General features: G+C 73.2%; 43 protein-coding genes and 1 tRNA gene (1 of these 44 running past the window's edge). 21 read left to right on the top strand and 23 right to left on the bottom strand.

Annotated elements, in window-relative coordinates; translation table 11 throughout:
* A protein-coding gene (locus CK505_RS05030; protein ID WP_255250891.1) for a dolichyl-phosphate-mannose--protein mannosyltransferase crosses the window boundary here: on the bottom strand, window positions 1-1,181 show its 5' portion. 463 nt of this gene lie to the left of the window's left edge; 1,181 of the gene's 1,644 nt are visible here — the first part of the coding sequence; it begins with the start codon at window positions 1,179-1,181; its stop codon lies beyond the left edge, outside the window.
* Between the two features lie 78 nt (window positions 1,182-1,259).
* On the opposite strand from CK505_RS05030, the gene rsmI reads away from it, so the two are divergent.
* The 3 genes from rsmI to cynS all read left to right on the top strand — a co-directional run bounded on the left by rsmI (window position 1,260) and on the right by cynS (window position 3,723).
* Window positions 1,260-2,189 carry a 16S rRNA (cytidine(1402)-2'-O)-methyltransferase gene (gene rsmI / locus CK505_RS05025; protein ID WP_176475291.1) on the top strand — a complete coding sequence of 310 codons (930 nt, stop codon included), beginning with the start codon at window positions 1,260-1,262 and terminating at the stop codon, window positions 2,187-2,189.
* A 185-nt stretch (window positions 2,190-2,374) separates the two neighbouring features.
* The gene (locus CK505_RS05020; protein ID WP_017832389.1) at window positions 2,375-3,217 is read left to right on the top strand and encodes a formate/nitrite transporter family protein; all 843 of its coding nucleotides are present in this window, start codon (window positions 2,375-2,377) and stop codon (window positions 3,215-3,217) included.
* Window positions 3,218-3,273: 56 nt separating this feature from the next.
* Window positions 3,274-3,723: a cyanase gene (gene cynS, locus CK505_RS05015; RefSeq protein ID WP_035926675.1), complete on the top strand. Its 450-nt coding sequence runs from the start codon at window positions 3,274-3,276 to the stop codon at window positions 3,721-3,723.
* Window positions 3,724-3,834: 111 nt separating this feature from the next.
* Here cynS and CK505_RS05010 read toward each other — a convergent pair whose 3' ends face one another.
* Genes CK505_RS05010 through CK505_RS05000 form a run of 3 tightly spaced genes read right to left on the bottom strand, consistent with a single transcriptional unit; the run spans window position 3,835 to window position 8,566 of the window.
* Window positions 3,835-6,252: a DUF3488 and transglutaminase-like domain-containing protein gene (locus CK505_RS05010; protein WP_141246781.1), complete on the bottom strand. Its 2,418-nt coding sequence runs from the start codon at window positions 6,250-6,252 to the stop codon at window positions 3,835-3,837.
* Entirely contained in the window at window positions 6,249-7,619 is a 1,371-nt protein-coding gene (locus tag CK505_RS05005; protein ID WP_095650437.1) for a DUF58 domain-containing protein, read from the bottom strand. The genes CK505_RS05010 and CK505_RS05005 overlap by 4 nt, the downstream gene beginning before the upstream one ends.
* Complete coding sequence (locus CK505_RS05000) at window positions 7,616-8,566, bottom strand: MoxR family ATPase (protein ID WP_017832385.1); 951 nt, start codon at window positions 8,564-8,566, stop codon at window positions 7,616-7,618. The genes CK505_RS05005 and CK505_RS05000 overlap by 4 nt, the downstream gene beginning before the upstream one ends.
* A gap of 159 nt (window positions 8,567-8,725) precedes the next feature.
* On the opposite strand from CK505_RS05000, the gene CK505_RS04995 reads away from it, so the two are divergent.
* The 4 genes from CK505_RS04995 (at window position 8,726) to CK505_RS04980 (ending at window position 12,850) form a co-directional block, all read left to right on the top strand.
* The gene (locus CK505_RS04995; protein ID WP_095650436.1) at window positions 8,726-9,739 is read left to right on the top strand and encodes a TatD family hydrolase; all 1,014 of its coding nucleotides are present in this window, start codon (window positions 8,726-8,728) and stop codon (window positions 9,737-9,739) included.
* Between the two features lie 217 nt (window positions 9,740-9,956).
* A complete protein-coding gene (locus CK505_RS04990) occupies window positions 9,957-10,859 on the top strand; it encodes a type IV toxin-antitoxin system AbiEi family antitoxin domain-containing protein (RefSeq protein WP_095650435.1) in 903 nt (300 codons plus the stop codon).
* A 144-nt stretch (window positions 10,860-11,003) separates the two neighbouring features.
* On the top strand, window positions 11,004-11,906 hold the full coding sequence (gene rsmA, locus CK505_RS04985) for a 16S rRNA (adenine(1518)-N(6)/adenine(1519)-N(6))-dimethyltransferase RsmA (RefSeq protein ID WP_095650434.1): 903 nt from the start codon (window positions 11,004-11,006) through the stop codon (window positions 11,904-11,906).
* Window positions 11,903-12,850 carry a 4-(cytidine 5'-diphospho)-2-C-methyl-D-erythritol kinase gene (locus CK505_RS04980; RefSeq protein WP_095650433.1) on the top strand — a complete coding sequence of 316 codons (948 nt, stop codon included), beginning with the start codon at window positions 11,903-11,905 and terminating at the stop codon, window positions 12,848-12,850. The genes rsmA and CK505_RS04980 overlap by 4 nt, the downstream gene beginning before the upstream one ends.
* Before the next feature lie 70 nt (window positions 12,851-12,920).
* Here CK505_RS04980 and CK505_RS04975 read toward each other — a convergent pair whose 3' ends face one another.
* The 7 genes from CK505_RS04975 to CK505_RS04945 form a co-directional block, all read right to left on the bottom strand.
* Complete coding sequence (locus CK505_RS04975; protein WP_035926665.1) at window positions 12,921-14,282, bottom strand: hypothetical protein; 1,362 nt, start codon at window positions 14,280-14,282, stop codon at window positions 12,921-12,923.
* A 169-nt stretch (window positions 14,283-14,451) separates the two neighbouring features.
* Window positions 14,452-15,978: a lipopolysaccharide biosynthesis protein gene (locus CK505_RS04970; protein ID WP_095650432.1), complete on the bottom strand. Its 1,527-nt coding sequence runs from the start codon at window positions 15,976-15,978 to the stop codon at window positions 14,452-14,454.
* A complete protein-coding gene (locus CK505_RS04965; protein WP_017832379.1) occupies window positions 15,975-17,249 on the bottom strand; it encodes an O-antigen ligase family protein in 1,275 nt (424 codons plus the stop codon). The genes CK505_RS04970 and CK505_RS04965 overlap by 4 nt, the downstream gene beginning before the upstream one ends.
* A gap of 7 nt (window positions 17,250-17,256) precedes the next feature.
* Window positions 17,257-18,234, bottom strand: coding sequence for a glycosyltransferase family 2 protein (locus tag CK505_RS04960; RefSeq protein WP_095650431.1), 978 nt, complete (start codon window positions 18,232-18,234; stop codon window positions 17,257-17,259).
* A complete protein-coding gene (locus CK505_RS04955) occupies window positions 18,224-19,042 on the bottom strand; it encodes a CDP-alcohol phosphatidyltransferase family protein (protein ID WP_095650430.1) in 819 nt (272 codons plus the stop codon). The genes CK505_RS04960 and CK505_RS04955 overlap by 11 nt, the downstream gene beginning before the upstream one ends.
* Window positions 19,042-23,151 (bottom strand): fibrinogen-like YCDxxxxGGGW domain-containing protein, encoded by a 4,110-nt coding sequence (locus tag CK505_RS18395; RefSeq protein ID WP_095650429.1) that lies wholly within the window; start codon window positions 23,149-23,151, stop codon window positions 19,042-19,044. Before CK505_RS18395 ends, CK505_RS04955 begins: the two co-directional genes overlap by 1 nt.
* Window positions 23,152-23,184: 33 nt before the next feature.
* The gene (locus tag CK505_RS04945) at window positions 23,185-23,898 is read right to left on the bottom strand and encodes a hypothetical protein (RefSeq protein WP_136341166.1); all 714 of its coding nucleotides are present in this window, start codon (window positions 23,896-23,898) and stop codon (window positions 23,185-23,187) included.
* A 397-nt stretch (window positions 23,899-24,295) separates the two neighbouring features.
* Here CK505_RS04945 and CK505_RS04940 point away from each other — a divergent pair, with 397 nt between their 5' ends.
* Complete coding sequence (locus CK505_RS04940) at window positions 24,296-25,414, top strand: acyltransferase (protein ID WP_176475290.1); 1,119 nt, start codon at window positions 24,296-24,298, stop codon at window positions 25,412-25,414.
* Window positions 25,415-25,581: 167 nt separating this feature from the next.
* Window positions 25,582-26,028, top strand: coding sequence for an adenylyltransferase/cytidyltransferase family protein (locus tag CK505_RS04935; RefSeq protein WP_095650427.1), 447 nt, complete (start codon window positions 25,582-25,584; stop codon window positions 26,026-26,028).
* Between the two features lie 3 nt (window positions 26,029-26,031).
* Here the strand turns inward: CK505_RS04935 and CK505_RS04930 are convergent, their stop codons facing one another.
* A complete protein-coding gene (locus CK505_RS04930) occupies window positions 26,032-27,678 on the bottom strand; it encodes a polymer-forming cytoskeletal protein (protein WP_095650426.1) in 1,647 nt (548 codons plus the stop codon).
* Between the two features lie 192 nt (window positions 27,679-27,870).
* Between CK505_RS04930 and CK505_RS04925 the strand changes: the two genes are divergently transcribed.
* Both CK505_RS04925 and CK505_RS04920 read left to right on the top strand, forming a co-directional pair.
* Window positions 27,871-29,145 carry a ScyD/ScyE family protein gene (locus CK505_RS04925; RefSeq protein ID WP_095650425.1) on the top strand — a complete coding sequence of 425 codons (1,275 nt, stop codon included), beginning with the start codon at window positions 27,871-27,873 and terminating at the stop codon, window positions 29,143-29,145.
* 136 nt (window positions 29,146-29,281) lie between these two features.
* Entirely contained in the window at window positions 29,282-30,055 is a 774-nt protein-coding gene (locus CK505_RS04920) for a matrixin family metalloprotease (protein WP_095650424.1), read from the top strand.
* A 93-nt stretch (window positions 30,056-30,148) separates the two neighbouring features.
* Here CK505_RS04920 and CK505_RS04915 read toward each other — a convergent pair whose 3' ends face one another.
* The gene (locus CK505_RS04915; RefSeq protein WP_095650423.1) at window positions 30,149-31,387 is read right to left on the bottom strand and encodes a phosphotransferase; all 1,239 of its coding nucleotides are present in this window, start codon (window positions 31,385-31,387) and stop codon (window positions 30,149-30,151) included.
* Between the two features lie 4 nt (window positions 31,388-31,391).
* On the bottom strand, window positions 31,392-33,236 hold the full coding sequence (locus CK505_RS04910; RefSeq protein WP_095650422.1) for an ABC-F family ATP-binding cassette domain-containing protein: 1,845 nt from the start codon (window positions 33,234-33,236) through the stop codon (window positions 31,392-31,394).
* Window positions 33,237-33,555: 319 nt separating this feature from the next.
* Here CK505_RS04910 and CK505_RS04905 point away from each other — a divergent pair, with 319 nt between their 5' ends.
* The 5 genes from CK505_RS04905 to CK505_RS04885 all read left to right on the top strand — a co-directional run bounded on the left by CK505_RS04905 (window position 33,556) and on the right by CK505_RS04885 (window position 38,381).
* Window positions 33,556-34,323 carry a hypothetical protein gene (locus CK505_RS04905; RefSeq protein WP_141246779.1) on the top strand — a complete coding sequence of 256 codons (768 nt, stop codon included), beginning with the start codon at window positions 33,556-33,558 and terminating at the stop codon, window positions 34,321-34,323.
* A gap of 62 nt (window positions 34,324-34,385) precedes the next feature.
* Window positions 34,386-34,458 (top strand) — tRNA-Gln (locus CK505_RS04900).
* Window positions 34,459-34,600: 142 nt separating this feature from the next.
* Entirely contained in the window at window positions 34,601-36,187 is a 1,587-nt protein-coding gene (gene glmU / locus CK505_RS04895) for a bifunctional UDP-N-acetylglucosamine diphosphorylase/glucosamine-1-phosphate N-acetyltransferase GlmU (RefSeq protein WP_095650420.1), read from the top strand.
* A gap of 2 nt (window positions 36,188-36,189) precedes the next feature.
* Window positions 36,190-37,173, top strand: a complete 984-nt coding sequence (locus CK505_RS04890; protein ID WP_095650419.1) for a ribose-phosphate diphosphokinase — start codon at window positions 36,190-36,192, stop codon at window positions 37,171-37,173.
* A 179-nt stretch (window positions 37,174-37,352) separates the two neighbouring features.
* Window positions 37,353-38,381, top strand: coding sequence for a chitinase (locus tag CK505_RS04885; protein WP_095650418.1), 1,029 nt, complete (start codon window positions 37,353-37,355; stop codon window positions 38,379-38,381).
* Here CK505_RS04885 and CK505_RS04880 read toward each other — a convergent pair.
* The 4 genes from CK505_RS04880 to CK505_RS04865 all read right to left on the bottom strand — a co-directional run bounded on the left by CK505_RS04880 (window position 38,347) and on the right by CK505_RS04865 (window position 45,598).
* Complete coding sequence (locus CK505_RS04880; protein ID WP_095650417.1) at window positions 38,347-39,630, bottom strand: acyltransferase; 1,284 nt, start codon at window positions 39,628-39,630, stop codon at window positions 38,347-38,349. The genes CK505_RS04885 and CK505_RS04880 overlap by 35 nt on opposite strands.
* Window positions 39,617-42,013, bottom strand: a complete 2,397-nt coding sequence (locus tag CK505_RS04875) for a bifunctional polysaccharide deacetylase/glycosyltransferase family 2 protein (protein WP_229587709.1) — start codon at window positions 42,011-42,013, stop codon at window positions 39,617-39,619. The genes CK505_RS04880 and CK505_RS04875 overlap by 14 nt, the downstream gene beginning before the upstream one ends.
* Before the next feature lie 526 nt (window positions 42,014-42,539).
* Complete coding sequence (locus CK505_RS04870; RefSeq protein ID WP_095650415.1) at window positions 42,540-43,703, bottom strand: CAP domain-containing protein; 1,164 nt, start codon at window positions 43,701-43,703, stop codon at window positions 42,540-42,542.
* Window positions 43,700-45,598: a GH25 family lysozyme gene (locus CK505_RS04865; RefSeq protein ID WP_141246778.1), complete on the bottom strand. Its 1,899-nt coding sequence runs from the start codon at window positions 45,596-45,598 to the stop codon at window positions 43,700-43,702. Before CK505_RS04865 ends, CK505_RS04870 begins: the two co-directional genes overlap by 4 nt.
* 332 nt (window positions 45,599-45,930) lie before the next feature.
* Here CK505_RS04865 and CK505_RS04860 point away from each other — a divergent pair, with 332 nt between their 5' ends.
* Window positions 45,931-46,542 carry a low molecular weight phosphatase family protein gene (locus CK505_RS04860; RefSeq protein ID WP_095650413.1) on the top strand — a complete coding sequence of 204 codons (612 nt, stop codon included), beginning with the start codon at window positions 45,931-45,933 and terminating at the stop codon, window positions 46,540-46,542.
* Between the two features lie 91 nt (window positions 46,543-46,633).
* On the opposite strand, the gene CK505_RS04855 is transcribed toward CK505_RS04860, so the two are convergent.
* Window positions 46,634-46,876 (bottom strand): hypothetical protein, encoded by a 243-nt coding sequence (locus CK505_RS04855; RefSeq protein ID WP_095650412.1) that lies wholly within the window; start codon window positions 46,874-46,876, stop codon window positions 46,634-46,636.
* A gap of 53 nt (window positions 46,877-46,929) precedes the next feature.
* On the opposite strand from CK505_RS04855, the gene CK505_RS18390 reads away from it, so the two are divergent.
* The 3 genes from CK505_RS18390 (at window position 46,930) to CK505_RS04840 (ending at window position 50,872) form a co-directional block, all read left to right on the top strand.
* Complete coding sequence (locus CK505_RS18390) at window positions 46,930-47,259, top strand: hypothetical protein (RefSeq protein ID WP_176475289.1); 330 nt, start codon at window positions 46,930-46,932, stop codon at window positions 47,257-47,259.
* 120 nt (window positions 47,260-47,379) lie between these two features.
* Entirely contained in the window at window positions 47,380-49,584 is a 2,205-nt protein-coding gene (locus tag CK505_RS04845) for a M36 family metallopeptidase (RefSeq protein WP_095650410.1), read from the top strand.
* A 154-nt stretch (window positions 49,585-49,738) separates the two neighbouring features.
* Window positions 49,739-50,872 carry a M28 family metallopeptidase gene (locus CK505_RS04840; RefSeq protein ID WP_217987528.1) on the top strand — a complete coding sequence of 378 codons (1,134 nt, stop codon included), beginning with the start codon at window positions 49,739-49,741 and terminating at the stop codon, window positions 50,870-50,872.
* 47 nt (window positions 50,873-50,919) lie between these two features.
* Here the strand turns inward: CK505_RS04840 and CK505_RS04835 are convergent, their stop codons facing one another.
* From CK505_RS04835 to CK505_RS04820, 4 genes are all read right to left on the bottom strand, one after another.
* Window positions 50,920-52,377 carry a hypothetical protein gene (locus CK505_RS04835; RefSeq protein WP_095650409.1) on the bottom strand — a complete coding sequence of 486 codons (1,458 nt, stop codon included), beginning with the start codon at window positions 52,375-52,377 and terminating at the stop codon, window positions 50,920-50,922.
* A 56-nt stretch (window positions 52,378-52,433) separates the two neighbouring features.
* Window positions 52,434-53,498 carry a putative glycoside hydrolase gene (locus CK505_RS04830; protein WP_095650408.1) on the bottom strand — a complete coding sequence of 355 codons (1,065 nt, stop codon included), beginning with the start codon at window positions 53,496-53,498 and terminating at the stop codon, window positions 52,434-52,436.
* Window positions 53,495-55,207, bottom strand: coding sequence for a GT4 family glycosyltransferase PelF (gene pelF, locus CK505_RS04825; protein WP_095650407.1), 1,713 nt, complete (start codon window positions 55,205-55,207; stop codon window positions 53,495-53,497). Before pelF ends, CK505_RS04830 begins: the two co-directional genes overlap by 4 nt.
* A 128-nt stretch (window positions 55,208-55,335) precedes the next feature.
* Complete coding sequence (locus CK505_RS04820) at window positions 55,336-56,778, bottom strand: hypothetical protein (protein WP_095650406.1); 1,443 nt, start codon at window positions 56,776-56,778, stop codon at window positions 55,336-55,338.
* 428 nt (window positions 56,779-57,206) lie between these two features.
* Between CK505_RS04820 and CK505_RS04815 the strand changes: the two genes are divergently transcribed.
* A partial coding sequence (locus CK505_RS04815; RefSeq protein ID WP_176475288.1) for a UTP--glucose-1-phosphate uridylyltransferase occupies window positions 57,207-57,671 on the top strand: 465 nt, incomplete at its 3' end.

The raw sequence follows: 57,671 nt of genomic DNA, 5'->3' as shown, positions 1-57,671 counted from the left end.
TAGGAGGTGGGCCGGCCCAGGGTCAGCCACAGCCACGGCAGCGCCTCGTAGGCGTGCTCGGTGCCCAGGCCGCTGTGGAAGCCGTAGGCGGAGGAGTGGTAGGCCCACAGCGAGCGCAGGGGCGCGGGCAGCCACTGGGGGCCCTCGCCCGGGTGCTGCTGCGCCCAGGTGCGGTCGTAGGCGTCCGTCGAGGCGAACCAGCCCGCCCAGGTGGACACGTAGACCACCAGGCCCGTCCCGACGACCGCGAAGAACGCGGGCACGCCGTCCTTGAGCACCCCGGCGGGCAGCCAGCGCCGCACCCCGGCCACCCGGCGGGCGTTGAGGTCCCACAGCACCGTGAGCACGCCCAGCCCGGCCACCAGGAACAGGGCGCTCCACTTCACGCCCACCGCGAGCCCGCAGGCCGCGCCCGCCGCGATCCGCCACCAGCGCACGCCCAGCCACGGCCCCCACTCCAGGCGGCGCCGCAGCTCCGCCTCCGGGACGTCGCGGCCCGGGGCCACCCCCAGCCGGGCGACCAGGCGGCGGCGCCCGTGCTCCCGGTCCAGCAGGAGCAGGACGAACGCGAGCAGCACGAAGAACATCAGGAACACGTCCAGCATCGCGAGCCGCGACTGCACCAGGTGCAGCCCGTCCACCGCGGTGAACAGCCCCGCGAGCGTGGCCACCGTGACCGAGCGGAAGAGCAGCCACCCGGCGGCGCACACCAGTGCGATGGACAGCGTCCCGACCAGGGCCGCGGAGAAGCGCCAGCCCAGCGGGTCCTCGGCGCCGAAGAGCCACATGCCGAACGCGATGAGCCACTTCCCGGCCGGCGGGTGCACCACGTAGGAGGGGGTGGCCAGGGCCTCCGGCGGGGTGCCGGCCACGAACAGCTCGTCGGCGCCCTCCGGCCACTGCCGCTCGTAGCCGTGCAGCAGCAGCGAGTAGGAGTCCTTCACGTAGTAGGTCTCGTCGAAGACGATCGCGTCCGGGTGGGAGAGCCGGTGGAAGCGCAGCAGCCCGCCGAGCAGGACCACCAGCAGCGGCCCCAGCCACGCGAGCCGGGCCACCGCCGCGGGGGCCGGCAGCAGCCGCTCCCGCAGGGCGGCGGGGGCCAGGGACCGGCGCAGGGTGCCCACCGGTGCCGCCGGCCGAGGCTCCGGCGCCAGGAGTGGGGCGCGCACCGAGGAACTCACGGTGTCATCGTAGGGGACGCGTCCCGGCGCCCGCTGAGCCGCGGGGGAGGCCCGCGGAGCGCGCCGTAGAGTGGACCCGTGCACACGGAACCCCACGACGACACTCCTGCCGACGCCCCCACCGACGCCGCCGACGGCCGGAACGGCGCCTCCGCCGGCGGTGCCGCGGGTCCGGGGCAGGTGGTCTTGGCGGGCACTCCGATCGGCAACCTCGGGGACGCGCCGCCCCGGCTGCGGGCGGCCCTCGAGACCGCGGACGTGCTCGCCGTGGAGGACACCCGGCGGCTGCGCCGGCTCACCGCCGGGCTCGGGGTCACCACGCGCGGCCGGGTGCTCACCCACCACGAGCACAACGAGGCCGGACGGGTCGCCGAGCTGCTCGACGCCGTCCGGTCGGGAAGCACCGTGCTGGTCCTCTCCGACGCCGGGATGCCCACCGTCTCCGACCCCGGCTACCGGCTCGCGGAGGCCGCGGCCGCCGAGGGCCTGACCGTGACCGCGATCCCCGGCCCCTCGGCGGTGCTCATGGCACTGGCCGTGTCCGGCCTGCCCACGGACCGGTTCACGTTCGAGGGCTTCCTGCCGCGGAAGTCCTCGGAGCGTGCCGCTCGGCTGGCGGAGCTCGACGGCGAGCGGCGCACCATGGTCTTCTACGAGGCCCCGCACCGGCTCGAGGTCATGCTCGCCGCGCTGCGGGACGCGTTCGGCCCGGGCCGCCGGGCGGTCGTCGCCCGGGAGCTCACCAAGCTGCACGAGGAGGTCGTGCGGGGCTCGCTCACCGAGCTCGTGGACTGGTGCGGGCAGGGGCAGGTGCGCGGGGAGATCGCCGTCGTCGTCGCCGGTGCCCCCGCCCCCGAGGCCGCGCGACCCGAGGACCTCGTGGCCGAGGTGGAGGCGCTCGTGGCCGCCGGGACCCGGCTCAAGGACGCCGCCGGCCGCGTGGCCGAGCGCACGGGCGTGGGCAAGCGGCAGCTCTACGAGACGGTGCTGGCGGCCCGCAAGGCATAGGGGCGGTCCGGCCCGGGCGTCGCCTCACAGGCTCGCCGCGCCCCGGTGAGGCCGAGTTGACCCCCGGGAGCGGACGGGGACACGGTGCGGAAACACGGCCCGTCCAGACTGGGACGTGCCGGGAGCGGGGCACGTGCCCCGCGGGACCCGGCATCCTCCTGTCCGTCCAGCAACGGAGCCATGCCATGTCCTATGTGATGCCCGCCGACTTCGTCACGAAGATGATCGACGCCGGAGCGGCGAAGGTCGCCATGTCCACCCGCGACACCCTGATCCGTGCGTTCATGGCCGGTGCGATCCTCGCGCTCGCCGCGGCCTTCGCCGTCACCGTCACTGTGCGGACGGGCGAGCCGCTGCTCGGGGCCGTGCTGTTCCCGGTCGGGTTCTGCCTGCTGTACCTGCTGGGCTTCGACCTCCTGACCGGCGTGTTCACCCTCGTGCCGCTCGCGCTCATCGACAGGCGCCCCGGCGTCACCGTCCGCTCGATGCTGCGCAACTGGGGCCTGGTGTTCGCCGGCAACTTCGCCGGGGCGTTCGTCGTGGCCGTGCTGATGGCGATCATCTTCACCTACGGCTTCTCCCTGCCCCCGGACGAGGTCGGCCGCCAGATCGGCGAGATCGGCGAGGGCCGGACCGTCGGCTACGCCGAGTTCGGCGCCGCCGGGATGCTGACGCTGTTCGTCCGCGCCGTCCTGTGCAACTGGATGGTCTCCACCGGGGTGGTCGCCGCGATGATGTCCACCAGCGTCTCCGGCAAGGTGATCGCGATGTGGATGCCCATCATGCTGTTCTTCTACATGGGGTTCGAGCACTCGATCGTCAACATGTTCCTGTTCCCCTCCGGTCTGCTGCTCGGCGGCGGCTTCTCGGTCATGGACTACCTCGTGTGGAACGAGATCCCCACCGTGCTCGGCAACCTGGTGGGCGGGCTGACCTTCGTGGGGCTCACCCTCTACGCCACCCACGCCCGCACCGGGGCGCCCCGCATCCGGCCGGCGGCGCAGGAGGACCGCGTCCCGGTCGCGTGAGCGACGGATCCGGCCGACCCGCCCCCACCAGCTCGCCGACTCCCGAGGAGCCCCGCATGACCCCGATCCTGACCAAGTCCGACGCCGCCGACCTCGTGGTCGCCGCCCGGGTGCGCCGCGGCCTGTCCTGGCGCGAGATCGCCGACGAGATCCGCGCCCCGCACGTCTGGACGACCGCCGCGCTGCTGGGCCAGCACCCGATGACCCCGGAGCAGGCCCGGCAGGTGTGCGACCTGCTGGGCTTGGACGGGACGGTCGCCGAGAGCCTGCAGCAGCAGCCGTCCCGCGGCAGCGACCCGGCGCGGATGACGGACCCCACGGTCTACCGCTTCGTCGAGGCGCTCTCCGTGTACGGGCCGGCCCTGAAGGAGCTCATCCACGAGGAGTTCGGCGACGGGATCATGAGCGCCATCAACTTCCGGGTCGACGTCTCCCGCCGGCCCGACCCGGACGGCGACCGCGTGGTGGTCACCTTCGACGGGAAGTTCCTCGACTACAAGTGGTGACGCCCCGCCCCTGACCTGCTGGCCCGCCGAGTCCCCCCGGTGCTCGCAGTTCCCCCGGATCGATCGGGGGGAACTGCGAGCACCGGGGGGACTCGGCGGTCGGAGTGTCGCTCAGCGGCGGGGCGTCGCCGAGCGGGTCGTCGCCGAGCGGGGGAGCCACCGGGCGCGCCGTGCGCCGGGGCCGCCGCGCCCGGCCAGACCCGACCGCAGCGCCGCGACGTCCTCGGGGCCGGCCTCCGGGGTCCATTCCGTGGTGTCCGGCGCGTAGAGGGCCCGCTCCACGTCCCGGCCGAGCCGCCCCAGCGCCGGCGCGGCGGCCGGGACCACGGCGCCGAGCCGGTCCACGTAGGCCCGGGGCGTCTCCGCGGCGGCGCGGCCCAGCCCGTGGTCGACACCCAGGTCCTCGACCTCCGCCCACCCCGCCAGGGCCCGATCGGCCGCCGGCGCCTGCGCGTCGCCCAGCACCCGCATCCGGCGCCGGCGCCGCCGGGACCGGAGGAGCCGGGGGAGGGCGGCCAGCAGGGCGAGCAGCGCGGCGGTCAGGATCCCGGCCAGCCAGGGCAGCCACCCGGCCGGTCCGGCGTCGTCGTCGGCCTCCGGCGCGGCGGGGGCCTCCGGGGTGGGCACGGCGGTCGGCTCGGCGGAGGGGGCGTCCTCGTCGGGGCTGTCCGCCGTGCTCGCCGGGGTGGGGGCGTCGGTCGGGGCGCCGGTGGGCTCCGCGGTGCCCTCGCCCTCCTGCGACTGCCCGTCCCCGTCCTGCGGCCCCTCGGCGGCGTAGCCGGGGAGGTCGCCGGTGCCGGGGGTCGGCTCGAAGCGCACCCACCCGGAGCCCTCGAACCACAGCTCCGGCCACGCGTGCGCGTCGCGGGGCAGGACCGTGAAGGCGCCCGCCTCCGCCGCGTCCCCGAACGGCTCGTCGGGGTCCGCCGACTGGTCCGGGGCGGCGCCGGTGGCTGGGAGGTAGCCGACCGCCACGCGGGCGGGGATGCCGAGCTCCCGGGCCATGACGGCCATCGCCGGGGCGAAGTGCCCGGCGTAGCCCGTGCGCACGGCCAGGAACTCCTCGAGGGAGGCCATGCCGCCGGCGTCGTAGTCCTGCGCGAGCGGGGCGTCCACGTCGTAGCGGAACTCGTCCGAGCGCAGCCACTCCTGCAGGGCCAGGGCCTGGTCGAAGGCGGTGGGGGCGTCCCCCGCCCGCTCCCGGGCCGCGTCCCGGAGGGCGGCCGGGGTCCCGCCCGGCAGTTCGCGGAACGGGGCGAGCTCCGGGGAGTCCGGCGCGGCGGGGGCCTCGCGCAGCCGCGCGGACGTGGGCTCGGGCACGATCGAGCGGACCTCGTAGGCGGTGCCCTCGGGCGGGACCTGCTCCCCGTGCACGGTGAGGTCGAGCGGGCTCCAGGCCCAGCCGCCGTCCTCGAGCCCCGCCACGTCCACGGGCGCCCACGGCAGCGGCAGCCAGCGCTCGGACCAGTCCCGCAGCTCCACGGAGGTGCTGCGCTCGGGGCCCCCGCCCACGGGGTGCAGCGGGGTGGGGCCGAGGTCGTCGAGCTCGGGGTCCAGCCCGGTGGTGTCCGGGAACCACTCCGCCCCGGAGAAGTCGGCGAGGGTGAGGACCCGGAGCAGCTCGGGCTCGTCCGTGCTCGTCGTGTACTCGAGGCGCGGCAGCTGCTCCGCGGAGCGCAGGTCCTGTCCCACGACCCGCAGCGGGCCCACCCCGGAGGCGCGATCGCCGGCGAGACCGCTGCCCTGGGGGAACGCGCCGTTGACGAAGCCGGGCACCAGGCCCGGGACCAGCAGGGTCACCGCGAGCACACCGGCGCCCACCACGAGGGCCCGCGGCCAGCTGCCCGGCGCCGCGGCGGTGCGGGGCTCGCGGACCGCGCCGAAGCGCCGTCCGCCGCCGAGCAGGACCAGGGCCGCGAGCACCGCGGCCGCCGTCCCGGCCGCGCCCACGCTCCCGGGCAGCACCAGGGCGGGCACCACCAGCAGCGCCAGCACGCCGAGCGCGCTGAGCCCCGGCAGCCGCAGCGCCACGAGCACCGTGTCCACGAACAGGGTCACGAGACCCGTGGCGAGGGCGGCGACGAACGCGAGCGCCGCGCCCCCCGGGTACGGGGCCGGCCGCTCCGCGACGATCCCGGCCGCCTCCCGCCACAGCTCCGCGCCGAGGGACAGGCTCCCGGGGGTGGGCACGAGGCCGAGCAGCGCGGGCTCGCGCAGGAACAGCAGCGTGAGCACGAGCGTCAGGGCGCCGGCGCCGAACAGGGGCGCCAGCAGGCCCGGCAGCCGCAGCACGCGGGACGTCGTGGTCGCCACGACCACGGCGAGGGCCGCGAGCAGCGCGCCGGGGACCCAGCCCGCGCCGTCGAGGACCCCGGCCGGCGCCACGAGGGACAGCCCGACCGCCACGAGGACCGTGCCGGCCAGGCCCAGCACGGCGCGCACCGGGCGGCGGCCCGTCCCGGCGTCCTCCGGCGGCCCGGGGATTCCCGGCGGGCGGGCGGGCGCAGGGGCGCGGACGGCGGCGCTCACCGGACGGCCCCGGCCGCGCGGGCCCCGGAGCCCAGCTGCGCCCACGCGTCCTCGGGCGCGGCGGACGCCGGCACGACGACGACGGACCAGCCCGCCGTCTCGAGCACCCCCGCCCCGTCCGGGACGTGGTCGGGGGAGGAGGTCACCAGCACGGCGCTGCCGGCGGCCGCCCGCTGCGTGCCGCCCAGGACCCGCTCGGCGGCCGCGGCGGAGAGGTCCCCCGAGACCAGCAGCACGGGGTGGACCATGCCGTCGCGGTCGAACCGCTCGGCCAGCGCGTCCTCCGCGGTCCCGCCGGGCCCCGTCTCCCGGGGCGCGGGCTCGGGGCGGACGCGCGCGAGCCCGTGCCGGGCGTCCTCGGCGCCGTCGTCGGTGACGGCGGTGGCGCGGGTGCGGGCGGGAGCGTCGTCGTCGTCCTCGCCGCCGCGGGGGAGCGGGCGGCCGAAGGTGTCGAGGGCGTGCAGGGCGGTCTCGCGCTGGGTGAGGTGCTCGAGCACGGCGGCGGTGAAGGACACGGCCCACTCGAACTCGGCGGTGCTGGGGAGCACGCCGGCCCACAGGCGCTCCCCGGGCCAGGAGGCCTCGTCGCGGTCCAGGACCAGGGTCAGGCGGCGGGTGCTGCGGGGGTCCTCCTGGCGGACCATCAGCCGGCCGTGCTTCGCGGAGGCGGCCCAGTGCACCCGGCGCATCGGGTCGCCGTGCCGGTACTCGCGGGTGGTCACGTTGTCCGGGCCCGGCTGCGGCTGCGCGGTCCGGGACGGGTCGGTGCCGGACTCCCGCAGTCGGTCGGCGCTGATCTCCGGCAGCTCCACGGGGTCCGGGGCCACGTGCAGGGACGTGCGCTCGGAGGCGTCGAGCAGCTCGGCGGCGAGGCCGAACGGGTCGGCCACCCGCACGGTGGCCGGCCCCAGGGCGTACACGCCCCGGCGGCGGGGGCGCACGGTGTAGGCGGCGGGCTCCCCGCCGGCCTCCACGACCAGCTCGCGGTCCCCGCCCAGCGGCTCCGGGACCGTCTCGTGCACGGCGACCGCCCCGGTGACCGTCCCGCCGCGCCGGGTCCGGTGCCGCACGCGCAGCCGGACCACCGCGGAGTCCCCGGCCGTCACCAGCGCCGGGTCCACGCCGCGCTTGAGCAGCACCCTGGGCTTCACCACGTACAGGGACAGGGCCGCGAACAGGGGGGCGCCGCCGAGGAACAGGGCCAGCGCCAGCACGTCCTTGCGGCCCAGCCAGGTGGCCAGCAGCAGGCACAGGGCGCCAGCCCCCAGGAAGGCCCAGCCGCGCCCCGTGAACCGGGCGCGGGAGTCCACGGGCTGCTCCGCCCGCTCGCCCTCCGCCGTGCGCCCCGGCGCCGGCCGGCGCCTCATCGGGTCCGGGGGGTGTGCTCGGCCGGGACCCGCACCTCGTCCAGCACCGCCCGCACCAGCTCCTCCGCGGAGTCGGTGCCGGCGCGCCGGTCCAGGATCAGGCGGTGGGCGAGCACCGGCACCGCGACCGCCCGCACGTCGTCGGGCAGCACGTACTCGCGCCCGCTCAGGGCGGCCTCCGCGCGGGCCGCGGCCTGCAGCTGGAGCAGCGCCCGCGGGCTGGCGCCCAGCCGGATCTGCGGGTGCGAGCGCGTGGCCTGGCCCAGCGCCACGATGTAGGCGCGCACCGCGTCCGAGACGTGGATGCCGCGCACGTGCGCCACCAGGCGGGCCGCGTCCTCAAGGGAGACCACCGGCTGCAGGCCCTCCAGCGGGGAGCCGCCGCCGTGGTCGGTGAGCATCGTCATCTCCGCCGCGGTGTCCGGGTAGCCCATCGAGATCCGGGCCGTGAACCGGTCCCGCTGCGCCTCCGGCAGCGGGAACGTGCCGTCCATCTCCACGGGGTTCTGCGTGGCCACCACCATGAACGGGGTCGACAGCCGGTAGGTCGTGCCGTCCGCCGTGACCTGGCCCTCCGCCATGCACTCGAGCAGCGCGGACTGCGTCTTGGCCGAGGCCCGGTTGATCTCGTCCCCGATCACCACGTTGGCGAACACCGGGCCGGGCTTGAACTCGAACTCGCGCCGGGCCTGGTCGTAGACCGAGACGCCCGTGATGTCCGTGGGCAGCAGGTCCGGGGTGAACTGCACGCGCGAGACCGTGCCGCCGATCGCGGTGGCCAGCGTGCGCGCCAGCATGGTCTTGCCCACGCCCGGCACGTCCTCGACCAGCAGGTGCCCGCCGGCCAGCAGCACGCTCAGGGCCGTGCGCGCCGCCTCCGGCTTGCCGTCGATCACCGCGTTGATCCGGTCCAGGATCGCCTGCGTGTACTGGGGGAAGGACTCCATGGTCTCCTCGGCTTCCTGCTCGCGTCTGCAGCTCCCAGTATGTCTGCCCGGGCCCAGCTCGTAGATTGGTCGGTGCCCGCGTGTTTCCCGTCGGCTCTCCCGTCCGCTGTCCCGTCCTCTTTCCCGATCCGCTCCCCGAGACCTCCTGAGGTGCCGCCCGTGACCGACCCCAACGCCACCCTCCTCGCCGCCTCCCTGTGGCCCGACCCCGCCGCCCGCCCCGCTCCCGCCCCCGGCGCGGCCCCCGCCGCCTACGAGCCCGAGCACTACGCCGTGCCCGAGGACGTCCCCGCGGGAGAGGGCACCCGGCGCCGCTCCGCCCAGGCCGACGACGGGCGCCGCCGCAACCTCTCCTACCCGCCCGCCCCGGAGCCGCTGCCGCACCCGGTGGCCGACAACCACACCCACCTCGACCTGCAGGACGGCCGGGTCCAGGTCTCGGTCCGGGACGCCGCGGACGCCGCCGCCCTCGCCGGGGTGGGCGGCCTCGTCCAGGTCGGCTGCGACGTCCCCTCCTCCCGCTTCGCCGTGGCCGCCGCCGAGGCCGACCCCCGGGTGCTGGCCGCCGTGGCGCTGCACCCCAACGAGGCGCCGAAGCTCGCGGCCGCCGGGACCCTCGACGAGGCGCTCGCCGCGATCCGTTCCCTGGGGGAGCACGAGCGGGTCCGAGCCTTCGGCGAGACCGGTCTCGACTACTACCGCACCGAGGGAGAGGGGCGGGAGCACCAGAAGCGGTCCTTCCGGGAGCACATCCGCTTCGCCCAGGAGACCGGCAAGGCGCTGCAGATCCACGACCGGGACGCCCACGCCGACGTCGTCGCCGTCCTGCTGGAGGAGGGCGCCCCCGAGCGCACCGTGTTCCACTGCTTCTCCGGGGACGAGGAGCTCGCGCGCACCTGCAACGAGCACGGCTGGTACATGTCCTTCTCCGGGACCGTCACCTTCAAGAACAGCCACGACCTCAAGGCCGCGCTGCGCACCGCCCGCCCCGAGCTCGTGCTCACCGAGACCGACGCGCCGTTCCTCACCCCCCACCCGTACCGGGGCCGGCCCAACGCCAGCTACGTGGTCAACTACACGGTGCGCGGCATGGCGGGCATCCTCGAGCAGGAGCTCGAGCCGCTGTGCGAGCGCCTCTGGGCGAACACCTTGGAGGTGTACGGCCCCTTCTGACCCGCGGCGCCCCCCGTTTCCCCTCACTCGCGCTCCCGCCCCCGCCGAGTCCCCCGTATGGTGACAGCTCCCCCCGATCGATCGGGGGGAACTGTCACCACACGGGGGACTCGGCGCAGCTCGACTCCTTCTCCCCACCCAGCGTGGGCCGGTGCCCGTGTCCACACCGGCCGGTCGCGTCGTCCCGGCGGGAGGCAGGCGCTGCTATCCACGAGGCATGATCGAGCTCCGGAGCACCGCCGACCTCCTCGACCACGGCCTCAGCAGCCACGAGATCCGCCGCCGGGTGCGGGACGGACGGCTGCAGCGCATCCACCCCGGCTACTTCGTGGACACGCACCGGTACCGCGAGCTGTCCCCCGAGCAGCAGGTGCTCCTGAAGCACCGGGCCTTCGCGCGGGCGGCACACGTGACCCCGGTGTTCTGCCTGGCCTCGGCGGCCGTGGTGCACGGGCTGGGGCTGCGAAGGGTCCCGTCCCGGATCCACACGGTCTCGCCGCCGGAGCGCGGCACCCACCACGGCTACACGTCGGTCGTCCGCCACGAGGCCGTCCTGGCTGCCGCGGACGTCGTGGCGGTGGACGGACTCCGGGTCACCTCGGCGGAGCGGACCCTGCTGGACTGCGCGAGGCTGCTGCCGTTCACCGACGCCGTGGTCATCGCGGATCAGGCCCACCATGTGGGCGTGTCCCGGTCCCGCCTGGAGAGGCGCCTCCCGCAGTGGGCCGGCCGGCGTGGGGTCAGGCGGGCTCGGTCCGTGCTCGCCGCCATGGATCCGCGCTCGGAGTCCGTCGGCGAGACGCTGACCAGACTGCTGCTGGCGGACTCGTCGTTGCCCATGCCGCGGCTGCAGTGGGTCATCGAGGGCCGCAGCGGGTCCTATCGGGCCGACTTCGCCTGGCCCGAGCACCGGCTGGTGCTCGAGTTCGACGGCGAGACCAAGTACGCCGGGGCCGCCACGCTCCGAGCCGTGCTGCGCGACGAGCGACGGCGCGAGGTGGAGATCCAGGAGCTGGGGTGGACGGTGATCCGCGTGGGGTGGAACGACGTGGTGCATCGTCCGGCGGCGACTCTGGCACGGATCGAGGCCGCTCTCCTGCGCGCGGCGAGTGCACACTGACCCCAAGCCGGCCCGCATGAGCGCCGAGTCCCCCTGGGGGCCGCAAATCCCCTGGACCGAACGGGGGGATCTGCGACCCCATGGGGGACTCGGCGTCAGGAGGGGGCGAGGGGTGGCAGGGCACCGGGCCGATACGATGGGGCGGTGACAGAATCCACCGCGCCAGAGCCCGCCGCCCGCGCCCTGCTGGGGCCCGCGGAGATCCGGGCGCTCGCCGAGCATCTCGGGATCCGGCCGACCAAGACGCTGGGGCAGAACTTCGTGATCGACCCCAACACGATCCGGCGGATCATCGCCGCCGCGCGGCTGGGGGAGCACGAGACGGTGCTCGAGGTGGGACCGGGCCTCGGCTCGCTGACCCTGGGGCTGCTGGACGCCGCCGAGCAGGTCGTGGCGGTGGAGATCGACCCGCCGCTGGCGGCGCAGCTGCCGCACACGGTGGAGCGGCTGCGCCCCGAGCTGGCCGGGCGGCTGACCGTGCTCGAGCAGGACGCCATGCGCGTGCAGGAGCTGCCCGCCGAGCCGACCGCCCTGGTGGCGAACCTGCCCTACAACGTGGCCGTCCCGGTGCTGCTGCACCTGCTGGCCCGCTTCCCCTCGATCCGCCGCGGGCTGGTCATGGTGCAGGAGGAGGTCGCGGACCGGCTGGCCGCGGCGCCGGGCTCCAAGGTGTACGGGGTGCCGTCGGTCAAGGCCTCCTGGTACGCCGAGGTCACCAAGGCCGGGACGATCGGGAAGAACGTGTTCTGGCCGGCGCCGAAGATCGCCTCGGGGCTGGTGCGCTTCGTCCGCCGCGAGCAGCCGGTGGCGGACGTGGACCGGGAGCTGGTCTTCGCCGCGGTGGACGCCGCCTTCGCCCAGCGGCGCAAGACCCTGCGGGCCGCCCTCGCCGGCTGGGCGGGCTCCGCCGCGGCGGCCGGCGAGATCCTCGAGGCCGCCGGGATCGACCCCGGGGAGCGCGGGGAGAAGCTGGACGTCCACGAGTTCGCCCGGATCGCGCGGGCCGGCGCCGCCGCGGGCCTGACCGCCGGGGTGCGCGGGGCATGACCGCGGTGCTGCTCACGGAGCGCGCCGGCGCGCCCGGCAAGGTCAACCTCTTCTTCGCCGCGGGCCCGCCGCGACCGGACGGCTACCACGACGTCGCGAGCTTGTACTGCGCGGTGAGCACGGGGGAGACCGTGACGGCCACGCTGACCCGGGGCACCGGCACCACCGTGGGCGTGGCGGCGGTCCCGGGCTCGCTCGTGGCCCAGCAGCTCGACCGCGGGACGTTCTCCCTGGACGCGGTGCCCACCGACGGGTCCAACCTGGCCGTCCGGGCCGCCGAGGCCGTGCTCGCCCGCTTCCCGCCCCTGGCGGGCGGGCTGCACCTGCAGCTCGACAAGGCCGTGCCCGTGGCCGGCGGCATGGGCGGGGGCTCCGCGGACGCCGCCGCGGCCCTGGTCGCCGTGAACCGGCTCGCCGCCCGCGTCTCAGGGGAGCCCGAGCTCGACGACGACGCGCTGCTGGAGCTCGCGGCCTGTCTCGGCGCCGACGTGCCGTTCGCGCTGACGGGCGGGGCCGCGGTCGGCACCGGGACGGGATCCCGGCTGCGCCCGGTGGCGGTCGGGGCGGCGCTGCACCTGGTCCTCGTGGCGGCCGAGGCGGGCCTGTCGACGCCCGCCGTCTACGCGGAGCTGGACCGGCTGCGCGCGGATCAGGACGTCCCGGCGCCGCGGCTGCCGGGCGACCTCGAGGCGGTCCTGGGCGCCGGGGCGGCCGGTGAGCTGGCCCCGCTGCTGGCCAACGACCTGCAGGCCGCGGCCCTGTCCCTCGCGCCGCAGCTGGGGCCGGTGCTGGCCGCGGGCGCGGCCGCCGGCGCCCTGGCGAGCTTCGTGTCCGGGTCCGGGCCCACGGTGGCGCACCTGGTGGCGGACGCCGCCGCGGCCGAGGACCTCGCGGACGTGCTCAGGGGCCAGGGAGCGCCCGCTCTCGCGGTGCGTGCTCCCTGACCCCTGGCCTCCGGCCGCCGGCGCCTGGATCTGACCTGACCTCCCGGGTTCAGGCGGCGTCGGCGGACGATCAGCGGTGCTGCGGCGCGGCGTCCCGGGCCGGCGCGGCGTCCGTGCCCGGGCGCACCTGGCGCTGCACCACGAACGCGGGGACCACGGCGGCGCCGCGGCCGCTGAGCCGCTCGAAGCGCTCCTGGAAACGGCGCAGCCGGCCCCGGGGCTCCACGGCCAGAACCACGCCGTCCACCCGGTCGGTCAGGGCGGCGAGCTCGGCGGCACCCGCGCGGGGCGGGACCGTGGCCACGAGCAGCGAGGGCGTGGTGTCGTCCATGCCCAGCCAGTCGGTGTCGCCCAGCGGGCCCACGGCGTCCGTGAGGGTGCGGGTGTCCACGACCTCCACGGTGCCGCCCCACGAGGAGACGACGGCGTCCAGTGCCTGGACGACCACGGTGGCCTGTCCGGGCAGGGCCGAGTGCACGGCGATCCGGGAGCCGGGCCGCGGCACCGCGCGGTCCTCGTCCTGGGAGAGCCGGCGCAGCAGCTCGAGTGCGCCGTCCTCGTCGTCCACGGAGTTCAGCACCACGGCGGGCGAACCGGTCCCGTCGGCGAGCCGGTCGGGCCGGCGCACGCTGCGGTCGGCGCGCTCCCGGAACGCCCCGGCGAGGGCGCCGAGGACCAGGCCGCCGACCACGCCGCCGGCCACGAAGAGCGGGATGCCGGCCGAGGAGGGCTCCTGCGGCGGCGTGGCCTCGCTGATCACGCGGCCCGGCGTCGGGGCGATGAGGGCGAGGGCGGTGCGCTGCTCGCGCAGCTGCCGCAGGCTGGAGGAGTCGTCGTCGCTGCGCTCGAGGCCGGCGATGGACTCGTCGATGCGCTTCAGCGTGTCGTCGGCGGTGGTCTGCACGTCCTCGCCGCGGTCGGCGAGGTAGGCGGTGGCCAGGGCGTTGGCGCGCTCGGCGGCCTGGTTCGGGTCGTCGCCGGTCACCGTCACGCGGAGCACCTGGGTGTCGTCCGGGGCGGTGGTCGAGAGCCGCTCGAGCAGGTCCTCGGCCAGCGCGGGGTCGGCCTCCTCGACGGGGACGTCCTGCAGCAGGGCGGCGGCCCGCAGGGTGATGCGCTGCGAGGCCATCGTGGCCATCTCCGTCTGCATCTCGACCTCCTCGAAGCCGGAGTCGCCGGTGAGCGGGTTCACCGCGCTCGGCGTGACGGTCATCGAGGCGGTCGCCTGGTAGGTCGGCGGCCACAGCAGGCCCGCCACGAGGGCGGCGGCCAGCACGACGAGCCAGGTGCTGAGGATCGTGGGCCACCGGTGCAGGACGCGGCGCCACGCGGGCGTCGGGTCCGCCGGCTCCGGCCGGTTCGGCCGGGCCCGGACGGTGTCGTCCCGGGTTCGGCGCCGTTCGGCGCCGATGGTGTTCAGAGTCTCGCTCATGTGGATTTCCCCCCTGGTGGATCGCGGGTCGTCTCGGATGGAGCAGCCGCGCCCGGCGTCCGCCCCCCGGCGGATCGCCGACCCCGGCCCGGGAAGCGCTGCCGGGTCCTGCCCGGCCGGCCACGTCCTGATTCCGATGTCGATCGATTGAAATGTTACAGATGCAAACTCATCGGGACCACAGCAGGACCCGGTGATCCCGTGGTCTCTTCGGACCACACGCCTCGGCGTCCGTCCCCCGGACGGCGGCGCGGCCGCGGAGCACGAGGACCGCCCCGGCGCCGGCCACGAGCAGGCCGGTCAGCGCGAGGTGGACGAGCAGGCCGGTGGTGGTGGTGCCGAGCAGGGCGCGGACGGCCAGTCCGCCCCCGCCCGTGAGCACGGCCGCGGCCGCGGCGATGGCGCCGACCACGGACCAGCGCGGGGCGATGCCGAGCAGCCGCACGGACTGGAACAGGGCCAGCCCCGTGTCGGTGAGCACCGACGCCGCCCACGCCGTGGCGGCTCCCACGAGGCCCCACTGCGGGATCAGCCACAGGTTCAGGGCCACGGCCACGGCCAGGGCCGCGGACTTGTTCATCAGCTGCCACCGGCTGCGCCCGGCCATCAGCAGCAGGGACTGCACGCCGCCGGCCGAGACGGCCAGGAGCATGGCGGTGGCGATGACGAGCATCGCGGGGTAGCCGGACTCGAAGCCCTCGCCGAAGAAGGACAGGACCACCGGCCCGAACAGCAGCAGGGTGAGGTAGAAGGGCCAGGCGCCGGCCACGAGCACGGCGGTGGTGCGGGTGAACACGGAGCGGGCGGTGGCGAGGTCGTCGACCGCCAGCGCGGCGCTGATGGACGGGCCGGTGACCATGCGCGCGGTGTGGTCGAGCATGGCGCCCACCCGGATACACCGGTTGACCACGCCGTAGACGCCCGCCGCGGCGGGGCCCAGGAACGCGGCCACGAGCAGCACGTCGAGCCACTCGAGCAGCGCCTCGACCACCGCGGTCACGCCGCGGGCGGAGGAGAAGGACCAGAACGCCCGCCGCTGCTGGTCCGGCTCCGGCGGGGGAGCGGCCCCGGGCCGGTCGCGCAGGTCCCGGAGACAGCGGCGCAGCAGCAGGAGGGCGAGCACGGCGACCACGGCGACCGGTGCCGTCCACGCCGCCGTGAGGGCGAGCAGCCCGCCGCCGGCGACGACGACGGCGAGGACGCCGAGCACCCGCAGCGAGGGCAGCACCACGTTCTGCAGGAAGGAGAAGGTCGGCACCCGGTGCAGCCCGCGCAGTGCGCCGAAGGCGAGGTTGAGCACGGCGCCCAGCACGAGGAAGGGTGCGGCGAGCAGCACGGCGGGGCCCACGCCGTCGGGCAGGGCCCCGGGCACGAGCGTGAGCACGGCCGCGGTGGCGGCCACGCCCGCGGCGAGCACGAGCACCGGCCGGGCCGCGATCCGCAGCACCCCGGGCACCGCGGCGCCCTGGCCCCGGGCGGTGAGGGCGGGGACCGCCCGCACCAGCCCGGTGTCGGCGCCGAAGGTGGACAGGGTGGTGGCGATCGCCAGCACGGCCACCACCTGGAAGAACTGACCGGCCGCCGCCGCGCCCGAGGCGTTGGAGACCACCAGCGTGGCGGCGAAGGCGAGGCCCGCGCCGGTGACCACGAAGGCGAAGGTCAGCGAGCCCGAGCGCGCCAGCGGCTGCGCGCTCACAGCCCCTCCCCGTAGCGCCGGGAGCGCAGCAGCACGGCCAGGCTCAGGCTGATCAGGATGAACTGCACCGCGTCGAGGCCGTAGTAGGTGAAGAACAGGCACGCGGCCACGGGCGCGGAGTGCACGAGCAGCCCGGTGGTGGTGCGGACCTTGAGCGTCAGCAGCGTGGTCCCGTGCAGGTAGGCCACGAACAGGCCCAGGCCCACGAGCCCGTAGCAGAACATGAGGGTCCAGACGTAGCCCTGGGTGCCCATCTCGATGCCGACGGTCTCGTCGTACAGCGGCGCCCCGTAGCCGAGCAGCGGGGAGTCCAGGGTGGCCAGGAACGTGTCCCGGTACAGGTCGGAGCGGGTGCCCGTGCTGTCGCTGTACTCCTGGCGGCCCAGGATCCGTTCCACGGCGCCGCTGGCCACGAGCCACCCGCCGACGGCGGCCGTGCCGGCGACCCCGGCCAGGGCCACCCCGATCCGGCCCCGCAGGACCATCCGGACCATGACGTAGCCCAGCGCCACCGCGATGCCGAGGAACATGCCCCGGTTGGTGGTCGCCACGGCCGGGGCGAGCGAGGCCACCAGCCCGGCCACGATCAGCAGGTGCCGGGCGCGGAAGCGGACGGTGGTGAGGTAGGCGAGGACCAGGGGCGTGAGGAGCACGAACCCGGAGCCCCACCCGTTGGTGTACGGGAACGGTGCGGCCGGCCGGTTGTACGGCTCGGGCGCGCCCCAGGGGAGCTGGACCTCCGCCAGGGGCGGGAAGAAGAAGTTCTGCACCAGCGCGTTGGAGGTGATGCCCTCCGGCAGCAGCAGGCCGATCGGGGTGGTCAGCCGCGCCTCGGGGATCACGAACGTCAGCAGGCCCAGTCCCACGAGCGTGGCCCACGCGACCACGGCGGCCCGCAGGAACCGCCGGTGGTCCAGGGTCTCCCGGGCGTTCCAGTAGTAGACGAAGTAGATCAGCGCGGCGCAGATGTTGACCCAGCGCAGCGCGAAGCCCATCCAGGAGCCGAACCCCTCGATCTGCACCGAGCTCGCCGCCATCCACAGCAGGAACACCACCAGCAGCCAGGCCGGCCACGGGACCGTCACCGAGCGGTGGAGCACGAGCAGGAAGAGCATGACCACGGCGAGCAGCGCCGGGGCGAACTGCAGGGCGCCGGAGGCCCAGATCAGCGGCAGCCCCCAGAACAGGACCAGCAGCGGCCAGGCGGGCAGGACGCCGGTGGTGCGGCGGACCGGGGCCGGCCGCACCACCGAGGGGCTCAGGAGCGCCACGGCCGCCTCACACCCCTCTGCCGAAGAAGGACACGGCGTTCTGCAGCCGCTCGGCGCTGACCGCGCCGGTCGCCACGGCCAGGGCGCCCCAGGCCCGCAGCTGGCCGCGGTCCCGGCGCAGCGCCGCCCGCGCCCACCGGACCGCCTCCCGGCGGTCGCCGCGGGCGGCGTGGGCGAACGCGACCTGGCCGGCCATCAGGGCCGTGCCCTGGTCGGAGGTCTCGAACTCGGGGAACTTGCGCAGCATGTAGGTCAGGGCGTCGGCCATGTCCCCCCACTGCTGGCGGAAGAAGGAGGGCCGGTCCCAGCGCACGGTCAGCACGGTCTCGGGCACGGAGTGCACCGGGGCGTGCCGGGCCAGGCGCAGCAGCAGGTCGTAGTCCTCGCCGTAGGAGGACGGCAGGTCCTCGTCGACGAGGCCCACGGGCCCGTACAGGTCGGCGCGGCGGCAGATCAGCGCCGAGGGGTGGATCTCCATCATCCGGTCGGCCAGCAGCTCCGGGAAGGTGGCCACGGCCTGCGGGACGCGCCGGATGGTGCGCTCGTGGGAGACGATGTCGATCGCGCCGGCGATCGCGGAGGCCTCCGGGTGCCGGTGCCAGTGCGCCACCTGCCGGGTGAGCTTGCGCGGGGCCCACACGTCGTCGTCGTCGCAGAAGGCGATGATCTCCCCGGTGGCCGCGTGGATGCCCGTGTTGCGGGCGCCCACCAGGCCCGGGGACCGGGTGTTGGGCACGGTGCGCAGCTCCACGCCGGCCGGGACCTCCACGTCCGTGAGCGGGTCGACCTCGATCCGGTCGAAGACCACGACGACCTGGAGCGGGCCGGCGTAGTCCTGCTCGACGATCGCGCGGACCGCCTCGCGGAGCATCTCGGGCCGCCCGGCGGTGGCGATCAGGACGGACACGGACGGGTGGGCGGTGCGGAAGCCTGCGGCGGTGGCGGCGGTCGTGGCCGGGGCCGGGGCGAGGACGTCAGCGGACATGGCGGGTGCTCCTGTCGGTCGGGAGGGCGCCGACGGCGTCGGCGTCCGGGTCGGTGGCGGCGGGCCGTGCGGTCAGCCCCAGGTACTTGCGCCGCATGGAGACCGCGCTGATCGCCGCGAGGGCGGCCAGCAGGATCGCGTAGGCGGGCAGGAAGAGCGCGGGGAGCCCCCAGAGGAGGAAGATCCAGCAGGTGACCCCCGCGTCGGTGGGCAGGTTGAGGAAGGAGCGCAGCGTCCCGCCCGCGGGCGGCCCGGCGATCCCGCCCTTGCGCCGCAGCTGCTCGGCGAGGATCTGGCTCATGAACTGGCCGACCTCCACGAGCACGAACAGCGCGGCGAGCACCGCGAGGGCCGCTGCCGGGAACGCCTCGGGCCGGGGGTGCAGCAGGGCGGCGGCCGCCACGGCCAGGTGCAGCGCGGGGGTCCGGATCGAGTCGACCACGTGGTCGAGCCACTCCCCGGCCGGCGAGCCGGTGCCGGTGAGCCGGGCCACCTGCCCGTCGGCGGAGTCCAGGACGTAGCCGGCGGCGAGGAGCAGGGCGACGACGACGCCCGTGGCCGGGGTGGGCGGGGCCGCCACGAGCACGACCAGCCCCGCCGCGGAGAGGACCGCGCTGAGGGCGGTCACCCCGTTGGGGGTCAGCCCCGCCGCGGCGGCCCGCGCGGCGGCGTAGCGGGCCAGCGGGCGGTTCACCCACCGGGTGTACGCCGGGACCCCCTGGCCGGGCTTCTGCGCCGCGCGCAGCCCGGCCAGGGCCTCCTCGTAGCTCGGACGGTGCCGCGGGGCGGCGGTGTCGGTGGTGCTCATCAGGCGTTCGCCTCCGTGCTGGGCACGAGCTCGAGGTCGAAGGTCGTGTCGGTGGTGTTCGTCCAGTTGGAGTGCACCTCGGCGGCGATCACGTTCTTGCCGTTGCGCAGCGCCGACGCGGGGATCTCGACCACGACCGGGGCGGCCATCGCGGTGGCCGTCCGGCGCGGCGCCAGCGCGTAGGTCCCGGGGCCCAGGTCGCCGTCCGGCAGGTTGTCCCGGACGACCTCCTTGCCGTTGACGTAGACCGCCACGGCGTCGTCGGCCCGGGTGGTGAGCGTGAGCTTCCCGTACTTGGAGACGTCGGCCACGTCCAGGGACCGGCGGTAGTACGTGGTCAGCGGGCGGGTGCCGTCGGCCACGAGCGTGGTCCGCACCGAGGCGTCGCCCCAGCCGAGCACGGCCGAGCCCTGCTTCCACGCGGCGTCGTCGAACGCCGTGCCGGCCCAGTCGCCGGCCGGAGGGTTCGCCCGGTCGTGGTGGTACCGCCAGGTGGCGCCCTCGGCGACCAGCGCGTCCGGCTCCTCGGCCGGGGACTCCTCCGCCGGCGGCGCCGGCTGCGTGCCGGGGGTGACGACCGCGGAGAGCTCGAAGGTCGCGTCGGTGGTGTTCGTCCAGTTGGAGTGCACCTCGGCGGCGATCACGTTCTTGCCGGTCTTCAGCGCCGATCCGGGCACCTCGACCACGACCGGGTCGGCCACCGCGGTGGCCGTCCGGCGCGGGGCCGTCGCGTAGGTGCCGGGGCCGAGGTCGCCGTCGGGCAGGTTGTCCCGGGCGACCTCCTTGCCGTTGACGTAGACCGCCACGGCGTCGTCGGCGCGGGTGGTGAGGGTCAGCTTCGCCACCTCGGAGGCGTCCGCCACGTCCACCTCCTTGCGGTAGTAGGTGGTGAGCGGGCGGGTGCCGTCGGCCACGAGCGTGGTCTTCACCGAGGCGTCGCCCCAGCCGAGCACGGCCGAGCCCTGCTTCCACGCGGCGTCGTCGAAGCCGGTGCCGGCCCAGTCGCCGGCCGGCGGGTTGGCGCGGTCGTGGTGGTACTTCCACGTGGCGCCCTCGGCGACCAGCGTGTTGGGACCGGCCGGCTCGTCGGCCGGGGGCTCCTCCGCCGGGGGCTCCTCCGCGGGCGGCTCCTCGGCCGGCGGCTCCTCCTCCGCCGGGGGCGCTGGCTGCGTGCCGGCGGTGACCACCGCGGAGAGGTCGAAGGTGGCGTCGGTGGTGTTCGTCCAGCTGGAGTGCATCTGGGCGGAGATCACGTTCTTGCCGGTCTTCAGCGCCGATCCGGGCACCTCGACCACGACCGGCTCGGCCACCGCGGTGGCGGTCCGCCGCGCGGACAGCGCCCACGGCGTGTCCTCGAGCGAGCCCTCGGCGACGTTGGAGCGGACCACTTCCTTGCCGTTGACGAAGACGACCACACCGTCGTCGGCGCGGGTGGTGAGGGTCAGCTTGGCCACCTTGGAGGCGTCGGCCACGTCCACGGTCTTGCGGAACTGGGTGACGATCGGGCGGGTGCCGTCGGCCACGAGCGTGGTCTTCACCGAGGCGTCGTTCCAGCCGAGCACGGCCGAGCCCTGCTTCCAGGAGGAGTCGTCGTAGTCGGCGGCCGTCCAGTTCGCCCCGGGCGAGACGTCGCGGTTGTGGTGGTACTTCCACGTGGCGCCCTCGGCGATCAGGGTGCTCGTGCCGGGCGCGGGCTCGGGCTGCGGCTCCGGGGCAGGCTGCGAGCCGGCCACCACCACCGGGGTGGAGGCGGAGACGTTGCCCGCGGCGTCCGCCGCGCGCACCGCGTACCGGGCGGCGTCCACGTGCGGGACCTTCAGGCTGGTGCCCGTGGCGGTGCCGATGGGCCGGTCGTTGCGCAGCACCTGGTAGGTCACGCCGGACTCGGGGGCCGCCGTCCAGGAGAGGGCGGCGGAGTCGCCGTCCCGGGCGACCTTCAGGCCCGTGGGCGCGGCCGGGGCCTTGGCGTCCCGCGGGGCGAAGCGGAGGAAGCCGCCCGACCACTGCGCGGAGCCGGAGGTGGAGACGCTGCGGTTGATGTCGCCGCCGGTCCACAGGACCCCGTTGCTGTCCACGAGGGTGGCCCACACGCCCCAGCCGCCGAAGCCCTTGATGTCCGGGTTGAAGCCGGGCAGGTACTTGCCGCCGGCGGCGTCCCACGCGCCGATCGCGTTGATCCGGTCGGCCACGGTCACGGGCTGGGTGTTGCCCCCGGCCTTGATCCACTTGGTGGCGCCGGCGTTGAACCAGTGGAAGCAGTGGCAGGCGCCGTAGACGGTGTCGTCGGTGGAGGTGATCGCCTGGATGTCACCGCCCAGGGAGGTGATGCCCCAGGAGGTGCGCTGGAAGGTGGAGCGGTCGTAGCCGAACATCGAGTGCTCGGCGCCGCCGGCCCAGACGGTGTTCCCCTGCTCGCGCACGGCGAGCTGGAAGGCCGTCTGGCCGGGGTTGGCGTAGTCCACGGGCACGGACGGCTCCCAGGTCCAGGTGTCCAGCGGGGCGCCGGCGGTGGTGCGCACCGCGGCCAGGCGGAACGCCGAGGCGCCCTGGGACTGGTTGAAGTACCCGGCCGCGTAGAGCCGGTCGCCCTTGGCGGAGGCGTCCACGCTCGTCACGGTGCCGTTGAACTCCGGGTTCCAGCCGGCGTCCGGGGTGCGCGTGGAGATCTTCACGCGGGCGCCGGACCGGGCGTAGACACGCCCGGTCTCCTGCCCGCCGCTGAGGTGGGTGAAGGCCCCGCCCAGGTACAGGTGGTCGCCCTGCACGTCGAGCGTCCGGACCTGCAGCACACCGCCGGTCAGCAGGTTCTCCACCTTGAGGTTCCAGGCGGTGTCGACCTTGCCGGTCGTGGAGTCGAGCACCACGAAGCCGGGGGCGCTCACGCCGTTGACCGTGCTGAAGCGCCCGCCCACGGCCAGCCGGTTGTTCGGCAGCTCGGCGAGGGCCTTCACCTGGCCGTTGAAGACCGGGCGGAAGTCGGTGCGCAGCTCGCCGGTGTTGACGTCGAAGGCGGCCAGGTAGGACTGGGCCACGCGCCCGGTGCCGGCCGCATTGCGCTGCATCGCCTTGAAGTTGCCGCCGGCGAAGACCGTGCTCCCGATCTGCTCGAAGGCCTGCACCTCCGTGTTCATCTCCTCACCCTGCCCGTCGGCGCGCTCCACGGCGCCCCACTTCGTGGGCTCGGCGCCGCTGTTGGGCAGGGCCCGCTGGGCGGCCGCGGCGGTGCCGGAGTCCGGGATCGCTTTGCCGGTGAACGCCTGCTGGGTGACCTTGGGCCGCAGGTACATCTGGGTGAAGGGGATGGCGCCCTTCCCGCCGGCGGTGGGAGTCCACAGGTAGGTGGTGCTCGTGTTGCTGCCGGTCACGCCGTCGCCGTAGCGGAAGCCGCGCTGCCAGCTGGTCTCGGTGACGTCCTGGAAGCGCACGCGGGCGGTGCCGGTGTTCGTGCCGAAGTCGTTCGTGGTGCCGGTGGTCCCGGAGGCCACGCCGGTGCCGTAGACCAGGGAGAAGGAGGTCACCGGGGTGCGGGAGCCGAACGTCCAGTTCCAGTACGGCTTGGCGGAGATCTTCATCCGCCCCTCCTGCCAGGTGGTGCCCCCGGCGTCACGGGCCCGGCGGATCCGGATGCCGTCCTCGAGGGAGTCGGGCCGCTGCCCGTTCAGGAGCTCGTCGACCGTCTCGGAGGGCAGCTGCTTGGGCGCGAAGGCCGCGGTGCCCGAGACCGTGGAGGAGACGTCCTTGGGCGTGCCCACGCCCTGGTAGTACTCCTTCCAGTCGTTGCGGCCGCGGCCCACGAGGACCCAGCCGCCGCCGTCGGTCACCTGGTCGCAGTAGAACTGCTCGGGCGCGGTCATGGCCGGGGTGACCAGCCAGTAGACGCCGGAGGCGGACTTCGGGTCCTTCTGCTTGATCTCCCAGCAGGACGCCGCGGCCGAGGCCGCGGTCTTGCCGTCCACCGGCGGCGCCTCGGCGGCGCCCACCGGGATGGAGGTCAGCAGCGTCGCTGCGACGGCCAGCACGGTGCCGATGCCCAGGGACGCCTTGGTGCGGGCCGTGCGCGCACGGCGCCGGCTCCTGTCCGCCCGGGGCGGGGTGTTCGTGTTTCCCATGGTGTGGTTCCTCAACAGGTTCGTGCGGACGGATCAGCAGGTCGGGTCGTCGGGGAAGCCGTGCTGGACGACTTGCCAGGACTGGCCCGGTTGGCGGAAGAGGTCGTAGTTGTGCAGGGCCCTGCGGTCCTTCTGCTTGCCGCTGACGACCACGCCGTCGCGGTCCACGACGGTGACCTCGGAGGAGTCCAGGCAGACGGTGACGCGCACGGCTTCGCCGTCGTCCGTGGGCAGCGGGGCGGAGACGGGATCGCCGACGACGACGGGCGCCCCGCGCTGCTCCCAGCCCTGGTGCTCGAACTCGGCCAGGGACGCGAGGACCTCCTGGAGGGCGGCGCCGGCGGCGTTCTCCTCGGCCGCCGCGACGGCGGCCGGGTCCAGCTCGGCGGGATCGTTCGCGCCGCCGAGCTCGGCGGAGGACTCCGGGTTGGCGGGGTCCGCCGGGGCCGGCCGGTCGGACGGGACGAAGGCCTCCTGGGCCTCGAGCACCGCCTCGATCTGCTCGACCTCGGGCGCGTCCGCGGCCACGGGCGCCGCCGAGGGCAGGTCCTTGGCGCGGACCTCCTGCGGCGTCTCCAGCTCCACCACGGTGGACGCCTCGAGGGCGTCGGCCGCCGGGTCGTCCGTGGCGCCGGCGGTGCCGCAGCCGGTCAGGACGCCGGCGAGCAGGAGCCCGCCCAGCACCGTGCGGGCTGTTCGGGCAGTGGGACCTCGAGTGCTCGATGTGCACGACAGGTCAAGGATCATGTCAGCTCCCCCCAGATCTGAACTTCCGGCGCCGAATGGCCGGCGCCGCGGTGATCCGCCGCAGGTTGTGGGTCGAGGGACCCCCGCGGCGTTCCGGACGACCCCCCGCCCGGATTCATTGGATCGCATGGAGTCTAACCCTGGCGTTAACGATCGGGAACGGAATCCGATGTCCCCTTTTGTGACCCGGATTATCAGATGCAAACGCGGGTTTCTCCGCAGTAGGGTGAGGCGATCACCGGAATTCCCTCGAGCAAACGGGGGTCCGGACGCAGCACGGGACGGCCGCGGCTCGGGGGAGCGCGGCGTCCGGCGAACGCAGGGAGACGTTGTGGCGGGGGAGACATCAGGACCGGTTCCGGCAGGGGCGCGCCGGCGTCCGAGGGCGCAGCTGCCCGTGCGGCAGTTCGCGCACCTCGACGCGATGCGGGCCGCCGCGGTGATGCTCGTGGTGCTAGCGCACGCGGGGCTCGAGGTGGTGCCGGGGGGCAGCGGGGTGACGGTCTTCTTCGTCATCTCCGGGTTCATCATCACGCACCTGGTGCTCAAGGAGCACCGGCGCACCGGGGGCTTCGACATCGCGGGGTTCTACCGCCGGCGGGCCCTGAAGCTGGCCCCGCCGCTGCTGGTGGCCCTGGTGCTGCCCACCGCCCTGTACGCGTGGCTGGTGCGGCCGGTGAGCCTCGGGGACTTCCTGGGGCAGGTCTTCTTCTTCTTCAACTGGCGCTACACCGACTCCCAGGTGGACGTCCTGCCCGGCTCGATCGTGGTGTGGAGCCTGTCCATCGAGGAGCAGTTCTACGTGGCGTTCGCGCTGATCTGGCTGCTGCTCGTGGGCCGGCGCCGCCCGGCCACCGCGCTGGCGGTGCTGGCGGGGACCGCCGCGCTCGCCTCGGCGGGCGCGCGGGTGGCCCTGCACCTGGGCGGGGCGAGTGCGGACCGGATCTACTTCGGCACGGACACCCGGCTCGAGGCCATCGCGATCGGGGTGCTCGCCGCCGTCTGGTACGCCCGTGCCACCGGGGAGCGTGCGTCCGGGGAGCGTGCTGCCGGCGCCCCGGCGTGGTGGGGCCGGGACCGGGTCCTGGTGCTGGCGGTGCTGCTGTACCTGGCCTCGCTGCTGATCCGGGACGAGCTCTTCCGCGAGACCGTCCGCTACACGGCCCAGGCGGTGGCTGCCTGCCTGGTGGTGCTCTGGGGCCTGCACGGGCCCACCGGCCGGATCGGGACCCGGGTCCTGGCGGGGATGCGGTGGAAGCCGATCCAGCTGCTGGGGCTGGCCAGCTACAGCATCTACCTGCTCCACCTGAGCGCCGGGCACGCGCTGAGCGCGGTGTTCGGGGAGCTGCCGGGGCCGGCCGGGGTGGCCCTGCGCGTGCTGGTCGGCACCGTGGCCGGCATCGCCTGCTGGTGGTGCGTGGAGGAGCCCGTGGCCCGCTGGCACCACCGCCGCCGTGACGCTCGCCGCCCCGCGGCGGCCGCCGCCCCGGTGCCCGCCGGGCAGACGTCCGGCTAGACCGACACCTGCCCGTCCGCTGCGGGCGGGCGGGCCCACAGATTTCCGCCGCGCACCCGAGGTGCTCGCGGCGAGCAGACCGAGAGGGACCTCCGGCGCAGTCCGGGCGGTCCACCGGGCCGGGGCTGAGGAGGCCCCGGCAGGATCCCGAGGGGGGAATGACTGACATGAGCACCGACAAGCACGCACCGCGCGTGGGGTACGCGGCCGGGGCGTTCGACCTGTTCCACGTGGGGCACCTGAACATCCTGCGCCAGGCGAAGATGCACTGCGACCACCTGATCGCCGGGGTCGTCTCGGACGACCTGATCGAGATCACCAAGGGCCACCGGCCCGTGGTCTCCCTGCGCGAGCGGATGGAGATCGTCGAGCACATCCGCTACGTGGACCAGGTCCACGCCGAGGTGCTGCTGGACAAGCTGGACACCTGGCGGCAGCTGCGCTTCGACGTGTTCTTCAAGGGCGACGACTGGCGCGGCACCCCGAAGGGGGAGCGGCTCGAGCGGGAGTTCGCGGCGGTGGGCGTGGAGGTCGTGTACTTCCCGTACACGGTCCACACGTCCTCCACGAAGCTGCGGGCCGCCCTCGAGGTGCTCTCGCTCCCGGTGGGCTGAGGCTCAGCGCGGCGGCTCCGGGGGGTGCTGCCGCCCGGAGCCCTCGCCCGCCCACGGCGGCCGATGCTGCTCCGGCGGTCCCGGCGGCGCGTGCCCGGGACCGGCCTGCCCGGAACCGGTGCGGCCGGGGCCGTCCTGCCACGAACCGGCGGACAGGGAGCCGTCCCGCTGGGAGCCGTCCCGCCACGCACCGGGGGACTGCGGACCGTCGTGCCGGGGATCGGCATGCTGGGGGCCGCCGGGCCACGACCCGGCGTCGCCGCTCCGGCCGCGGTCGAGTCCGTGGTCCCGGCCCTGGTCCGCGCGCCGGCGCGCGCGGGAGCGGCGGGCGGCGTCCCAGGCCCACACCCCGAGGGCGCCGAGGCCGAGCAGCGCCACGAGCAGGCCGACGACGGGACCCAGGAAGGGCACGGCCCGCAGCAGCACGTAGACCAGCAGGCCGAGGGCCAGGGCGAGCACGCGCTTGCCGAAGCTCACCGGTGCCCGGTCCCGGAGCAGGAGCCCGCCCGCGGTGAACCCGACCACGACCGGGGCCAGCAGGGCCACGGCGAGCACCAGGCCCAGGACCAGCACGAGGTCCAGCACCACGGCCGTGGTCACGACCGCGGCGGCCAGCCCGGCGAGGGTCATCCAGCCCAGGGCGACGGCCAGCAGGATCGACACGACGAGCACGGCGAGCACGGCCACGGCCGTCCCCGCGATCGTCAGCGCGCCCCAGCCGAGGCTGAGCCAGGGCCGGGCCCGGAGCGTGCGCGCCGCCCCGGTCACGGCCCGGGGCAGCAGCCACAGGGCGAGCAGCCCGACCAGGAACAGGGTGACGAACAGGCGCAGCCCGGCGAGCAGCAGCGCGAGCGGCCCGGCGGGCCCGGCCGGCTCCTCCTCGACCACGACCTGCTCGTAGACGACCTCCCCGGCGATCTCGGCGCCCGGGGCGATCGCGGCCTCCGTCCCGGACCGGTAGGACAGGCTCCCGTCCAGGCGGGCCTCGTCGGTCAGGGTCAGCCCGGGCTCCACCCGCGGCACGGCCACCCCGGTGGTGGGCGCCCAGGCGGCCCCCACCTCGTCTGCGGAGCCCACGTCCGCCTGCACGTCCCCGCCGATCGCCCCGGCCAGGGCGAGCGCGGCGGCCCCGGCGGTCACCTTGCCCTCGACCGTGCCGGCCAGCAGGGCCTGGTACGCGCCGAGCAGGACGTCCCCGCCGATCTCGGCGCCGGGGCGGGCCTCCAGGCTGTAGCCGGCCGTGACCAGGTCGTCGGCCACCCGGGCCTGCTCGCCGAGGAGGAGCACCTGGCCGGCCACGCGGGCGTCGTCGCCCACGGTGCCCTCGATCACCACGGTCTGGGCCGCGGCCATCAGGTCCCCCTCCACCGTGCCGTGGATCGTCACCGTCCCGGCGGCCACCAGCAGGTCGCCGCGCACGGTGCCGTCGACCACCACGTCCCCGCCGGTCACGTAGAGGTCGTCGTCCACGACCTCGTCGGCCGCCACCACCACGTTCTCCTCGCCGCGGATCTCAGCGGCCCCGGCGGCGGGGGCGGTGAGCAGGAGGCCCGCGAGCGCGGTGGCCAGCAGGGTCAGGAGGGTCAGCAGGATCGGCAGGCGGCGGAGGAACGGGACGGGCGAGGTGCGGGGCACCGGCAGGGTCTCCATGGTCCCGAGTCCACGCCCGGGCCGGGACGGAGTCAAGGCGCGGCCCAGTGTGACGGCGGTCCGCCATGTACCCGCGCGTAGGTGAAGAGGTGGTCACGGTTGCGGACCGTTCCCCGTGGGAGCGGGATCGCGGTCCTAGCCTGGGGCTGTCGCGTGGCGGGCGCGCGGAAGGATTCCGACCGGGGGTGGGTCATGACAGGACAGGGACTCGGAGCAGGCGTGGTCACGGCGGTGGTGGTGCTGGCGGGGCCGGTGCCGGCGGCGTTCGCGCACGGGGACGACCGGCCGGACGGGCCGCGCGTGGTCGCGGAGGGCCTGGACAATCCCCGGCAGCTCAACAGTGACCAGGACGGGAACCTGGTGGTGGTGGTGGAGGCCGGCCGCGGCGGTCCGGACTGCGTCGGCGAGCGGTGCGCGGGGCTGACCGGCGCCGTCACCCTGATCGAGAACCCCCACCGGGACGAGCCCGCGGTGTCGACCGTGGTGGAGGGTCTGCTGTCCGTGGCGGCGCCGGACGCGTCCTTCGCGGAGGGGCCCGGCGGCGCGGACGCCACGGACGTGGACGGCCAGTACATCGTCGCGGGCTACGACCCCGAGCGGCTCGACCTGTCGGTGTTCGAGGCGCGTGGCGCGTCGATGCTCGTCGCGGGCACCGAGGAGAACGGGGAAGAATACCTGCTCGCGTACGCCGATCTGCAGGCGGCCGAGGAGGAGCTCAACCCGGACGGCGCGCAGATCGACTCCAACCCGTACGCGGTCCTGTACGTGGACGAGGACGACGAGGTCTCGCCGGACGGCTACGCGCTCGTGGCCGACGCCGGCGCGAACACCGTGTGGAAGGTGGAGCCGGACTTCTCCACCGCCACGGAGGACGCGCCGCCGGAGTACGAGATCACCGCGTGGGCCACCTGGCCGACCACCGCCCTGCCCGACGGCACGGACGACCCGGAGGGCCCGGCCGAGTTCGTGCCCACGTCCCTCACCGCCGACGAGCACGGCAACGTCTACGTGGGCGGGCTGGGATCGGTCCGCCCGGGGGAGGGCGCGGTCGTGCAGTTCTCCGCGGACGGCACCGAGCTCCGCCGCTGGGACGGCTTCACCGCGGTGACCGGCGTGGCCGTGGACCGCGGCCACCTGTACGTCTCGCAGCTGTTCGGGCCCACGCCGCCCATGCCTCCGGGGGAGACCCCGGCGGCGGAGGCGCCGCCGAGCCCGGGGCAGGTCCCCGGCCAGGTGGTGGTCGTGCACCGGCACCACGAGGACGCGGCGCGGTACGCGATCGACGTGCCCCTGCCGGCCGGTCTGGCGACCGGGCGGCACGGGCAGGTCTACGCCTCGGTCAACAGTGTGGCTCCGGCCGAGGGGATCGTGGAGGGCCCGCAGAACCCGTTCGGCGCCGTCGGCGGCGGAGCGGTCTGGGAGCTGGACTTCTCGGACGCCTACCGCCTGGAGGACACCAGGGAGTAGGCCCCGGCGCCGGAGGAACGACGACGGCGGTGGCGCGGCGCCGGCCCGTCACCGCCGCCGGACCGCACCGACCGGCCTCCGGGGGCCGGAGGCACGCAGGACCACCCGGGAACGACGTTCGAGGCGAGGAAGAGCCATGGCACCGACGACCGAAGATCTGGTCCACCTCATCGCGGAGGGGTTCGTCTGCGCCACCGAGGGGAGGGGGCACGCCACGCCGGGAGGGCGGCCCCCGAGCAGGATCGTGGTCGACGCCACCGAGGGGTTCATCCCCCTGTGGCAGCCGGGGTCGATGCTGAAGTGGCGCTTCCAGGAGCGCAGCTTCGCGCTCGCCCCCGACCCGCAGGAGAGCCGGTCGATCGTCGGCGGGCTCATGAGCGAGGCCCTGGTGCGGTGGAGCTCGGCCGCACCGGTCCGGTTCACCCACGACCCCGACCTGTGGGACTTCGAGGTGGTGCTGCGCAACGCCGCGGACTGCACCCCGGAGGGCTGCGTCCTGGCCAGCGCGTTCTTCCCGGACGGGGGGCGGCACGAGCTGACCGTCTACCCCACGATGTTCGAGCAGTCACACGAGGAGCAGATCGAGACGATGATCCACGAGTTCGGCCACGTCTTCGGGCTGCGGCACTTCTTCGCGGCGAACCTCGAGAAGCCGTGGCCCTCGGAGGTCTTCGGGACGCACAGCCCGTTCTCGATCATGAACTACGGGCCGAGGAGCAAGCTCACGGACGAGGACCTCGGCGACCTGCGGGAGCTCTACCGGTTGGCCTGGGCCGGCCACCTCACCGACATCAACGGGACCCCGGTCCGGTTCGTGCGGCCCTACAGTGCCTCCGGGTCACCGGTCGCGGAGGCCGCCGGGGCACTGCCGGTCACGGCCCGGACGGACGCCCGCTCCCCCCGGTACTGACCGGGACCGGCGCCCGCCGCGAGCCCGGTCCGCGGGGCCCGGAACGGCCGGGCGCCGGTGCTTCCTGGCACCGTGTCAGTCATCCGTCCCGTGTCAGCCGTCCGCGCCGCGGAACCGCTGCTCGCCGAGGAACTCCTCCGCGATCTCCAGCCGGCGCCGGGCCCGGTCCGGCGGCCCGCCCGAGCGGCGGGCGCCGGCCACCAGGGACAGGGCCACCCCGGCGCAGCGCACCCGCAGCGCGGCCGGGTCCACGGCCGCGTCGAAGCCGGCGAGCAGGCGCCGCGCGGCGGCCGGCGCGTGCCCGTAGCTGTCGTGGACCGTGGGCAGGACCGCCAGGTGGGCCACCAGGCAGGCGAGGTCGTCCACCCGGTGGCCGGGGCCCACGGCGTCGACGTCGAGCACCCCGGTCACCGGGCCGAACGTCCCGCGGACGGCCGGGCCGACGAGCAGGTTCGCCTCGTAGAGGTCCCCGTGCACGGGCACCACCGGGCCGGGGTCCGTGGCCCGACGGGCCTCGTCGCTCGCCGCGGCGAGCCGTTCGATCCGTCCGCGCTCCTCCGGCAGGGCCACCGCGGCCGCGTGCCCGTAGTCCAGGACCCGGTCCGTCCAGGAGGCGCGGGCGGGGAGCTCCAGCGCGGCGGCGGGCAGGGCCTCGAGCAGCGCCAGCACGTGCTCGGGGTGCAGCGCGGCGGCGCCGTCCTGGCGCACGGACGCGGCCAGCGGGGTGCCGGGCAGCTGCCGGAGCACCACCACGTCCCGGACCGGGTCCTCCACGGGCGCCGGCACGGGCAGCCCGGCCTCGAGCAGCATCCGGTGCCGGGCGTGCAGCGCCGCGGCCCGGTCCCGCCGCAGCACCTTGAGGTAGCGCACCCGGGACCCGTGGGCCGCCCGCAGCACCGCCCGCCGGGTGGGCCGGTAGGAGACCTCGGTGAGCTCCGCGGGCTCGGCGGAGCCGAAGACCTCCCGGCCCACCGCCCCGGGCGAGGACGCCCAGGCGAGCCCGGGCAGCCACGGGTCCTGCGGGTGCCGCCACGCCACGAGGTCCACGCCCTCGTGCCGGGTCCGCACCACCGCCGGGGACGTGCCGGCGGGCGGGGACGTGCCGGCGGGCGGGGAGGCGGTGCTCACGCACACCACCTCGGCGCCCCGCCGTGCCCCGGCCAGGGCCACGACGTCGAAGACCGCGGTGACCCCGGCGCCCGGCCGGTGGTGGACGCGCCGCCGGGTCCAGCGCTGCACGGACAGCCCGGCCGGGCTCAGCGCGGCCGCCAGGACCGGGCCGATCCCGGTGCCCGAGAGCAGGGCCACGGCCTCCTGCTCCGGGCCCGCCACGGGGCTAGACCAGGTCCTCGGACAGCTCGAGCCAGCGCAGCTCGAGCTCCTCGATCTCGTCCTGGACCGCGGTCAGCCGGGTGGTGATCTCGCCCAGGCCGGTGTAGTCGGACTGGTCGTGCGCCGCCATCTCCGCGTGCAGGGCGTCGACCCGGGCGGACAGCTTCTCCAGTTTCCGCTCGATCGCGCCCACCTCCTTCTGCGCCGTGCGGGCCTGCGCACCGGAGAGCTTGGGCCCGCCCTGCGCCGTCGTCGTCCCGTTCGAGGACGCCGCCCCCGTGGCCGCCAGCGGGTTCGAGGCGTTCGCGGAGCCGGCGGCCGTGCCGGTGCGGGACTGGGAGGCGAGCTCCAGGTACTGCTCCACGCCGCGGGGCAGGTGCCGGAAGCGGCCGTCGATCACGGCGTACTGCTGGTCGGTGACCCGCTCCAGGAGGTAGCGGTCGTGCGAGACCACCAGGAGGGTGCCCGGCCAGGTGTCGAGCAGGTCCTCCATCGCGGTGAGCATGTCGGTGTCGAGGTCGTTGGACGGCTCGTCGAGGATCAGCACGTTCGGCTCGTCGAGCAGGATCATCAGCAGCTGCAGCCGCCGCTTCTGCCCGCCGGAGAGGTCCTTGACCGGGGTGGCCAGCTGCTCGTTGGTGAATCCGAGCCGCTCCAGCAGCTGGCCCGGCGTCATCTCCTTGCCGTCGGCCAGGTAGGTGGTGCGCTTCGAGGCGACCACGTCCGAGACCCGGTCCTCGGCCACGTCCTCCAGCTCGGACAGCTGCTGGGTGAGGGTCGCGATCTTCACGGTCTTCCCGCGCTTGACCCGCCCGCTCGTGGGCTGCACCTCACCGGTGACCAGGCCCAGCAGCGTGGACTTGCCCGCCCCGTTGACGCCCAGGATGCCGGTGCGCTCACCGGGGGCGATCAGCCACGTGACGTCCCGGAGCACCTCCCGGGGCCCGTCGTCCTCGGTGGGGTAGGAGACGGAGACCTTCTCGAGGTCCACCACGTCCTTGCCCAGCCGGGAGACCGCCAGCTGGGACAGGGCCACGGTGTCGCGCGGCGGCGGGACGTCGTTGATCAGCTGGTTCGCGGCCTCGATCCGGAACTTGGGCTTGGCCGTGCGGGCGGGCGCGCCGCGGCGCAGCCACGCCAGCTCCTTCTTCATGAGGTTCTGCCGCTTCGACTCGATGGTGGAGGCCTGCCGGTCCCGCTCCACGCGCTGCAGGACGTACGCCGCGTAGCCGCCCTCGAAGGGCTCCACCATCCGGTCGTGCACCTCCCAGGTGTCGGTGCACACGGCGTCCAGGAACCACCGGTCGTGGGTGACCACGGCCAGGCCGCCCTGGTTCTTCGGCCAGCGGTTGTTCAGGTGGCGGGCCAGCCAGGTGATGCCGTCCACGTCCAGGTGGTTGGTGGGCTCGTCCAGGAAGATGACGTCCCAGTCGCCTGCCAGCAGCGCGGCGAGCGCCACGCGGCGCTTCTGGCCGCCGGAGAGCTCGCCCAGCTTCGCGTCCCAGTCCAGGTCCTTGACCAGCCCCGAGACCACGTCCCGCACCTTCGCGTCCCCGGCCCACTCGTGCTCCTCGCGGTCCCCGACGACGGCGTGCCCCACGGTCAGCTCCGGGTCCAGCACGTCGGCCTGGTCGAGCATGCCCACGCGCACGCCCGAGCGCACGGTCACGCGGCCCCCGTCCGGCTTCAGCCGTCCGGCGAGCAGCTTCATGAGCGTGGACTTGCCGTCGCCGTTGCGGCCCACGATGCCGATCCGGTCGCCCTCGTCGATGCCGAGACTGACGGCGTCGAAGACCGTCTTGGTGGGGAATTCCAGGTGCAGGTTCTCGCCGCCGAGTAGATGTGCCACCCGTCAAGGGTACTCGCGCCCCCGCCCCGCCGAGTCCCCCCTCTCTGGGCCCCTGGGCGCACCGAGCCCCCATGATGGGCCCCCTCGGCGCGCCGACTCCCCAGTGACTGGACCCTTGCCGCGTCGAGCCCCCAATGATTGGGGCTCTGCCGCGTCGAGTCCCCCATCTCGTCGCAATCCCCCCAACAGGATCGGGGGGAGTTGCGAGGACATGGGGGGCTCGGCGGAATGGGGGGGCGGAAATGGGGGCGGGGGGAGGCACATGAGCGGACAGGAATTTCTCAGCGGCGGCTCAAGCTCGGGTGAGAGCATGGAGAGCATGGAGCAGAATCCGACGGAGCGATCCTCCGCGTCCCCGAGCACCCGTCCGCTGGGCACCAGGCTGGACGGGATCACGGACCTGGAGAACGCCGTCCGTGCCGTGACGGAGCACCCCGGACCCGTGGAGATCCCGGCGGGACCCGGTCAGCTGGTCGGGCGCCACCTCGGCTCGGTGCCGCAGCGGCAGGTCGGGGAGGCGCTGCGCGGAGCGGGCGCCGACCCGCTGATGCTCCGGGCGGACATCTCGATCGACGAGGACATCCCGGACGAGGGCGTCATCGCGGTCCTGGACGACCACCTCTCGCTGGCCGCCGGCGTGGGCGCGGAGTACCTCGTGGTGCCCCGGGCCGGGATGGGCGGACGGGGCCGCAGCGAGGAGCGGATCTTCTCGATGCTGGCCGCTCTCGACGAGGCGGCCTCGGCCCACCAGGTGCACCTGCTGCTCGAGACGGAGGGCGCCACCGCGGACGAGGTGGAGCTGGTCGAGTACCTGGAGCGCGCCCGGGAGGCGGGGACCCTGGACGTGGACCCGCACTACGTGGCGTCCGTGGCCTGGAACGTGGCCGCGTCCTCCGCGGCGGGGGAGGGCCCGGCCGCCGCGTTCGAGCGGATGCGGCCCCTCCTGGACCGTGCGCCGCTGATCGTCTGCGGGGTGGACGAGGACACCGTGGAGGACCTGTTCGCCGCCGTCCCGGAGCTGCGGGAGGCCGCCGCCACGGCCCGGATCATCGTGATCCTGGGGCGCCCGGGAGCGGCGGGGGCCTGACCCCCGAGTGGTAGGGTGACTGCCTGTGCACTGCGTGCACCACTGCCGTTCCACGGCGGTGCTCCGCCTTGGTGTAATCGGCAGCACCCCGGCCTTTGGAGCCGTGGAGTCTAGGTTCGAGTCCTAGAGGCGGAACGTCCGCATCCCGCCCGAGAGCCCGGAAGCTCGAGATCCCCAGAGCCGAAGAGCCCACAAGCTAGTGAGACGGAACAGAGCCGGAGCCGGTGAGCCCACCGGCTCCTCTCTCAGATCGACGACCGAGGAGCTGCATCCCGCCGTGAGCACCCCCCAGACCCCTGCACATCGTCCGGGGGCGGCCGCCGGGCCCGCCGCCGTCATCGTCCTGGCCGCCGGCAAGGGCACGCGCATGAAGTCCAAGACCCCCAAGATCCTGCACCGGATCGGGGGTCGTTCCATGGTCGGGCACTGCCTGGTGGCCGCCCGGAGCCTGCACCCGCGCCGGCTGGCGGCCGTGGTGCGCTTCGAGCGGGACCTGGTGGCCCCGCACGTCCTCGAGCAGGACCCCGAGGCGATCGTCGTGGACCAGGACGAGGTGCCCGGCACGGGCCGCGCCGTCCAGGTGGCGGTGGAGGCGCTGGACGCCCAGGAGCGGCTGGCCGGCACCGTGGTGGTCACCTACGGCGACGTCCCGCTGCTGACCCCGGAGGTCCTGCAGCGGCTGGTCGCCCACCACGAGGAGCGCGGCAACGCGGTCACCGTGCTGACCGCGGACCACGAGCAGCCCGGCGGCTACGGCCGGATCCTGCGGGACGCCGACGGCTCGTTCCGCGAGATCAAGGAGGCCAAGGACGCCACCGAGGCCGAGCTCGCGGTCGCCGAGATCAACTCCGGCATCTTCGCCTTCGACGCCGACGTGCTGCGCGACAGCCTCGCGAAGGTCACCTCGGACAACGCGCAGGGCGAGATGTACCTGACCGACGTCCCGCTTCTGGCCCGCGAGGCCGGCCACGCGGTGGACGCGCTGAAGATCGAGGACCGCTGGGAGGTCGAGGGCGCCAACGACCGCGTGCAGCTCGCCCAGCTCGGCGCCCACCTCAACCGCCGGATCCTCGAGGCGCACATGCGCAACGGCGTGACGGTCGTGGACCCCGCCAGCACCTGGATCGACGTGCAGGTGCGGATCGCCGCGGACGCCACGATCCTGCCGGGCACCCAGCTGCACGGGGGCACGCGGGTGGGCGAGGACGCCGTCGTCGGCCCGGACACCACCCTCACGGACGTGGAGGTCGGCCCGGGCGCCCACGTGGTGCGCACACACGGCTCCGGCTCCGTGATCGGCCCCCGGGCCAGCGTGGGCCCCTTCGCCTACCTGCGCCCCGGCACGGTGCTCGCGGACGAGGGCAAGATCGGCACGTTCGTGGAGACCAAGAACTCCCGGATCGGCACCGGCTCGAAGGTCCCGCACCTGTCCTACGTGGGGGACGCCACCATCGGCGAGCACTCCAACATCGGGGCGGCCTCCGTGTTCGTCAACTACGACGGCGTGCGCAAGCACCGCACCGTGATCGGCGACCACGTCCGGATGGGCTCCGACAACATGTACGTGGCGCCCGTGCAGGTCGGGGACGGCGCATACTCCGGGGCGGGCACCACGATCCGCAAGGACGTGCCGCCGGGGGCCCTGGCCCTCACCGAGGGCGCGCAGCGGGTCGTCGAGAACTGGGTCGTGGAGCACCGTCCCGGCACCGCCGCGGCCGAGGCCGCGTCCCGGGCCCTGGGCAACGGCGCCGCGACCGCGGCCGGGACCGTTCCGTCCGGGACCACCGAGCACTCCACGGCAGGGACCGGCGCCGGCACCACGGCGCACGGCGCGGCCGGGGACACCACCGAGGAAAGCGAGTAGCAATGACCACTGCCATCACCAACGAGGGCGCCAAGCAGCTGGTCCTGGTCTCGGGACGGGCCCACCCCGAACTCGCCGAGCGCATCGCCACGGAGCTGGGCACGGAGCTGATCCCCACGGACGCCTACGACTTCGCCAACGGCGAGACCTACGTGCGGTTCGGGGAGTCGGTGCGCGGCACGGACGCCTTCCTCATCCAGTCCCACCCGGCCCCGATCAACCAGTGGATCATGGAGCAGCTGCTCATGATCGACTCGCTGAAGCGGGCGTCCGCCAGGTCCATCACCGTGGTGTCCCCGTTCTACCCCTATGCCCGGCAGGACAAGAAGCACCGCGGCCGCGAGCCCATCTCGGCCCGCCTCATCTCGGACCTGTACAAGACCGCCGGCGCGGACCGGCTGATGTCCGTGGACCTGCACACCGCGCAGATCCAGGGCTTCTTCGACGGCCCGGTCGACCACCTGATGGCCATCCCGCTGCTGGCGGAGCACGTGCGCTCCGTCGTCGACGTCGAGAACGTCACCGTGGTCTCCCCGGACACCGGGCGCGTGCGCGTGGCGGAGCAGTGGACCGAGCTGCTGGGCGGCTGCCCGCTCGCGTTCGTGCACAAGACCCGCGACATCACCCGGCCGAACCAGGCCACCTCGAAGGAGGTCGTGGGGCAGATCGAGGGCCGCACCTGCGTGCTGATCGACGACATGATCGACACGGGCGGGACGATCTCCGGCGCCGTGCAGGTGCTGCGCGAGCGCGGGGCCAAGGACGTCATCATCGCCGCGACCCACGCCGTGTTCTCCGACCCCGCCGTGGAGCGGCTGTCCACGTGCGGCGCCCTCGAGGTGGTCGTCACGGACACCCTGCCCGTGCCCCCGGAGCACCAGTTCGAGAACCTCACGGTCCTCTCGATCGCCCCGCTCATCGCGCGCGCCATCCAGGAGGTCTTCGAGGACGGCTCCGTGACCAGCCTGTTCGACGGCAGGTCCTGACCCGCTCCCGGGAACGGTCGACGACGACGACGCAGCCCCTCGCCACCCGGCGGGGGGCTGCTCCGCCACCGGGGCCCCCACTGCTGAGCCCCTGCAGCGGGGCCCGGCACCGCAGGAACCACCGTCCCGGGCGGCACCGTCCGGGGAACTTTCGCGCCGACAAGGACAGCCCGCACCCCATGACCCGACGACGACACCGCCTCCTCGGCCCGCTGCTGCTGTGCGGCGCCGCCGGGCTGGTCCTCACCGGCTGCGGCCCCGACCTGCGCGAGCCCTGGTCCGGCGGCTACGTCAACACCACGTCCTATCCGTACTTCGACTTCGGGGCGGAGACCGCGGGGCAGTCCCGCACGGTGCTGGGGTTCGTGGTGGCCGATCCCGAGGACCCCTGCACGCCCTCGTGGGGCGGCTACTACGGGCTGGACGAGGCGGAGGACGTGCTGTGGATGGAGGAGCAGATCGCGTCCCTCCGGGAGCAGGGCGGGGAGGTGGCGATCTCCTTCGGCGGCGCCGCCGGGGCCGAGCTGGCCACCGTGTGCACCGACCCGGACCGGCTGCTCGCGGCGTACCGGACGGTGCTCGAGCGCTACGACGTGGGCATCGCGGACTTCGACATCGAGCTGGACGACCTCGAGGACCGGGAGGCCAACCGCCGGCGGGCCGAGGTGCTGGTGCGCCTGCAGGAGGAGCGGGACGAGCCGCTGGAGGTGTGGGCCACGCTGCCGGTGGCCCCGCACGGTCTGGACCAGGACCCGGTGGAGGTCGTGGCACAGCTGCTCGCGGCGGAGGTGGACCTCGCCGGGGTCAACCTCATGACCATGAACTACAGCGAGAGCAAGCCCGCGGGGCAGTCGATGGCGGCGGCCTCGGAGGAGGCGGCCCGCTCGGCGCACGGCCAGCTCACCGCGCTGTGGGAGGCAGCCGGCCAGGACCTCTCCGCCGAGGAGGTGTGGAACCGGATCGGGCTCACCCCGATGATCGGGGTCAACGACGTCCCCGGGGAGGTCCTGGACCTGGACGCGGCGGCCGAGCTCGCTGGGTTCGCCCGGGAGCAGGGCGCGGGGCGGCTCTCCTACTGGTCGGTCAACCGGGACCGGCCGTGCACCGCGCAGGACGGGGACCCTGCGGAGGCCAACGACTTCTGCAGCGGCCTCGACGAGGAGGCCGGGGAGTTCACCCGGGTCCTCCTCGAGGGCTTCGCGGGCTGAGCGCCGCCGGCTCCCGCACGGAGCGGGGGTAGAGCCAGGATCGGCCGGGGAAGCCGGTGCCGGCGGCTCCTTGTCCCGCGGTTCCCTGTCCCGCGGCGGTGGCAGCAGCGGGGCCAGGAACAGGGGCAGGCATGGGAGCGGTGGCGGGGGTGGCAGCGGGCCGGACCGGCCACAGCCGCGGCCGCCGTCCCGCGGCGAGGTCCTCCGCCCAGCCCACCGCGAGCACGACGACGGCGAGCAGCGGCCAGACCAGCAGGAAGGACAGCCACGGGCTCGCCAGCAGCCCGGGCACGGCCGTGGCCAGGACATCGCTCTCCCACAGCACGTCGACGAGCAGCACGGTGCCGACCAGCAGAAGGTTGTGCCACAGGTACACGGTCATCGCCCGGGAGTTGAGCAGGGTCACGGCCCCGTCCAGGAACCGCAGCGGCCGGGGCAGATCCCGCCAGGCAGGGGAGACGCGCAGCAGCACGGCGCAGAAGCCGAACGACCACAGGGCCTGGGCGAACGGGATCTCGTTGAGGTCCCACCCCGCCTCGCCGCGGTGCCCGGCGGCCCAGCACAGGCCCAGCCCCATCACCGCGGGCCCGGCCGCGAGGACGGCGCCGCGGGGGATGCGGCGCAGCATGCCGCTCTGGTGGGCGAAGCCCAGGATCCAGCAGGAGCCGTAGGTCGCGAGGTCCGTCACCGGGGCGTCCGCCCAGGAGGGCAGCGGCACGAGCCCGAGGGCGAGCAGGCCGCTCAAGGCCAGTGGGGCGAGCAGCACCGGCCAGGGCCGGGCTCGGAACGCCCGCAGCAGCACGGGGGAGAGGAGCAGGAACCAGAAGTAGGTCCGGACGTACCAGAGGATCTCCCCGGCCTGCACCGGCCAGGTGGGATCCACGGCCCCGGACCCGGCGCTCTCAGGGAGGACCGGATCCCCGACCGGGAGGCACCACAGGAGCACCTGCCCCCAGGACGCGTCGGCCCCGGGGGACCAGCCCTGCCCCACGAGCAGCGCCAGGACCGTGGCGGCGTAGACCCACAGCGGCACCAGCACCCGGCGGGCCCGGGAGACGAGGACCGTGCCCGCGGGCCGGCGCAGGGACCGGGCCATCAGGAACCCGGCCAGGGCGAACATCACGCCCATGGCGGGGAACACCAGGCTGAAGACGGCGCCGGCGAACGTGTGGTAGGCGACGACGCGGACCAGCGCGATCGACCGCAGCAGGTCGAGGTACCGGTCCCGGCCGGGCTCAGACCCGCTCACCGCGCCGGCCCTCCTGCCACGGGGCCACGGAGGCCGCGGGGGCCGCGGAGCCGGCGGGCTCCGCCGCGGGGGCCAGGTCGATGACGCTGTTCGTGCGCTCGGGCTTGTACCAGCCGATCATCCGACCCCGCAGCGCCTGGAGCAGGGAGGCGTAGAGGAGGTAGGCGCGCAGGGGCTCGTAGATGATCCGGTAGACGGGCACCACCAGCAGGTGGGTCCAGGACTCGCCGACCATGCGGATGGCGAGCACGCAGATCACGGCGTGGATGGCCAGGACGAAGGCGGCGAAGGCGGCGATGGGCTGCCAGTTGCCGGCGGCCAGGTTGATCCCGGCCATGAGCACGGTCAGCGGCAGGAAGACCAGCGGGACGAGGGTGGCGAGCAGGGTGTAGGGCAGGGCCACCATCCCGAGGAACCCGTAGCGGGGGCGGAAGAGCATCCCGGCGTGCTTCCACAGGGCCTGGAGGTTGCCGTAGGTCCAGCGCAGCCGCTGCTTGGCCAGGCCGCGCACGGTCATGGGGGCCTCGGTCCACGCCACGGCACGGTTCTCCTGCACCACGGCCCAACCCAGCTTCTGCAGGGTCATGGTGAGGTCGGCGTCCTCGGCGAGGGTGTCGTGGGAGTAGCCCCCGGCGGCCTGGAGGGCCTCCTTGCGCCAGGCGGCGCACGCCCCGGGGACGATGGAGATCGCCCCGGCCACGCCCTCGCCCATGCGGGTGACGCAGATCCCGGAGATGTACTCCAGGGACTGCCACATGGTCAGCAGTCCGGTGCGGTTGCCGACCTTCACGTGCCCGGCCACGGCTCCGACGGGGCGCTTGGCGTCCTGGGCGTAGAAGTGACGGGCGAACATCCGGACGGTCTGGGGCTCGAAGAGGGTGTCCCCGTCGAGGGTCACCACGATCTCGCCCCGGGCGGCCATGATCCCGTGGTTGGAGGCGATGGACTTCCCGCCGTTGGGCTGGGTGATGACCGTCAGCGCCGGCCAGGACGCGGCGTGCTCGCGCATGATCGCCAGGGTGCGGTCGGTGGAGCCGTCGTCCACGGCGATGACCTCGAGGTTCGGGTAGTCGCTGGCGCGCAGGGCGGCCAGGGTGCGGGCGATGACGGGCTCCTCGTTGAACACCGGCAGGATGACCGAAACCAGGGGCAGCCGGTCCTCGGGGAGCTCCGGCCAGGCCCGGCGGGTCTGGCGGCGGTGGCCGATCAGGGCCAGCACCACGTAGAGGGCGGACATGAGGGTCAGAGACCCGATGCCGAACCAGAACAGCCACGTCATGACCACGTCCGGGGCCACGGTCAGTCCGGCCACGGCCAGGGCGGTGGCGTCGTCGGCGAGCACGGGCTCGGTGTCCGCCGCCGGCAGGTAGCCCTCGGGGACGATGGGGGCCAGCGTCGAGAAGGTGTAGCCCTGCGCCTTGGCCTCGGTGATCAGCTCCTTGAGGGCGGCCACGGTGGCGGTGCGGTCCCCGCCGCCGTCGTGCATCAGCACGATGTGGCCCTCGCCGTCGAGCGCGGGCAGGTCCACGGTCTCCCCGGGCGCGGCCTCCCAGTCGTGGGTGTCGTAGTCGAAGTCCACGTGCAGGTAGCCCAGCTGCTGGGCCTCGAGGATGGGCAGGGCCTTGTTGTCCGGGTCGCCGGTGGGCAGGCGGAACAGGTGGGTCGCGTAGCTGCCGACCGAGCGCATGGCGCGGTCGGTGCCGATCAGCTCCTCGCGGTTGCGCAGGTCGTCGTCCCAGGCGGTGGTGTGGGTCATGGTGTGGTTGCCCACCATGTGCCCCTCCCGGACGATCCGGCGGAAGAGCTCCGGCTGCCCGACCACGTTGGTGCCCACGCTGAAGAACGTGGCGGGCACGCCCTCGGCCGAGAGCACGTCGAGGATCTCACCGGTGTAGGTGGCGTCGGGGCCGTCGTCGAAGGTCAGCATGAGCTGCTTCTCCGGCAGCTCACCGAAGCGCTCCATGACGTAGGGGCTGTCCCCCACGAGCTCCCGCTCCTCGTCGGTGAGCACCCGGAACACGTCCTCGCTGAACGGGCTGCGCAGCACCGTCCCGGCCTCCGTCTCCTCGACGAGCCCGATCCGGCTGAACGGGTTGGACGCGTCCCCGAGCAGCGGGATGTTCTCCTGGTCCCCGGTGGCGATCAGCTCCCGCGGATAGCCGTTCTCCTGGTGCAGCGGCCGCTCCCAGGGCTGGGCGAGCGCCTGCGGGACGATCCAGGACACGGCGCCGGCCGCGAGGGCCAGGAGCACCACGAGGGTGGCGAGGATGCGGTACCAGCGCTTGCCGCTGGGGTCGAAGAACACCGGCGGCGCGGCGCTGCTGCCGGTCCGCTCCGCGCGTCGGCGGTGCGGTGGTCGTCGGTCGTTGTCGGATGCTGCCACGGCGTGCTCGTTCCCCCGGTCGGCGGTCCGTCCCCTCGACGGACCGGCCGGCACATCCCCCCGGACGGGCCGACCGGGCCAGCCTGCCAAGCCGCGACCCGTCTGTCACAAGTGCAAACAGGTTGCACAGGCAGCACATCTCATCGCTGTGCATGCAAGTGCGAGTGCAAACGACTGCCATCGCGGCACCTGAAGTTACGGGGTGGTACTTAATGAACGGGAACATCCGCCGATCGGGGGACGGGCGCGGCCGGACTCGTCCCCCCAAGTGGTGACACGGGAATCCACACATTCACAGATTCGCAACAGGAAACACAGCTCGATTCCGTCCTGCCTGTGAAGCGCACCACATCCTGACGTGGCCGGATGTGATCGCCCGCCCTCGTGCGGGGGACAACCGCGGCGAGCCGGTGCCCGGCCCCCGCTCGGGGGACACCGGCACCGGGACCGGGGACAAGAACGCCGGCCGGGGACGGCAGAACGCCCGGCCGGAGAACCGGCCGGGCGTTCAGCGGGTGGCGAGGGGTCAGCGGGTGACCCAGGTCCGCTTCGTGATCGAGGACCAGTGCACGGTGTAGCCGTTCGAGAACCGCTGGCGCACCTCGGAGCCGTACCGGTACTCGTCGGTGCTCGGGTAGCCGTAGCCCCGCTCGTAGCCGGCGGACTTCCAGCGCTGGCCGATCGCGCTGTTCTCCTTCACGGCCTTCGCACCGGTCCGGGGGCTCCAGAGGACCTTGTGCACGGTGGCCCCGCTGCGGAACACCTGGTAGGCGCCGCCGCCGGTGAGTCCGCCGCGCTCCGGGCTGCTGGGGTAGCCGTAGCCGCGCTCGTGCCCGGCGGCGGCGAACTTCTGGCCGATGGCGCTGTTGAAGCGCACCGGCCAGGCGCCGGTGGGGGCGCTCCAGTAGAAGGTGGTGCTCCTGGCGAAGCTCTGCAGGGCGCCGCCGCCCACCAGGCCGCCGCGCTCGTTCATGGTGGGGGCGCCGAACACGGCGGCCCCGCCCAGCGCGCGGTACTGGTTGCCGATCCCGCCGCGCACCGTGTACCCGGCGGAGGTGATCGGGGCGGTGGGGGGCTTGGGCGCCGCGACCGTGCCCACCGTGGAGCGGGTGTCCGCGGGGGCCTGGCCGGCGGCGTAGCCGTAGGAGTTCACGGTGCCGACCAGCTTCCAGCCCTGCTTGTTCCCGGACAGCTGCCCGTCCACGTAGGTCAGGCCGATGCCGATGACCGTCATCCTCGGGTCGGTCAGCACCTTGTTGTGCGCCTTCGAGCCCTTCCACCAGTTCATGAGCTCGGTGACGGTGCCCTGCCAGGACACGGAGTGGATCTCGCCGACGGCGTTCCAGTTCCCGGCGCGCTCGTCCTTCCAGAAGTCGTCGGTGTGGTCGATGACCTCCTCGCGGACCAGGCGGGTGGACTGCTCCTGGCCGATCTTGGAGAGCGTGGCCGAGTACTTGACCGGGGCGAGGCCCTTGGCCTTGCGGTGGGCGTTGATCAGGTCCAGCAGCCGCTGGGTGTCGGCCGAGCGGGTGCTCGTGGAGACGTTGACGATGTCCGAGGTCGCCGCGGCGGCGGGGGCCGCCGCGAGCATCCCGGTGGCGGGGACCGCCAGGGCGAGGGCCGCCGCGGTGAGCGCCAGGCGGCCGGTGGTGCGGGGGCGCGCGGGGGCGCGGTGCTTGGCGGTGTTCATCGGGTGGCCCAGGTCCTCTTCGTGGTGGTGGAGTAGTGCACGGTGAAGTTCTTGGAGAACTTCTGGCGGACCTCGGTGCCGTAGCGGTACTCGCCGGTGGTCGGGTAGCCGTAGCCGCGCTCGGAGCCTGCGGCCTTCCACTCCCGGCCGATCGCGCTGTTCTCCTTCACGGCGTGGGCGCCGGAGGCGGAGCTCCAGAGGATCTTGTGGACGTCGTTGCCGCGCCGGAACAGCTGGTAGGAGCCGCCGTTGACCAGGCCGCCGATCTCGGGGGTGGAGGGGTAGCCGTAGCCGCGCTCGTAGCCGCCGCGCTTCCACGCCGCGCCGATCCCGCTGGTCTCCCGGACGGGCTGGGCGCCGGTGGCCGGGCTCCACAGGACCTTGTTCACGGCGCCGCCGCTGCGGAACACCTGGTAGGCGCCGCCGCCGGTGAGGCCCGTGATCTCGCGGGTGGACGGGTAGCCGAAGCCGTTCTCGTAGCGGTTCGCCGTGAACTTCCGGCCGATGGCGCCGTTGAAGTTCACGGGCCACGCCCCGGTGGGGGAGCTCCAGTAGAAGGTGGAGTTCTTGGAGAACCGCTGGTACACGCCGCCGTTGACCAGGCCGCCGCGCTCGTTCATGGTCGGGGTGCCGAAGACGGAGGATCCGCCGAGGGCCCGGTACTGGTTGCCGATGCCGCCCTTGACCACGTATCCGGCGGGGGACACCTGGGTGGGGGTCCCGGTCGGGGTGCCGGCCGGTGCCCGGCCGCCCATCGGCTTGTAATAGCGGTTGCGCACCAGGTCCTGGAGCTGCGCGGTGCTGCCGCGGAAGACGTTGGCGTCGATCCGCTCGGTGAACCCGGCGTCGGTGTACTGCCAGAAGTCGTAGGTGGACCAGGCGCTGGGCACCCGGGGTGCCGTGGTCTCGTAGGCGGCGATGTGCAGGGGGTGGTCGTTGAACGCACTGGTGTTGCCGGTGCAGTCCTGCCACCAGTAGTAGTTCGTGTAGATGGCCGGCACCCTCCCGGTGCGGGCCTTGTACCGGTTGGAGAAGTCGCGGATCCAGCTGACCATCTCGGACTGGCTGAAGTTGTAGCAGTGGTTGCCGTACAGGGAGGGGTACGGGTTGTTCTCGACGTCGAGCAGGCCCGGCAGGGTCCGGCCGTCCGCGGACCAGCCGCCGCCGTTGTTGATGAAGTAGTCCGCCTGCTTCGCGCCCGAGGAGTCCCGGGTGGGGATCGCGAAGTGGTACCCGCCGCGGTGCATGCCCACGGCACCCGCCCCGGCGTACTGCTGCTGGAACAGGCTGTTGCGGATGCTGTCGCCCTCGGAGGTCTTGACGTAGGCGAAGCGCGAGCCCTGGTTCCACAGGCTCGACCAGTTCAGGGACGGCTGCCAGTTGGAGACGTCCGTGCCTTTGATGCCGCTGGGGGCCCAGGACGCGGCGGCGCCGAGGGACTCGGCCGACGCGACCCCCGCGACAGCCTCCTCCGCGGTGTCGCCGTCCGCCGCGCCGGCAGCGGCGCCGTCGTCGTCGTCGTCGGTGTCCGTGGCGCCGGAGAGCTCCTCCGCGGTGCGGGCGGAGGAGGCGGCCATCTGCTCGAAGTGGCTCTCGGACTTGGCCCACTGGCCCATCACGGCGCCGCCGTGGGGGTCGCCCGCGGCCGGCTGCGTGCCGGCGCGCGCCGGGTCGGGGAGAACGGCCTCGCCGGTGGTCGCGTCCACCAGGGTGGAGACGATCTCGCCGTCGGACTCCACGACCTTGGAGACCAGGTTGCCCTGCCGCTCCTCGGAGAGGGTGGTCGATCGGGTGGTGGCGGCCTCTTCCAGGGCCGCGACCGGGGTCAGTGTGGTGATGGCCAGCACCGCCGCCGTGAGGGCGGCAGGCAGCGTCAGTCGGGGGGTTGCTTTCACGCTGGAACGCCTAACTCGCATGGATCGTTGGGGGGAACGACTCGTGCAAGGCCATCGGGATGGGGGGAAGATCCTCAGAGCCACGACGAGTATAAAGGCGCGTTTGCATAAACAATCAATAACGATGGGCCGTGTTACGCACCCGTACCTCTCTGGCCGTAGTGATTCTGTCCGCTGGGTGCGTTGCGGGGGCCGCGCGCCGGGGAACGACGACGACGGACCCGGCGCGCCCGGATCCCGTCGGCGGCGCGATCCCGGTGGGTGGGCGAAGACCCAGCTCAGGACCCGGTGCCGGATACGATGAACCGGACTCGACCCCCCAGAGGAGAACCATGGCCCCCACGCGCATCCTGACGGTCTGCACGGGCAACGTGTGCCGCTCGCCCATGGCGGCGGTCGAGCTCGACCACGGCCTCAACGAGATCTCGCCCGGCGGCTTCGAGGTGACGAGCGCCGGGATGCACGCGCTGGTGGACGAGGGCTTCGAGCAGCGGGTGGGCAGGCTGGCCCAGGACCGCGGCCTGGAGGCCGCCGCCGCGCACCGGGCCCGGCAGGTCACCCCGGACGTGCTGAAGGACATCGACCTGGTGCTCGTGATGGCCCGGGAGCACACCCAGCCGGTGCTCCAGCAGTCACCGCGGCTGCTGAAGAAGGTCTTCACCCTGCGGGAGTTCGCCCGGATCCTGCAGTACCTCTCCACCGACCCGGAGCTCGACCGCGCGGTGCCGTCCGACCGTGCCGAGCGCTGGGCCTGGCTGGTCCAGCAGGCGCCGCGGCTGCGGCAGCGGGTGCCGGTGCGCCACCCCGAGCGCAACGACGTGATCGACCCCTACCGCCAGGAGGACGCTGTGCTCCAGCAGATGGCGGACGAGTTGTTCGAGGCCACGGACGCGATCCTCGCCTTCGAACGCCGCTACGCGGAGCCCGCGCCGGTGGCAGAGTAGTACTGCGTCAGGTGTGTTTTGCGCGGGTGCCTGTTCCACCCGGGTGGGGCGCCTTGTGGGGCGGGGAGTCCTGCACCGACCGCGCGGACGTTCAGTCCTGACCGAACCTCTGCTGGGCCGCTTGGCGCGTCGTGTCGAGAGCGGAACCGATCAAGGCCCAGGAGTCGCCGGCCGCACGGGCGGCCTTCACCGCCTCCCGCAGTTCGTTCTCCGCCTCGGTGATGTGCTGCCGAGCGGCCAGGATGCGCCGGAAGTGCACGGCGTCACGAGCGGGGTGCGACGACACGTCGAGCTCGTCCAGTCCTGTGCGGTCGTGCGCGGTTGCGATATCCATGGAATTCCACCTCATCTCAAATAGTCGTAGAACTTCGGTCTGAGCAGATCGGCGTGGATGATCCTCGTCGGTTCTCCGGCTGGTACGGCGACCAGCTCGAGGAGCCTGCCGTGTTGGTCGGGCCCGATGACCAGGAGGCGGTCTTCGCCCTGGTACTCGTACTCGACCAGACGGATCGCATTTACCCACGCGTGCTCGATGTCGGCGTCGTCGATGCCGTGCTTCCGCGCGGATCCCCGAACCTCCATTTCTCCAATGTGCCGGACCGCCCCGGGCGTGTCAAGATGAAATTGACGCCAACCGCCATGGTGGGCGCGCTCCGCCGCCGCGGGCTGGTGACGACAAGGACGAACGGGCACGTCACACGCCTGTTCGCTGCTTGACCGATGAACGGGACCGGTTCCTTAATGGAGCTCAGGTCGGCCACGCCTGCGAGGAGAACCCGTTCCCGGTCCCGTGGACGATGACCGGGTGCTGCACTGATCATTCGCGAGGAGTTCCTGATGGCCGCTGACCGAGCACTCCCGGAGGACTTCCACGCGCTGTACGACGCCGGCGTCCGGAACGCCCGTGGCACCGCGCCGCCGGCTGCTCCGGCTCCTGGGTCGCCGGGCCACCTCCGAATGGACGCGCAGCTCGGAGACCTGGAGGTGGACTACGACCAGGCGACCGCGCTGCCGAACCGCATCGCACGGCGGGCCCCGGCCGCCGGGCTGTCGGGGGAGGCGGGCGCATCGCCGGAGGAGACCGTCCAGCGCTTCGTCACCGAGCACGGCGACCTGTGGCGGCTGTCCGAGGCGGACGCGCAGGGCGTCACCATCGTGTCGGTGAGCGGACGGGGGCTGCGCACGGTGCAGCTCGTGCAGCGGGCCGACGGCCTGGAGGTCTTCAACTCCGAGGCGACGGCGGCCATCGGACCGGACGGCGACGTGATGTCCGTGGCCGGCCAGTTCTTTCCCGGCGCCGCGCAGGCGGCCGGTGCCCGCGCGGCCAGCACCACCACCGGCGTCACCACGGCGGAGGAGGCGATCGCGGTGGCGGCGTTCGACCTGACCGGGGTCGAGTACCCCGCCACGGCCTTCACCGGGACGAGCACGGCGAGCGCGGCGAGCGCCGAGGACGCCGGGGGTACTGAGACCGGCGACACCGCCGGTGGCGGCTACCGGTTCTACCGCTTCACCGAACCGGCCGGCGCCGAACCGACCAGCTCCGAGCCGATCGACACCGAATCGGCTGGCACCGAACCGGCCGGCACCGGGCGCCCGGCATTCGAGCGGGAGGTCCGGGTGAAGGACGTGCTGTTCCCGCTGGGGGAGGAGCAGTTCACCCCCGGCTACTACCTGGAGCTGTGGATCGAGGGCTTCCCGGCGTTCAGCTATGTGATCGACGCGCTCGGGGAGCCGGAGGTGCTGTTCCGGAAGAACCTGCGGGCGGACGCCGCCTTCACCTACCGGGTGTTCAACACGGGGGACGCGCTGTTCCGCCCCGAGGACGGGCCGGCGCCCGGGTCGCCGCACCCGACCGGGCGCCCGGACGGGTTCCAGGCCGCCACCGTCCCCGACCGGCTGGTCACGCTCGAGAGCCTGCTCCCGGGCGCCCCGTGGCTGCCGGATGGCGCCTCGACCACCCGCGGCAACAACTGCATCGCCTACGCGGACGTCCAGGCGCCGGACGGGAGCAGTTCCGGCGACGTGGACGGCCGGGCCACCGGGTCCCGCACCTTCGACCACGCCTACGACCACGCCCGGCCCGCGAGCGACCCCACCAACCTGCAGGCCAGTCTCGTCGGGATGTTCTTCCACGTGAACTGGCTGCACGACCGCTGGTACGAGGCGGGCTTCGACGAGGCGGCCGGCAACGCCCAGCAGGTGAACCTCACGGGGGCGGGCCTCGGCGGGGACCCGATCCTGGCCGAGGGCAACGACTTCAGCGGCACCGACAACGCCAACATGCAGACCCCGGCCGACGGCGCCAGCCCGCGGATGCAGATGTACGAGTTCCGCGGCGTCGCCCCGCTGCCGTCCCGCACCAGCAACTTCGACGCGCTGATCACCTACCACGAGCTCGGGCACTACATCACCAATCGTCTCGTCGGCAACGCCACCGGGCTGGCCAACCAGCAGGGCCGGGCGATGGGCGAGGGCTGGGGCGACTTCTTCGCGATCACCATGACCTCCCAGGCCACCGATGACTTCGGCACCGGCGCCTTCCCCGCCGGCGGGTGGACCGACCTCACCCCCACCTTCACGGACAACTACTACTTCTCGATCCGGCGCTACCCCTACTCGGCGGACCTGGGCAAGAACCCGCTGACGTTCAAGCACATCAGCAACGGGGTGGTGCTCCCGGCCGGACCGCCGCGCCGTCCGCACAGCGGCGGGCCGAACAGCGAGGTGCACAACGCCGGCGAGGTCTGGTGCGCCGCCCTGTGGGAGGTGTTCGTCAACCTCGTCGCCGCCCACGGCCACGCCGAGGCCGAGCGCCGCGTGCTCGAGTACGTGGTCGGCGGGCTCAAGCTCACGCCCAGCATGCCGACCTTCACGCTGGCGCGCGACGGCATCGTCACCGCGGTCGCCGCCCTGAACCCCGCCGACCTCGGCGCGGTGTGGCGCGGTTTCGCCAAGCGCGGCCTGGGCGCCGGCGCCGTGTCCCCGCCCAGCACCTCCACATCGCTCGCGGGCGTGGTCGAGAGCTTCAGCACGCCGTAGGAGGCGCACCATGACGGCCCTCCGCTTCGAGTCAGGAAAGACGCCGGGGAACGACGACGGGCCCCGCGTCGTGGCGCCGGACGCGCTGCGGGCACTGACCGCCGCGGCCGCGGACGCCGGCGCCACTTGAACGCGGCTCGGCGACACGCTCCTGGTGACCGGGGCGCCGGCCCAACTGGAGCGGACGGCCGCCGGCCGCACCCCCGCGGAGCGGATCGGGGTCCCCGCCGCCCGCCTGCACGTGGTGATCCAGAACGGCCGCCAGTTCCAGCAGGCCCACCCCGAGGTCCCGGTCCTTCTCGACCGGGGACGCTACCTCGTCGTCGACCTCGACCCCGCCGAGGCGGGGAGGATCGTCGAGCCGTCCGAGCGGCACCTGCCGTGCTTCGGCGTTCGCCCTCTGCCGGCGAACACCGTGGTGTTCGAGCAGCGGCCACCGGCACCGGCACCGGCAGAGACGCGGGCCGTGGCCGAGCCGCGCGCAGCCGCCGTGTCCCGCGACGCGTTCGCGGCGGATCTGCGCACGCTCGCCGCGCTCCGGACGCGGCACTCGACGAGCCCGGAGTTCCGCACCGCGCTCGACTGGGCCGAGGGCGTGCTGAGCGGCCTGGGCTTCGCGACCCGGACCCAGACGGTGGCGCTCCACGGCGGGAGCACGCAGAACCTCATCGCCGAGCGGCCGGGGCGCGGTGGCGACGGCCGCGCGGTGCTCGTCACCGCCCACCTCGACTCGATCAACGTCCGGGACGGTGCCGCCGCCCCTGCACCGGGCGCCGACGACAACGGCTCGGGCGCGGCCGGGGTGCTCGCCGTCGCTCGGGCCCTGCGGGACCACCCCGGCGCCCGCGACCTGCGGCTGGTCCTGTTCGGGGGCGAGGAGCAGGGACTGTTCGGCAGCCGCCACTATGTGGCGGAGCTGGACCAGGCGGCCCGCGAGCGCATCCACGCGGTGGTCAACATGGACATGATCGCGTGCCGGAACACGCCCGCGCCCACGGTGCTGCTCGAGGGCGCCGCCGCGTCCCAGGCCGCGCTGGAGGAGCTGGCCGCCGCGGCGCAGGCCCACACCAGCCTGACCGTGCAGACCAGCCTGATGCCCTTCAACAGCGACCACGTGCCGTTCCTCGACGCCGGCATCCCCGCCGTGCTCACGATCGAGGGGGCCGACGGCGCCAACGACCGCATCCACACCGCCGCCGACACCCTGGAGCACGTCGACCACGACCTCGCCCTCGAGATCCTGCGGATGAACGTCGCCTACCTCGTCCAGGCGCTCGGGCAGGCATGAGCCAGGGCCGGCGCTCCGGCCACCGGAGTCGCCAAACAACGGCGTGTTCAGCCCACAGTGGCGGACCGGCCCGGGACGATCATGCTGGTGCCGAATGCGGAGACCCTCCGGCTGTCGGAGTTGTGATTGACCGCCAGAACCCTTCCGTCGGAGAGCTTGCTGACGAGAACGCCGTTGTCGTGGATCGGCGCGGCGCTCGGGTGGGCGGAGCCTGTGACGGCAGCGGTCAGTGCCGTCACCTGGGGGTCTGCGGTGTCCACGGACGCTCGAGTGACGTCTTCCCAGCGTCGGTCGTCGTCCCAGGCGTTGTCCTGGCACGCGGGTTCGGCCTGTCCGAGAGTCGCTGTCATGGTGGAGGTCTCCGGAGTGCGGTTGAGCAGGACGTTGCCCAGGGTGAGCCGGTGATCGAGGGTCCGCCGTTGGTCCGCTGCGGCCACAATCCGCTGCCGATCGTCCGAGTCGTCTTGAAGACAGACTGCAGATCCGTCGAGGGGAAGGCCACGGTCATAGGCCGAAGGGGACAACTGGCGCAGCGGGACAGAGTAGTCGTGCTGGACGATGGGCAGCCCCGCAGCGGTGATGGTCCGGAATGCTGCCGCCTCTTCGTGCAGGCGTTCCGCGGAGAAGGGGCGCCCGTCGCTTTCGGCAATGCTGTGCTCGCGCAGTGCGAAGTCCACGGCACCGGTGGCAGCCAACTCCAGGGCCAGCTCCACTTGGTTGCTCCAGGCAGGGTAGAGACCCAGGTTGATCGCCACGGGGACGTCGGTGCCCATGGATTCGGTGAGAACGCCGTCAATGCGTGCAACCACGTCGATCATGGCCCGCCCATAGGCGTCGTCGTCGGCCCAGGGGCCCCATTGACCGACGTCGACCATGTCCTGACCATGGGACGGTGAGAGCGCGGTGTCGTCGAGGAAGATGCCGTCGAAGCGTGCCGGCGGGGCATCGGTGGTGCCGCGTTCGGCATCGGTGGTGAGGATCCGGTGGGCGGTCTCCGCGCAGGCCTGGGCGTAGGCGGGGGAGAGGTCGGCGACGGTCAGGTACGAGAAGTCGGGGTAACCGGCATGCCCTGTGGGCGTGGTGGCCACAGCCGGGTTGTCGGTCGTGACGGCGAACTCGGTGCTGCGGGCCTTGCCCATGTCGGCGCAGGAGTTCTGGAAGATGCCGTTCCAGTGCTCCCAGGGTCGCATCGCGCCGACGTTGAGGTAGGCCAGGAACTGGGTGTCCGGGTTGGCGGCCTTCATATCGCTCAGAGTGCAGTCCCCGGGTGCGTCGGTGGTCGCCATCATGGGGTCGACGATCGCCACGGAGACTTCACCCACCAGGTCAGCGCCTGGACACAGCAGTTGGCCTTGCCGGTAGCCCTGCAGGTATGCCGGCAAGGCGCCGGACTTGCTACCGATCCCCGTGCGTGGCGACTCAGCGGTGACCAGTGGGGCGGGTCCCATGGTCAGGGTGGTGAGCAGGCCAGTGAGCAGCACCGTGGCAACGGCCATCGTTTTCATGTGCACATCATGGACTACGCATTGGCCTTAGTTGCGTAGGTGAATCCCCGGGCGGGTCAGGCGCGTCGCAGGATCCGCCCCCGGTGCGGGGGCAGCACCAGAGAGGGGCCGGCAGGTTCGCCGTGAGCATCGACCATGCCTGCCGGAACCTTGAGGCGGCGCCGCCGGCGTCCGTCCATGTTCAAGTTCACGGCGGCCCACCCTCCGGTGAACTCCCGCCACCAGCTGTGCCCTCTGCGGACCGGGTCCTGGAGGGGGCGGCCGAGGTCCCAGTCGAGCTCGGTCACGTGCTGGGTTTGGTTGTAGTCGTCGTGCGCCGTGGCCGAGTAGGCCCCGCGCCCTGCGCCGAAGATCCAGAACGCAGCAAGTCCGTAGTGGAAGTTGGGGTGCTGGTCGTTGCCGTCTGTCGGAACCCGGAGGATGCTGAGCCCCGGCCCGTCTGCCTGGGACAGCTGGGCCTCGGCGGTGTCCGGGTCAAAGAGGTCGGTGGGGCTGTACCCCAGCCACACCTCCTCGAACCCACCGCCGTAGGCAGCGTGAGCGCTCCACCGGCCGGGTTGCCGGCGGGATTCTGCGATGTTCGGGACCAGGACCTTTCCCACGGCGTTGAGAGACTCACCGGCGGCGTGGACGAGCTCGTCGAGTCCGTCGCGGATGTCGGCCATCGAGCGGGCACCATCAATGGGAAGTCGCAGTCCGTAGTAGTCGTCGAAGACGTCGTTGTCGGCCATCACACCGTCGAAAGGCGAGTCGGTGAGTTCCTCGGTGACGTTCTCCACCCACCGGGCCCGGTAGGCGGATGACCATACGGTCATCTGCCAGTGACCGCCATAGCGTTCCCACTCGATCCGTTGTCCCTCCACACGGCGGGCGAACCACTGTTCGTCCGCCTCGGCATAGGAGACACCGGAGCTGTAGAGGGGGCCGGGCTCGTAGCTGCGGGTGGAGGACAGGCACTTGTAGCAGAGTACGGTCATGTCCGGTCGGCGCTTCTTCAGCTCGGCCGCGGCCGCCAGCTCCCACGGCTGCAGGATCGCCGCGCGGTAGTGCTCCGCGGCGAAGTCGATCTGTTCGGAGGTGATCGGATCGCCGTAGCGGATCCAGGCGCCGACGCCGCTCACGAGGCCCTCTCTGGGGTCAGGTGCTCTTCGCCCCAGTATTCGAAGTTGCGCTCAGAGTTCATGTTCCCGAGCATGCGGTAGAGCTGGTTGTAGGAGGCCATGACTTCGTGAAGCTGGAAGAAGTCTTCGACCCGGCCGCGGGCGTTGGCGCAGTAGGTGCGGTAGCGCTCCGTGTCCTCGATGACGGTGCGGATCTGAAGAGCCATGTTTTCGACATCGCCGGCGGACACGAGTTCACCGCACGCCCCCCAGGTCCGCCCATCGGCGGTGTGGAGGTCCTCGGCGACGAGCTGACTCATGCCGCCCACGTTCGTGCCGACAGTGGGGATGCCGGCGGCCATGGCCTCCAGCACCACGATGGGCTGGCCTTCGTTGTAGCTGGGCAGCACCAGCAGGTCGAACTGGTCCAGCATGTCCCGGACGTTGACCGTGCCGTGGATGGTCACCATGTCTTCCAAGCCAAGGCTTTCGATCTTCGCGAGGCAGGCTTCGTAGTACTCCGGCACGTGTTCGGTAGGTCCGAGAACGTCCAGGTGCAGGTTCGGGTAACCGTGCCGCTTGAGAATCTCCATGCTCGAGAGCAGGTCCATCAGGCCCTTGATGGGCACGACCCGGGCGATGTAGACCAGCTTCCAGGTGTGGTCGTCCCGGCTCGCGGCAATTTTTTCCACGGCTGCTTGGCGCGCGTGGTACTTCTCCTCGAACTCCTCGATGGTCATGCCGTTCGGCAGTACCACCGACTTGTCGATGTCCGTGCCCAGTTCCGCGGCTTCGGTGATCGCGGTCGGATACAGATAGGTGATCACCTCGGCGCTGGGGTAGCAGAAGTGCCCCATCTCGATCCACCACGCCATCCAGGCCCTCTGCTCGGCCGTGACGTCGAAGGTGCGATAGTCCTTGGAGGTGATGGACAGTGCCATGTTCCGGTCCAACAGTGTGTTGACCGTGTCACGCACATACAGATTGTGCTCCGTGAGCAGGAAGGACGTGCCGTGGTCCCGAGCGGCGGCGGCCCCCAGCAACGAAGCGTATCCGGTGGTGTGCGCGTGGTAGACGCGGGCTCTCGGCATGGTCTCCCCGAGCACCGCATAGGCCAGGGAGAAGAATCCGCGGAGCACCCAGAAGGACTCCGACAGCGACAGGCCCAGCTGGGGCATGCGCTCGGTCAGGGCGTGCATGAACTCCCGGGAGCCGAGGATCGCCCACAGTGGGTACTGTCGGGTGCGTTCGTTGAGGCCTTCGTCGATGAGCTGCCACAGGGGCTCGGTTTCCCGCCGCTCGGACAAGGCGTACAAGGCGTCGAAGATGCGGTTCGACAGCTCGGCGCGCTGGGCGGAGCTCATGTCCAGATCCTTGGGCCGGACGGCCATGAAGTCGTGCCGGTGCTCCTGCATGCTCAGATAGACCACCCGCACCCACTTGACGTTCTCCGGCATGCCGTAGAGGTCCTCGTGCGGACTTGAGGAGTCCCAGGAGATGTGGATGATGCCGTACGTGAGATCGGGATTCCCCATGACGATGTCGTGGACAACAGCGGACACCCCACCCTTGAGATAGGGATAGGTGGATTCCATGACGATGGCAACGTCCACGTCCACGTATTGCTGTTGACGCTGCTGGGCCGGCAAGAGGCCGAGGATATCGGTGGCGGTGGCGGTGGCGGTGGCGGTGGCGCGGTGCTTGGCGCGAGAAATGGTGAACGGGTACATGCCAGTGGCTCCTCAGGGGCAGTTGGTCTTGGCCGGTGTAGGCACGGCCGAAAATCGCGGTGGCTGACCGGGGTCGTCGTCCAGCAACGGACGAGGACCGGCGATCCTGTCGGGTCTGCGGGAAGTGACTACCAGGAGGTGGCGTGGCGCCAGAACAGCGTGTACTCCGGCTGGACCCAGTGACGCTTGTACAGCCCCCAGGCCACGGCGACGAGCACGAGGTCAGCTACCAGCAGGACGCCGTAGGCGCCGTTGGCGCCCAGCGTCGTGAACGCCAGCACGCACACGAGCAGGTGTACGGCGCTGAGCACCTGGGCGGTGATCTTCTCTCCGATGTAGTCCAGCTCGTAGCCCAGCAGGGTGAGCATCATGAACGTCCAAGAGGCCACCGACACGGCGACGGCCAGGAGGACGTGTTCTGGTTGCAGGCCCCCCAGCAGCATTGCGGCGGCCAGGGTCAGCACCATTCCGATGGCTGCGGTGCGCAGCACCGCACGGTCCACGATGTGGCTGAGCAAAGTGGAGTGCGAGGCCAGCACCGGCAAAGGCTCGCGCTCGATCGCCCGGTGCAGCCCGGCCACGGCGTGGTCCACGTGCGGGGCGAGGTTCACGAAGTAGAAGTTGTAGGCCAGCACTGCCGGGAGCATGGCCATGAACACCACGACTACTTGAAAAGTGCCGTCGGTGACCAGGAACAGCACGAACTTGTCCGCCCACAGGACCGAGCCGAGAAGCAGGCCCCTGACGACATCGCCGGCGAAGCTGCGGTGCCCCAGGCGTTCGAAGGACCGGACGTGGACAAGGCGCTTGCCCATCGCCGCGATCTGGGTCCCAGCGGCCAGCACTGGCGGCAGGATCCACAACGTCGGCGCCAGAACCAGCGCCACGGCGTATGCGCCCCAGGCCAGAGCCCACAGGCCGCGCCGTTCCCCGACGTTGGCCAGGACCAGGGACTGCACGAACAGCACGTGCGCTCCGCACAGGACGAGGTAGGCGCCCATGGCCTGTGCCGACCATCCGGTGGCCAGCCACAGCGGCACGGCGAACAAGCCGACCAGCGGCAGCGTCTGAAGGAACATTGCCGGCCACACCTCGCAGAATCGGCGGGTGATCTGCGCCATGTCACGCTCGGCCATCAGGCCGCCGATGGCACGGTAGGCGGGCATGCACGCTGCCTGGGCCAACCAGGGAACGGTGATGGACGAGGCCAGCACGACGTAGGTCAACTGCACCCCGCCGATCGCAGACTCCGCCATGCGCGGACTGACCAGCGGGAAGACGATGTTGAGGAAGATCACCGGGGAGAGGTACAGCAGGAGGTTCACCCCGCCCCGGGAGCTGACCGGTGACTCCGCGTCGTCATCGACCGGTCCGGAGGTGCCGCCACGCATCATCACCGCTACGACACCGACGACGAGAAGGCCGCCGGCCAGAGCCAGCAAAGTCAGGCTGGGTCGGGCAAGGTGCTCGACGACGGTCGGCACGAGAATCGTCAGCGACAACGCCATCGCAATGACTGCGGTGCGGCGCCGACTGTAGGCGTCGTGGATCAAGGACTGGATCGATCTCATGCTTCCCCCTGCGAATCGGGCAGCGCCTGCGACCCCCGTCACAGCAACGCCCCGATGAACTGAAATGCGATCTGACCTGGAATGTCGTCGCGGAGCCAGCATGACGGTCAATGGCGTGCAGAAGCAAAAGAAGTGATCAATCTCTCCTGAGGTCGGAGCATGGGCGGCGACCCATCTGTTGTTCCGCGGTCGGAGGAACGCGTCGATGTGGGGGTTGTAGGCCCAGACCGAGCCCTTGCGGCAGGACAGTGGGTGGAACCCGCAAGAAGCATGGGCCCGATCATTTGTCCCCTTCCACGGGGACATGCACGGAGTTCCACCGGTACACATACCCGGATCACGTGTAGATCCGGGAATGTCTGTCGTGCACCGCGAAGCGTGACGTCACGGTTTGGAAACCCTCTCCATCGCATAGCTAACTTGAGCGCATGAGTGGAAACAGCAACCCCCGGACGGTCCGGAAGGCCGTCATTCCTGCCGCCGGGCTCGGCACCCGGTTCCTCCCCGCGACGAAGGCCATGCCCAAGGAGATGCTGCCGGTCGTGGACCGGCCGGCCATCCAGTACGTGGTCCAGGAGGCGGTCGACGCCGGCCTCCAGGACGTCCTCATGATCACCGGGCGCTCGAAGCGGGCGCTGGAGGACCACTTCGACCGGGTACCGGCCCTGGAGCACCAGCTCGAGGAGTCGGGCAAGACCGATCTGCTGCGGGCGGTGGAGCACGCCTCCGAGCTCGGCGAGATCCACTACCTGCGCCAGGCGGACCCCAAGGGACTGGGGCACGCGGTGCTGCGGGCGAAGATCCACATCGGTGACGAGCCCTTCGCGGTGCTGCTGGGCGACGACCTGATCGACGCCCGGGACGAGCTGCTCACCGAGATGATCGCCGTGCAG

Source organism: Kocuria sp. WN036 (assembly GCF_002287015.1).
GTDB lineage: Bacteria > Actinomycetota > Actinomycetes > Actinomycetales > Micrococcaceae > Kocuria > Kocuria rosea.
The sequence above is the reverse complement of the archived record's forward strand: the minus strand, read 5'-3'. Positions and strand labels throughout refer to the sequence as shown.

What these genes read in the sequence shown, in the direction of transcription:
- CK505_RS05000 (WP_017832385.1), bottom strand. Translation starts at nt 8,566, where the DNA reads ATGGAGTCCTTCCCCCAGTACACGCAGGCGATCCTGGACCGGATCAAC.
- CK505_RS04870 (WP_095650415.1), bottom strand. Translation starts at nt 43,703, where the DNA reads ATGAACACCGCCAAGCACCGCGCCCCCGCGCGCCCCCGCACCACCGGC.
- CK505_RS04990 (WP_095650435.1), top strand. Translation starts at nt 9,957, where the DNA reads ATGATCGAGCTCCGGAGCACCGCCGACCTCCTCGACCACGGCCTCAGC.
- CK505_RS04925 (WP_095650425.1), top strand. Translation starts at nt 27,871, where the DNA reads ATGACAGGACAGGGACTCGGAGCAGGCGTGGTCACGGCGGTGGTGGTG.
- CK505_RS04890 (WP_095650419.1), top strand. Translation starts at nt 36,190, where the DNA reads ATGACCACTGCCATCACCAACGAGGGCGCCAAGCAGCTGGTCCTGGTC.
- CK505_RS04980 (WP_095650433.1), top strand. Translation starts at nt 11,903, where the DNA reads ATGACCGCGGTGCTGCTCACGGAGCGCGCCGGCGCGCCCGGCAAGGTC.
- CK505_RS04975 (WP_035926665.1), bottom strand. Translation starts at nt 14,282, where the DNA reads ATGAGCGAGACTCTGAACACCATCGGCGCCGAACGGCGCCGAACCCGG.
- CK505_RS04920 (WP_095650424.1), top strand. Translation starts at nt 29,282, where the DNA reads ATGGCACCGACGACCGAAGATCTGGTCCACCTCATCGCGGAGGGGTTC.
- pelF (WP_095650407.1), bottom strand. Translation starts at nt 55,207, where the DNA reads ATGTACCCGTTCACCATTTCTCGCGCCAAGCACCGCGCCACCGCCACC.
- CK505_RS04820 (WP_095650406.1), bottom strand. Translation starts at nt 56,778, where the DNA reads ATGAGATCGATCCAGTCCTTGATCCACGACGCCTACAGTCGGCGCCGC.
- cynS (WP_035926675.1), top strand. Translation starts at nt 3,274, where the DNA reads ATGACCCCGATCCTGACCAAGTCCGACGCCGCCGACCTCGTGGTCGCC.
- CK505_RS04845 (WP_095650410.1), top strand. Translation starts at nt 47,380, where the DNA reads ATGGCCGCTGACCGAGCACTCCCGGAGGACTTCCACGCGCTGTACGAC.
- CK505_RS04905 (WP_141246779.1), top strand. Translation starts at nt 33,556, where the DNA reads ATGGAGCAGAATCCGACGGAGCGATCCTCCGCGTCCCCGAGCACCCGT.
- CK505_RS04945 (WP_136341166.1), bottom strand. Translation starts at nt 23,898, where the DNA reads ATGATCCTTGACCTGTCGTGCACATCGAGCACTCGAGGTCCCACTGCC.
- CK505_RS05020 (WP_017832389.1), top strand. Translation starts at nt 2,375, where the DNA reads ATGTCCTATGTGATGCCCGCCGACTTCGTCACGAAGATGATCGACGCC.
- CK505_RS05005 (WP_095650437.1), bottom strand. Translation starts at nt 7,619, where the DNA reads ATGAGGCGCCGGCCGGCGCCGGGGCGCACGGCGGAGGGCGAGCGGGCG.
- CK505_RS04930 (WP_095650426.1), bottom strand. Translation starts at nt 27,678, where the DNA reads ATGGAGACCCTGCCGGTGCCCCGCACCTCGCCCGTCCCGTTCCTCCGC.
- CK505_RS04935 (WP_095650427.1), top strand. Translation starts at nt 25,582, where the DNA reads ATGAGCACCGACAAGCACGCACCGCGCGTGGGGTACGCGGCCGGGGCG.
- CK505_RS04955 (WP_095650430.1), bottom strand. Translation starts at nt 19,042, where the DNA reads ATGAGCACCACCGACACCGCCGCCCCGCGGCACCGTCCGAGCTACGAG.
- CK505_RS04855 (WP_095650412.1), bottom strand. Translation starts at nt 46,876, where the DNA reads ATGGATATCGCAACCGCGCACGACCGCACAGGACTGGACGAGCTCGAC.
- CK505_RS04960 (WP_095650431.1), bottom strand. Translation starts at nt 18,234, where the DNA reads ATGTCCGCTGACGTCCTCGCCCCGGCCCCGGCCACGACCGCCGCCACC.
- CK505_RS04860 (WP_095650413.1), top strand. Translation starts at nt 45,931, where the DNA reads ATGGCCCCCACGCGCATCCTGACGGTCTGCACGGGCAACGTGTGCCGC.
- CK505_RS18395 (WP_095650429.1), bottom strand. Translation starts at nt 23,151, where the DNA reads ATGGGAAACACGAACACCCCGCCCCGGGCGGACAGGAGCCGGCGCCGT.
- CK505_RS04835 (WP_095650409.1), bottom strand. Translation starts at nt 52,377, where the DNA reads ATGAAAACGATGGCCGTTGCCACGGTGCTGCTCACTGGCCTGCTCACC.
- CK505_RS04885 (WP_095650418.1), top strand. Translation starts at nt 37,353, where the DNA reads ATGACCCGACGACGACACCGCCTCCTCGGCCCGCTGCTGCTGTGCGGC.